We start from the raw sequence: 47,107 nt of genomic DNA, 5'->3' as shown, positions 1-47,107 counted from the left end.
TATCGACCCGCTGACGAAGTTGGGTGTCGAGCCTGAGGAGCTGTCGTGGCCGCAGGTGTCGGCAGCGACGGAGCTGTTCATGCGCCTGGTGCACGAGGGCAAGGTCAGCCATGACGGTTCACCACGGTGGGTGGAGGCCCTGGAGGTCGCCGCGTTCCGTGGCGGTGGCGAGGGCGGCCGGGCGCTGACCCGTAAGGGCGGGGTTGTGTGTGAGCTTGTCGCGGCAACGTTCGCAGTGTGGGGGCTGGTTGAGTACGCGATCCCGGAGCAGGCACCGGATGTGAAACGGAAGACGAAGTTCGTGGGAAGACCGGAGATCGTTCCGGCGGTCCCGGCGATGGCGACGATGTCGTTTTAAGGAGGTGGTCCGGTGGCTGAGATCACGGAGAAGCCCGGGGAGATTGGTCATGCGCTGACCGTCCCGGTCGGCGGCACGTCGGAGGACAATTGGGAGTTGCGGTTCCCTCAGTCGTCCAGGATCTTCGCGAAGATGGGTCGGGAGGATTCCCAAGTCACATCGGTGCTGAATGCGGTGTCGCTGCCGATTAAGCGAGCATCGTGGCGTCTGGACCCGAACGGGGCCGATGCGGAGGTTGTCCGGCATGTGTCGGAGGATCTTCGACTGCCTGTGTTGGGCGAGGATCAGGATGCCCCGGTGGCTCGACGTCGTGGCCGGGTGGCGTGGCATGAGCACCTGCATACGGCACTGCTGGCGCTGCAGTTCGGGTACGCGTTCTTCGAGCAGGTGTACGCACCGGGCGATGATGGTCGGGAGCATCTGGTGAAGTTGGCTCCCCGTCGACCGGGGTCGATCAAGCGGATCAACGTGGCTGCCGATGGTGGCCTGGAGTCGATTGATCAGTCTGCGGTGACGACTCCGGGTGGCACGTCTGCTCGGGGGTCGAGAATCCCGGTGTCTCGCCTGGTGGCGTATGTCCATGACCCGAAGGATTCGACGTGGACGGGGTCGAGTGTGTTGCGGCCGGCGTTCAAGCATTGGAAGCTGCGCGACCGGTTCCTGATGCTCGAGGCTGACGTGCTGGATCGCAACGGCATGGGCGTGCCCGTATATGAGGGCAGTGAGTTGGCCCAGGACCCGCAGAAAGATCTGCAGTACGGGCAGGAGCTGGCGCAGAAGGTTCGTGCTGGCGCTGCGGCTGGTGCGGCGGTGCCGGCGAAGGCGAAGCTGTCGCTGGTGGGTGTGTCCGGTCAGCTCGTGTCGCCTCGTGAGGCGATCGCGTACCACGATTCGATGATGGCCCGTTCGGTGCTCGCACACTTCCTCAACCTTGAGGGAAAGGGCGGCAGTTACGCGCTGGCGGAGACGCAGTCGGATCTGTTCATCCAGTCGCTGCAGACCATCGCGGAGTGGATCGCGGACACCGCGACCCAGCACATCGTCGAGGACCTGGTGGACATCGCGTTCCCAGACTACGACGGTCTGTGCCCTCGCATCGTCTTCGATCCGATCGCCAGCAAGAAGGAGTTGGCAGCGGAGGCCCTGTCGACACTGGTTCGTGACGGGGTGATCCTCCCGGATAAGGACCTCGAGGAGGAGGTCCGCCGACGCTACAGCTTGCCAGGCAAGCGCTCGCGTCGGGATGCGGAGGCCGATGGGTCGACCGCAGCGCCGGAGGACAAGGCGAAGCACGCCGAGCCTGCGGAGCTGGCCCAGCTCGTGGAGGCCGCGAAGTCTTTGATCGAACTGGGCATGTCGAGGGATCAGGCGCTGGTAGCGACCGGACTGGACAGGCTCATTGAGCAAACACCCGGCGAGCCGCCGGGGGAGGAGGTGATCGGTGATGGCTGATCTGCTGATCTACGGTGAGATCGGGTGGGATGTTCAGGCATCGTCCGTCGTGCGTGAGATTCACGACCTGGATGGTGCCGACCTCACCCTGCGGGTGAATAGCCCTGGCGGTGACGTCTACGAGGGTCTGGCAATCATGAACGCGCTGCGGGCCCACAAGGGGACGGTCACCGCGGTCGTCGAGGGCTTGGCTGCGTCTGCAGCGTCGTTCATCGCTGTCGGTGGTGCTGACCGGGTGGTCATGCGTCCCACGGCGGAGGTCATGGTCCATGAGGCCATGAGCTTCGTCGGAGGCAATGCCGAGGACATGACCAAGGCGATCGCTGACCTCGATCGGATCTCGGCGAACCTCGCTGGTATCTACGCCGACAAGGCCGGGGGAGACCCCGGCGAGTGGCGGGAGCGCATGAAGGCAGAGACGTGGTTTTCCGCTGAGGAGGCGGTCGATGCCGGGCTGGCTGATGCGGTCGAGGACGGCAGGACGGTTGAAGCTCGCCATGGTCGTCCTGTGGTCACTGCGCAGTTCCGTTACCAGGGTCGTCGGGCTGCTCCGACGCCTACAGTCAATCGCCCTGAGGGGCACGACAGGAAGGAGGGCGGCATGTCCGCTCTTGCTGACCTGGCCCAGGAGATGGGCCTGTCCGAGGATCAGGTGAAGGCTGCTTTCGCCCGCGTGGTCCTGAATGAAGAGGTCACGGTCACCAGCACCGTCGACGTCGCGTACCCGGAGGGCACCACGGTGGTGCCGACCGGTAAGGCGACGATCGCCCCAGTGGAGGAGGTGCCGCAGGGCCTGACCTTCACGGTCGGTGAAGCCCCGGAGGGGTGGACCGCGGAGGTCGACGAGGTCACCGGTTCACTGAGCGTCACAGCGCCCGCCGGTGCGGAGCCGGACGATGAGGTGGAGCTGACCGTCACGGTGGCAGGCAATGATGCCCCGGTGGATATCCCCGTCGTCGTCACGGTGACAGCTGCCGCCGGTGACGAGGAGGAGACGGAAACCGGCCCGCAGGAGCCTGCTGGTGATCCTGACCGGGTCGTCCTCGACCGTGACACCTACAACGATCTGCAGGCAGCCGCGAAGCTTGGCTGGGAGGCCAAGAACAAGGCTGACGCCGCAGCTCGTGTTGCGGAGGTCGACCGGTGGATCTCGGAGGGGCGTGTGAACGCCGCTCGACGGTCGAAGGTCATCGCGGCGATGGAGAAGGACCCGGTCGCCGCCCGTGACCTGTACGGCTCCATCCCGAAGAACACCATTCCCCGCGGAGAGGTGGGCCACGGCCAGGACAGTGAGGATGTGGGGGTCGCCGGCGACGGTGGTCTCGCCGCCAAGCTGGACAAGGCCCGCCTGCTGTCCGCCCCGAACGTCTACTAGGAGGCCCTCATGGCAACCCCCACTTTCCGCTCCGGCCCGATCACTTTTCGGGTGAAGGAGAATGTCAGCAAGTTCCGTCTCGTCACTGTCGATGGTGACGGCGCTGCCCACGCCAGTGCATCTGGCCCCGTGTTCGGCGCTGTCGTCTCCGATGCGCATGTGCCGTCGGAGCCGCAGCCGAACAGCCTGTACATCGGCAACCCGCCGACCGTCGGCGTTTTCATCGGCCCGGCGACCGTCCCGATCGAGGTCGACGGAGACGCTGACAACATCGCGCAGGGCACCCCGCTCTACGCCGCCGCTGACGGCAAGGTCTCCACCTCCGGCACCCTCCTGGTCGGCATGGCCGCCCGCGACGGTGATTCCGGTCGAGTGAAGACCACCCTCATCACCCCTGCCGCCGCAACCGCTGGTGGCGGGGCCGAGGGGGAATGAGATTCCCCGGGGTGAACACCTACCCCGGGGATGACATCTACCCCGCCTGACAAGGCAACGAACGAAAAACGGCCCCGATCGGTGAAGCAACACCGGCCGGGGCCTTGCCCATCCACCTAAGACAGTAGGAGGACGGCTGTGGAACAGCCTATCAGTGCACGGGTCATCGCCGAGACATGGAAATCGGTCGTCGGCTGGGAAGGCATCTACTCCGTTAGCAGTGAGGGACGCGTCCGAAGCGAAGACCGGATGGTCAGGTATTCAGATGGTCGTGTTCGCGTCTACCGGGGGAAGATTCGTCAGCCCGGCGATCACCAGTTCGGCTACCCGATGATCACCCTCAAAGCGGCTGGACGCAGACAGGAAACGAGGACGGTTCACCGAATGGTGGCGGAGTCGTTCATGGGAACTCGACCCGAGAGCATGAACGTCTGCCACAACAACGGTGACCCTACGGACAACCGCCTGGCAAACCTTCGGTACGACACGCAATCGGAGAACCGCAGGGACACTGTCCGACACGGAAACGACCATGAGGCAAACAAGACTCATTGCTCTCGGGGGCATCGCCTCGAGCGCAAGAATTTTTCCCCTTCGTCACTCAGAAAAGGACGACGGGAATGCCTCGCGTGCGCTAGGGCGCGCAGCAGGGTCAATCACTACCCCTCGCTTAAGAGCGAGATGCAGAAGATTGCGGACAGCTACTACTCCGCGATCGAAACCAACAACCCCTTTTAGGAGGGACAATGTCGCAGCTGATTACCAGCGCATATGACGGGGTTGAAGTCACCGTCGACGAGATGATGAGTGACCCCCTCTTCATCCCGCAGCGGATCGTGGACAACCTCGATGGCGCTTTCATGGAGGACCTGTTCTTCCGCCAGGCCGAGTCGAACAAGGGCACCGTCGCGTTCCGTGAGGCCGCCGGCGAGTACCTCGCCGACGATGCTGAGGAGATCGCCGAGTACGGCGAGATCCCGGTCTCCACCCCGGAGTACGGTGAGCTGAAGGCCGCGTTCGGCATCAAGACCGGTGAGGCCATCCGCGTCTCCTGGGAGCAGCGCAACGAGAACAAGGTCGACGTGGTCAACAAGTCGATCACGGCCCTGCAGAAGACGATGATCCGCCACGGCATCAAGGCCGTCACCGGAGTCTTCGAGTCTGCTGGTGTCCCGGAACTGCAGGCGTCCGCGCCGTGGACTGGTGGCGCCCCGGACAAGGACGTCCTTGACGCCATCGAACTGGTGCAGGGCGCTCACGAGGACGGTGATGAGACCCGCGTCTTCGACTACGACCCGAACACCATCTTGCTGCACCCGCAGTCGCTGACGAAGCTGCTGCGTAACGAGCAGGTGCAGAAGTACTACATCGGCAACATGGCCAACGAGAACCCCGTGTTCAAGGGCCTGACGACCACGCAGCTGTTCGGTCAGCTGCAGGTCGCCACGTCTCGCCTGATCGCGAAGGACGCCGCGTACGTCTTCGAGGCCGGCGCTGCCGGTTTCAAGTCCGACACCATGCCGCTGACCGCCACCCCGATGTACTCCGAGGGCGGGGATTCCCAGCTCGGTGGTCCGAACATGTCGTGGCGCTCGGACCTGGTCCGTAAGCGTGCCATCGCCGTGGATAACCCGAAGTCCGTGCTGAAGATCACCGGGATCTCCTGATGCCGCGGGTCACGTTGGCCCGGGCATGGAATCCGGGCGAGGAGCACTACGTCCCAGGTGATGAGGTCGATGTGGACGACGATGTCGCATCGTGGCTGACGCGCACAGGCGCTGTGGCTCGGCACGCTCGGAAACGCTCGAAGGTGCCGGACGAGCCCGCTGACACGGAGCCCGACAGCGAGTCCGAGGAGCCGGATGAGCCCGCTGACACGGAGGACAAGCGCCCTGCGCGCACCGCATCACTCGACACGTGGAAGGCCTTTGCTGAGAAGCAGGGCATCCAGACCAAGGGCATGAGCAAGCAGGACATCATCGCCGCAACCGCGTAGGAGGCTCCCATGGTCACCGTTGATGACGTCGAGAAGCGGCTGCCCCGTGACCTCGACCCCGCGGAGAAGGCCCGGGCCGGCTACCTCATCGAGGACGCTGAGGCCCGGATCGTCGAGGAGTTCGGCCGGGCGGGCATGGACCTTGCCCGGTTCCTGGACGTGCCGTGGTTCCGGGCGACGTATGAGCGTGTGGTCCGGGAGATGGTCGCCGCACCGATCTTGGTCGGCATCAACACAGGCATGCGCTCGGCGTCGTCGACGACGATGCAGGAGTCCGACTCTGTGACGTTCGCGGATGTCGAGTCCGTGTCGTGGGGCGGGGTGACCTTGACCGATCAGCAGCGCGCCGATCTCGGGCTGCCGGCCGGGGCCCTCCCCAGAGGATGGTTCCCCCGACCGCCGCGGTGGCCGGAGCGGAGGCTGCCGTGAGTGAGCAGATCACGATCCACCCGCAGTCGCGGGATGTGGACGATGACGGCAATCGCCTGCCCGCCCCGCCGGCCCGGACGATGCGGGTGAAATCCGTGCAGCAGGTGTCCGCCGACGAGCTGTCGGACGCGGACAAGGACGGCAGTGTCCGTGTCCTACGCGTCTGGTGCTCGTCGTCGGATGGCCCTGCGGACGGAGACGATGTCACGATCCGTGGCCTGCGGTACCAGGTGCGCGTGGCTGCGTGGGACCCCGGCAAGCACCGCCGCCCCGCGTTGTCCCGGCACCGACCGTCGGCCGTGTTCGATGCGGTGAGGGGTGAGGGCTGATGGCGAAGAAAGGCATGAGTGTTGGCCGGCTGCCGCCGGGATTCGCTGAAGCTGCTTTCGATAAAGCGAAGGCGGACCTCCCGAAGCTGGGGAAGCGGATTCAGGCTGGTGTGCCGCGTCAGTACTCGACGGGCATCCGCGTGGAGCGCAACCGGTCGGGCCGTCCGGTGCTTCTCGTCGCAATCACTGAGCGGAACGGCGCGGCGATCGAGGCGAAGCACGGTGATCTGAAGCGGTCGGCGGCGCAGCAGGGGCTCGATGTCAACCGGTATGGGGGTGGCTGATGCTGGTGCAGCAGGACGCACCCCTGATGGTGCGGACGGCGCTGCGGTCTGCATTCCCTGATCTCCGCGTCGTATCGGAGCTGCCGGACTCGTGGGCCCCGGTTTCCGGCCCGGTGGTGACGGTGATCTCTGCGGGTACTCCGCGGTCGTCGGTGCCGTGGGCGCGGGAGCAGGTACTCGTCACGGCCTATGCCGACGATGAGCCGACCGCTCGGCGGATCGTTTCCACAGCAGATGCCTACCTGATCGACCCCGTTCGCTCGCACGGGCTGCTCGTCACCCCGGCGGCCGGTCCCGACATCGTCCGAGACCGTGATCTAGGGTGCTTCCTCGGCGCCACGACGGTGCAGGTCGCAACCACACGACGATAATCCCAAACCAAACTTCCGGACCCCGTGAGCCTTACTGGCCGCGGGGTTCACCCATTCCTACAGGAGGAAATCATGGCTGAGCGTGAGATCGACCTCACCGCGCCGAACTACGAAACCGCGCTGATCACCCTCGGTGTCACCGGGTCGCTGTCCTACGCCCCGCACGGCACGCCGCTGCCGGAGAACATGGCCGACTACGAGGTCCCGTGGGTGGACCTCGGATGGATCGGCGACGGTGGTGTCGGAGAGTCCCTGAACCAGGAGCGCGAGGACTGGACCCCGTGGCAGGCCGTCGGCCCGCAGCGCGGTCAGATCACCTCGGAGGAGGTGCAGTTCACCGCGACGCTGTGGTCGCTCGGCGGCCTGGCGACCGCCCTGTACTACGGCGTGGCCGAGGAGGACATGACCTTCGACACCGCCTCCGGTGTGACCCGCTTCGAGCAGGGTGCGGAGCTGCCGGAGGATTTCCGGTTCTGCCTCGCTTTCGACCTCATCGACGGGCAGAAGGCACGCCGTTTCCTGCTCCCTGCAGCGTCGGTCGTGGAGCGTGGCGACGTCACCTACACGAAGACGGAACTGGTCGGCTACGAGCTGACCTTCAAGACCAACTTCGACGCGGAGGCTGGCTTCGCCATCGCCCGAGAGTTCATGGAGGGCTGGAAGCCCGGCACCTCCGGAACCACCCTCGAGGGCGGCGGCGTGAAGGATCTCGGCGACTGGTCCACCCCGGCGGATGAATCGACCGACGACGGCAGCGAGACCCCTGGTGGGGCCGAGGGGGAATGACGTGGCCGGGGGAGAAGTCCTACCCCGGCCCTGACCTGTACCCGACCGACCCGAGTGAGGAGGCCTGATGGCTGACTACGAGAAGATCAACTGGCGCAACGGCGAGGCCGGCGGCACCCCCACCTCCGCGGAGAACTTCAACCGCATGGATGACGGGATCGCTACCGCGCAGTCCACCGCTGATGCTGCCCAGTCCGAGGCAGCTGAAGCTCAGCGCACCGCCGAAGGAAAGGCCGACCCCGGCGACATTCCGGACGTGACCGGTTTCGTGACACAGGCTGACATCGACAGCGCTGTTGAGGGGTTGGCTGCCGCCAGCGACATCCCTGACGTGTCCGGCCTTGCCACGCAGTCGGACCTCGACGCGGCACTCGCACGTATCGACGCGCTCGAGAACGCCGGGAGCGGCGAATAGCCCCAGGGGTGGGGTGGGGGATCCTCGGCAGGTCTCTCCCTCACCCCTTCAACTTCCCTCCCCCGTAAGCAGACCTGCCACACCAACTTTCTTAAGGAGACCTGCCATGGCCGTTGACCTGACAAAGATGCTCGAAAAGCGCCGCGAGGTGCTCGGCAAGGACGACAAGTTCCTCGCCAAGTTCGACGACACCGAATTTTGGATCGTCGCCCAGGAGCTCGCGCCCCGTTCCCACCGGGAGCGTCTCGCCGAGATCCAGGCAGACGTCGAGGACGAGGTGTTGACCCCGTTCGAGGGCGAGGACGCCGTCATCGAGCAGTACCTCGGTGATCAGTCCGATGACTTCCGCACCATGTGCGATGAAGCGAATGTCGACCCTTTCGAGGCGCTGAATATGGCGCTGAGTGAGCACAACAAGGAGGTCCGCCGGAACCCTACCCAGCGGTCCTCGCGGAACACCCGGAGGCGGTAGAAGCCTCCCTCGACGCCCACTACGGGCGCGACATCGTCGCCGAGTACTGGCGTGGCGAGGTCACGACCCGTCGCCTGATAGCCCTGATCCGGGGGCTGCCGGAGGGGTCTGCTCTGCATCGGGAGATGAACGACGGGCATGTGTGGACGATGGACCACTCCCTGATGTGGCACGTCGCCTACCTGTTGCAGCGCGTGGAGACCGTGCTCGGCGCCCAGGGGGTGAAGAAGAAGCCCACGATGCCGAAGAAGCAGGCAACCCCGTGGGACGAGGACGGCAAGACGAAACGCACAGGCCGGGTCGATGCCGGTGATGAACAGGCCGCGGTGAACTACCTGATGGGGCTGCGGAAGAAGACGTAGGAGGTGCCCGATGGCTGAGGCGTCTGGATATGCTGTCCTGCCGGTCACGGTCTCGCTGAAGGGCGTGACCGGCCAGCTGAACAAGGCCCTGGTGGGTCCGTCTGAGAAGGCGGCGAAGAAGTCGTCGGGGGCTATCGCCAGGTCGATGGAGGACGGCGTTAAGAAGGCGTCGAAGTCTGTCGAGTCCGCGTCTAAGGCGCAGGTCGCGGCCCGTGACAAGGCGACTGATGCGGCCGAGAAGACCACCCTGATGGAGCAGCGGCTTGCCGAGGTGCTGGAGAAGCACGAGGCGGGATCCGCCAAGGGTATCAAGGCTGCCAATGACCTGGAGAAGGCGCGGCGTGACCAGGCTCGCGCTGACGGTGCTGCAGAGAAGGCGACCGCTGACCTGGAGAAGGCGCAGGGGGAGCTGGAGACCGCTACGGCGGACGCCTCGTCGGGGATTGCTGAGCAGGCCCGGGCGATGGAGGAGGCCGAGGACCGGTCGAAGAAGTTCAGCAAGGCTCTGGATGGCGCTGCGCTGGCTATCGGCGGTATGGCCCTGGGCGCTACCGGTGCGCTGGTGAAGTTGGGCACGGATTTCGACGAGGCTTTCCGCACGATCCGTACTGGTACGGGTGCTACGGGTGAAGCGTTCGAGGGGCTGAAGGACTCTGCCCTGAGTGTGATGGACACCGTCCCTGCGATGGATGGCGGCATGTCGCAGATCTCCGAGACCCTCGCAGACCTCAATACCCGCCTGGGACTGACGGACGAGCCGCTGGAGACGATGACCGGGCAGATGGTCGCCCTGTCGAACATGGGCGTCGACGCGGATATCAACGCCGTGTCGCAGGCGATGAACGGCTTCGGCATCGAAGCTGCGGACATGCCGGACGCGCTCGATGAGCTGTTCCAGGTGTCGCAGGCCACCGGGCTGACCGTCACCGATCTGGCGAACAGTGCAGCAAAGGCGGGGCCCCAGCTCCGAGGATTCGGCTTCACGATGCAGGATTCCGCGGCTCTGGTCGGACAGATGGACAAGGCCGGCCTGGATGCCGACGGCACGCTGCAGCGTCTCTCGCGGGCGATGTCCACCTTTGCCGACGAGGGCCGGGATGCTCCGGAGGCGCTGAAGGAGACGATCACCGAGATCGACAGCTTCATCGAGTCCGGTGATGAGGCTGCTGCGATGAATCTGGCGACGGATCTGTTCGGCACCCGTGGTGCCGCACAGTTCGTGGATGCGGTGAAGAGCGGCACCCTGTCGGTCGATGATTTCATGGCGGCGACAGGAGCTACGACGGACACGATCCTCGGGGTGTCCGAGGAGACCCGGACGATGGGCGAGTCTTTCCAGCTGCTCAAGCAGAAGGGCGAGACGGCTCTACAGCCGATTGCGACGAAGCTGGTCGATGCGCTGATCCCGGCTCTTGAGTCCGGGGCACAGAAGCTCGAGGATTTCATCGGCTGGGTTGAGGATAATCAGGGCCTGGTCAAGGGGCTGGCGACTGCGGTTGGAATTGCTGCCGCGGCGTTCGTCACGTGGCGTGGCGCTGTCGCGGCAATCACGCTCGGGCAGAAGGCGTTTGCTACTGCGACGGCCCTGTCGACGGGCGGCATCAAGGCGATGAATGCGGCGATGAAGGCGAATGTGATCGGCCTGATCGTCACCGCGATTGCTGGTCTGGTCGCTGGCCTGACGTGGTTCTTCACGAAGACGGAGACGGGGCAGAAAATCTGGCAGGGCTTCATGGATGTCCTGTCGACAGCGTGGACATGGCTTAAAGACACGTTCACCCCGGTTTTCCAGTGGATGGGCGATGTTATTTCGTCGGTCTGGGACGGGATTAAGACCGGCGCATCTTGGCTTTGGGAGAGTGTCCTGCAGCCGATCTTCGGTTTCATTGGGTCCGCGTGGGAGGTTCTTTCCGCGGGGATACAGTGGTACTGGGAGAATGTCATCAAGCGTGCATGGGACACCATTAGCACGGTTATATCGTGGTTGTGGAACTCAGTGCTGCAGCCCATATTCGGATTTATCAGTACCGCATGGGAGGCACTGTCCACGGCTATTCAGTGGGCGTGGAATTCGATCATCAAGCCCGCGTGGGATGCCGTATCTGCGGCGGCGAATTGGCTGTGGAATACGGTGCTGAAGCCCGTCTTCGATTTCATCAAGCAGGGTTGGGATAACCTCTCGAACGCGATCCAGGCGGCGTGGAACAACATCATCAAGCCTGCGTGGGATGCTGTCGGTAATGCGCTGCAGGCATTGTGGGACAACGTCGTATCTCCGGTGCTTGGTTGGATCAGTGACCGGTGGGATGACATGGGTAGTGGCATCCGGGCTATCTACGACAATGTCATTTCTCCCGCGTTCGACGCGCTGAAGACGGGGCTGCAGAAGGTCCGGGATTTCTTCGGCACCGTCGTTGACGGCATCAAGGGCGTGTGGGAGAAGCTGCGCGGCATCCTCGCTAAGCCGATCAACTTCATGATCGGCACCGTCTACAACGACGGAATTTTGAAGGCGTGGAATACCATCGCTGGATTCATTCCGGGGCTGAATGAGGCGGACCCACTCTCGAAGATTCCGGAGCATGCGACTGGTGGTCGGATCTCCGGCCCCGGCACCGGCACGTCGGATGATGTGCTGATGTGGGGCTCCAATGGGGAGCATATGCTCACCGCCGATGAGGTCCGCCGCGCAGGTGGGCACGGGGCGGTCTATGCCATGCGTGACCTCCTGGCGTCCGGCGAGAACTTCACCATGAAGGACGGCCAGGTGTACCGCGATGAGCGGAACCCCTCGGACAACGGGCCCCTGCTGCCGGCCTACAAAGACGGCGGTGAGGTCCGTCCCGCGTGGGAGGACAAGGTCGCACGTGGTCACGAGTGGGCAAAGCAGCAGGATGGCAAGCCGTACCTCGCGGGTAACCAGTTCCCCGCAGGCGCGGACTGCTCCGGCTACATGTCCGCGCTCGCCGGGGTGATCCTCAACGGCGACTCTGGCGCACACTGGACCACTGTCGCATTCCCCGCAGGGCAGGGGCAGACGGTCGACGCCGCGGGGCAGCCGTGGGTCGCTGGCCTGGGGCAGGGCATGTCGATCGGTATGTCCGGTGGACCGGCATCCGGTGGGCAGAACGGTCACACGGCCGGCACCCTGTCAGCTGCGGGAAAGTACTCGGCGGTCAACGTCGAGTCCGGTGGCGCGAACTCTCGCGTGAAGTACGGCGCGTCTGACGCTGCTGGCGCGGATGACGGGCAGTTCAACTCGCAGTACCATCTCGCGATCGGCGCTGATGGCGATTTCGAGGCTGCGGGTGGCCCCTCTCCGGAGCAGAAGAAGGGATTCCTCCGGGACAAGGTCAAGGGCATCTTCGAGGAGATGTTGAACCCGATCAAGGACATGTTCGCTTCTGCGATTGGTGAGCCTCCGCCGGAGTGGCTGGGGATACCGCCGAAGGCGATGTCCTCGTCTAAGGACAAGATCGTCGACTTCGTCTTCGACAGGATCGAGGATCTGGGCAATCTCGTGGGGAAGACCTACGACGCTGCCAAGGAGATGGGCTCGATGGTCTTCGAGTGGGGTAAGAGCGGTGCGGGATGGGTCGGTGACAAGGTCAGCGGACTGTTCCGTGACCAGGGCGGTTGGATCCCGAATGGGCTGTCCATTGTCCGGAATGAGACCGGCCGGCCAGAGGCCGTGCTGAACTGGGAGCAGGTCGAGGCCATCAAGGCCATGATCGACAACTTCGGTGTCGGGTACTCACCCGTCGCGGAGGCGGAGAAGATCCTGCGGAACCCGACCGAGGGCGGGTCCACCCCGCAGCAGGCTGTGCGGGGCGGCACCCAAGTCGCCCAGCACGTCTTCGCTGAGGAGATGGGCGACAAGTCCGCACTCGAGCACGGCGTTGACGCGGTCTTCGACTTCTTCGGGATGGGCGATAGCCTGACGAAGAAGCTGCTGACCACCCCGGCGAATGAGCTGGCGCCGCTGCCGGACTGGTACAGCAAGGACCAGGACGGCGACACGGGATCCCCGGCGACGGATACGGAGGCCACGGACACGACGGCGGCCGAGGTCTCGGGCGCTGGTGTGGTCATGGAGGACGTGTCCACCCCGACCTCGGACGATGTCTCGGTCACCGCTGAGATGCCGGACGATTTCATGGCGAATCCGGCTGCTGCAGTGACAGGCCAGTCGAAGCCCCTCGTCGAGGACCTGGACACCATCGATCCTGACCGGCACAAGAAGCCAGAGGGCGGCCCCGAGGGGTATGTCTACGGCATCGTGCAGTCGGCCCAGGACCACGGACTGCCCGCGTCCGGTGCGAAGATCGGCGTCGCCACCGCTCTGGTGGAGGCTGGCGATCCGCTGCAGATGTGGGCCAACCACGCTGTGCCGGAGTCGCTGAACTTCCCGCACGACGCCGTCGGGTCTGACCACGACAGTGTTGGCCTGTTCCAGCAGCGTGACAACGGGGCGTGGGGCACCGTCGCCCAGCGCATGGACCCCTACGACAGTGCGGGGATGTTCTTCGACGAGATGCTTCGGAAGTTCCCGAACTGGCAGTCGATGGACCCCGGGGCAGTTGCTCAGGGCGTGCAGGTCAGTGCTTTCCCGGATCGGTACGCCACGAAGATGGGCCGCGCCGAGACACTCGTCGCGGACGCCGGCTTGTACGACTCCGGCGGCACCCTGCCGCCCGGAGCCCTCGCGGTGAACCTCACCGATTCCCCGGAGCACGTCTTCACAGACGACGCGATGGAAAACTTCGTGGACTCCTCGGACTCCATGAAGGACGCCGCCGACGAGCTGTCCCACGTGGCCGACATGTCCACCCCGGACGTGTCCGCTCCGGTGATCGCCGCCCCCGAGGTCGACGCCCCGTCACCCGAGGACGGTCAGCCCGGTGCGGGCGAGATCACGCTGGTGATCAACCTCGACGGGCAGCAGATCCTCGAGAAGCGGGTCGACACTGTCGAGGGCCGCGTGGAGGTCAACGAGAAGGACATCCGGAAGATGAAAACCGCACGTCGCGCAGTAGATGCGGGCGTGCGCTTGCTGACCTAGGAGGTGGTGGCTGGTGGCGGAGCCGATGCAGATATCCCTCACTGACAGGTGGGGGATCCAGTGGGCACTGTCTGACGCCGCACCGGGGCGTAAGGGGGCGGTGCTGATGGGCCCGGTGGGCCTGGCGTCACCAATCCAGGTGACCGCCCGGCAGACCACCTCGCAGGTCGGAGTGTCGCCGGTGTCGTGGAAGACGGAGCAGATGGAGGCCTCATGGTCGCTGCGTCTGCACCGTGAGGAGACCGACGACCTGATGGAGACATTCTCCCTGCTGATGCGTGGGGTGACCCCGTTGGCGGAGTCGATTCTTAGGGTGACGCATCGGGGTCGGGGGACGTTGACGTGTCCGATTGTTCGGACGTCGGTGGAGCCTGATCTGGAGCAGTCGCCGGATTCTATTCGTCTGCCGTGGCTGGATGTTGATTTCGATGTGACGTCGTATCAGGGGTGCTGGCATGGGGAGACGGTGTCTCACCACGGTGACTCCACCCTCGCCAACGCCGGCGACCTTCCGGCATGGCCTGTCGTGCAGTGGTCCGGGGCAAATGCCTCGGTCACCGCGCCGAGCATCGGGGAGGTCGCGTTGCCGGATACCGGTGGGCGCACGGCGGTGCTGGAGACCGACCCGGCTTTCGCGTCTCGCGTGACGGTCGACGGGGTGGATGCCCCCGACCTGTGGCGCGGGATGCGGGGTCGTCTTTTCCCGGCCCCGGTGGATGCTCACTCGACAGCGCGGTGGAGATTCGACGGCTGTGTGGGTCGGCTGACCTCACGGCATTCGCACATGTGGAGGTGGTGACATGGTGGACGTCCTGTCCGACACGGAGATTCTGCAGGCTGCCGATTTTGACTGGGAGTCGTGGCAGGCTGCGCGCCGGGCCGAGCATGCACTCGGTGCCCGGACGATCTGGCTGGCGGACAATCACATGGTGCCGGTGTGCTCTCTGTCGGGATTCCTGCAGGGGTCGTACGGTGACAAGGCCAATGCGGCCGGAGCAGTGGACCTGACCCTGCCGGGGGATCATCCGTCGGTGCCGACGCTGCTCATGGCGGACGGTGACGGTGCCACGGACCCGAATGCGCTGCTCTCGCAGTGGTTCTGGATCATCGTGGAGACTCCGTACTACCGGGTGACGTACCGTCTGGCGGAGTTGGAGCTGATCCAGACCGACACGGTGTCGTCGGTGACTGTCCTCGGCGAGGGCCTTTTCGAGCATCTGAATCACCTGCCTCTCTGGGCTTCTCCGGGGTCTCCGTTGCTCGCGCAGCTGAAGTATGCCGATATTCGCTTCGGTGACAGCCTCCGGGTCGTCAAGGAATTCATGCAGGCGAATCTCGCCCGCGAATTCCAGTCGTCGCTACTGGCGCTGTGGGACATGTGGTCACCGTCGACGTGGTCGAGGATCCGCGAGGAGGACTGGCCGATCATGGTCAATCCGATCCACGAGTCCCTGACCACCGAGTGGACGGTGCTCGACTCGCGGTTCAACATGGCCGGCGAGACGTTCGAGTCCACCCTCGACGCGGCGGGGCTGCTGGTCACCCTTGACCTTTGGCTGCCCGGTGACGAGCAGCCCGCACCGTCGCACGTCACGCTGACGAAGCCGACTATCTGGATCGACGTCAAACCCCGAGCCTTCGACTCGTCGTCGACGGGTAAGCCGACGGATATCATTCGCGGTATCCGGGCGACGATCTCGGGCGACCAGACCACTAAGGCCCTGGTCCTCGATGACTCGTGGTTCGACGGTGAGAACCCGCACGCGTGGTGCGTGTGGTCAGCCGACCATATGCACGGCACTGAGCACCGACTGATCGTCCGGAAGTCGACCGACTCCCACGTGATCGTCGGCGGGCGCTCCCCGCAGATCGTGAACAGCCTGATCGCCGCCGGGTCGAACGCTCTGTGGCAGGGGATCGGAGCCGGTGTCGGCATGCTCTTTCCGCCACTGGCCCCGCTCGCTGTCGCTGCGGGCGCTTTCATCGGGCACGTCCAGGGGGAGTTGCTCAAGGACAAGCTGTTCGCCTGGGCGCAGTACAGCAGTTCGGCCCGGGCGGTGGCGCATGGACCGTACCGCTACCGCGGGATAGTGACTCCGGGCGACGGCTTCAGCCTGTCGAGTTTGCAGGCGGGATTCACCGGCCTGCAGTCCACACAGGGGAGTGTCGGCACCGAGTTCACCGTGGGGGATGGTCAGCCATACGTCCTCGGGCGCGACTACCTTGCCGGAGACCAGGCGGGCGTCATCAGTCACGGCATCGTCTTCGCCACCTACGTCGCCGAGTGGGATGTGTCCGTCACCCCGGACGGTGACGACGTCTCCCTCGGGCTGGGTGATCCCCGACTCCGTGAATCGCCGGAACGTTCACTCGAGCGGAGCGTGAAAACCCTGTCGTCGGCCATTGATCGGGTGAAAACGGCCATACCGTAGCCCTCAGGAGGAATGTCACTGTGACGAATCAGCAGATGCGGTTCATGTTTGAGCACCCCGCACCCGAGGGGTACCACCCGATGGCGCAGTTGTTCCTCCATCCGATGGGGATGAAGTTCACCCCGGAGATGATGAATGAGCTTGCCACGTTCCTGTTCGACATGGTCGGGGTGAAGCTGCACGACGTGGAGCCCACGTCGGTGGAGTATTTCCGTGACTGGAAAGACGACCGCGAGGTCGACGAGGTCGTGCCGGGGGCGGAGTACGCCGCGGCATGGTCGGAGCAGCTACCGCCGGGTATCAGCTTGGACCCGAGGACTGGCCGGATGGTTGGGACGCTGGGCACGGGGCAGTGGAGGTGGACGGTGCGTCTGGGCCCGCAGCTGAAGTACGACTCGCTCGGGGGTCAGGGCTCACCACATCAGGACGGACGGTGGATCGGGGCGCTGGAGGACCGGGAGCCGATCACGCCCCAGACGGTCGACGTGAAGAGCTTGTCACCGGAGCAGCGGGCCGCGTTGCGCGCTGCGCTGGACGAGGAGGACTGACATGGGTGTTTCCCCCGACCATTACGAGCCTGGCTGGGACGGGTCGCCTCAGGACATCAGTGCCCTTGGTAGGGCTGGGGATGATTTGGGCGCGGGGCTGGCCGGGTCGATGCAGGACACCGTCGGTGGTATCGGCGGGGCGATCATGAATGCCCTGTCGGGGATTGTCACCGGTGGCCCGTTCGCCCCGGTCGAGGAGGCCGCCGTCGAGATCCGCAACGGCCAGGAGGGGCTGGAGAACTCAATCAACTTGCTGTTCGGCCTGCCCGGGTATGGATTCTCCTACATGTCCCGCAACATCAACGCTGAGTGGGGGATTTTCGGCGGGAATGTGCGCCGTATGCCGTTCGACAAGCAGCTCGGACCGGCGAAGAATACGCGCATCGATTCGCAGGGGCGACTGGTGCTCGATGGCGTGGGTGCGTGGCTCGTGATGGTGAAGAACCGGGCGAGGGGTACCGGCTACGGCGGCAACGCGATGATCCAGCAGACGGTGCGTATCCGTCGGCCGGACGGCACGGTGTATCACACGGTTACCGATGATGCCTCCACCATGTCGGACACCGGAGTCATCAACCCGAAGGGAGCGTCGACTCTGCTGTCGATCTTCCCGGTCGTGATTGATGAGCCGGGCTGCACTGTCGACGTGGAGACGTGGACCGGCGCATGGCGCTGGTGGGACGGGGGCTACCGCTACAGCATGATGGCCGCGATTAGGCACTCCACGGATGTGGAGAACAAGGGTGACGAGGTCGTGCCCAACGAGACTGAAGAGGAGGCGAAGCAGGGATGACTGTTTTGTATGGTGACCTGCGGGATGTGCAGGGCGCCCCGTTTGATCAGCAGGGCACGGCGGTGGTGATCTCCGCTACGCAGGCCCGCCCCGCGATGAACAGCTCCGCGTTGACGCTGGTGGAGCTGGCCCGCATCGAGATGGAGGACTCCGGCGGCCTGTTCGAGACGGAGGAGCTGGACCCGGGGCCCGTGATCGTCCGCCTGGAGGGAGGGGTGTCTCATGGCCAGCAGTGGGAGATCGGCATCCCGGACGACGATCAGCGCTGGAATCTGGCGGACCTTATCGGTGAGCAGGTCGAGTGGGAGCCGATTGTGGTGTCTCGTGCGGAGGCTGCCGCACGGGAGTCCCGGGCGCAGGCTGACCGGTCCGAGGGGGAAGCGGATCGGTCCGAGCGTGCTGCCGATCGGGTGGGGTCCGCCGAGCGTGTGCTTGAGGCGGAAGCCACAGCGGTGCAGGCCGAGGCAGATGCGTTGGCGCATCAGGAGGAGGCCACCCGGCAGGCAACTCGTTCTGAGAAGGAGGCGGACCGGTCGGCGGGTGAGGCTAGCGACTCGGCGAGTAGTGCGGGCGCGTCCGCTACATCCGAGGCCAACGCGGCCATGTCCGAGCGGAACGCCAAGACCTCCGAGACGAACTCGGCTGGGCACGAGTCCCGGGCGAAGGGGCACGCAGACACCGCTGGCGAGCACTCGACGGCCGCGGACGGTCACCGTCAGGCCACAGCGACCTCCGAGGAGAACGCGAAGACGTCGGAGGACAACGCCGCCGGGCACGAGACCCGCGCCGGGCAGCATGCTGACACCGCGGGGCAGACGGTGCGTGATGCTGTCTCGGAGGCCACGGGCATCACCGAGGGGCACAAGGTCGCGGCGGAGGCGGCTGCGGGAAAATCCCGGTCGGCGGCGACGGAGGGGCGTGGGTACCGGGATGCTGCGCGTGAGGCGGCGGCCCAGGCGGAGGACATCGCCACTGGTGATCTGCCGGCCGCGTCGGAGTCGACGCGGGGTCTGATCCAGATGACGGGTGACTTGGCTGGGTCGGGTGATGATCCGCGTGTGCCTGCCCTGTCGCTGGCGGCGCCGGGCGCGTCGGTGCAGGTTGTGCCACCGGGCCCGGGGTGGGGTAATGCGGTCGCTGACCCGGCGACGACACCCACCGGGTGGGATTTCGACGGTGAGTGGCTGACCCCACCACTGTGGCTGGATCGGGTGACGGTGACTGTCGACTGGTGTGGTGGATCGTCTCTGGCTTTGCGGGGTCGTCGGTCGGACGGCACGGCGTCGACGATCGTCACCTTGCCGGAGGGCGCTCCGGAGACTCACCGGTCTGCCACGGTGGTCGTGGACTTGTCGCGGTATGAGGCTGTGGCGGTGGCTGCGACGTGGACGCAGGAGGACCTCGACGCGGTGTGTACCGCGAGCCTGGTGGTGCAGGTTATGCCCTCCCATCAGCACGCCAGGGAGGACCTGCCGTGGTGGGATGAGGTCATGTCCGGCTACGTGCGGGGCAATGATGAGCGTCTGTCTGATCCGCGGTATCCGACGGAGCATGAGCACGAGATCAACCAGGTCCGTGGTCTACGCGCTGTCGTCGACCGGCTGACTGCCCTGGAGGCTTTGGTGCGGGCGCGTCCTGCGCTGTGGCCGTGGGACGGTGTAGTGCCGTGGGCACCACCGGAGGCCGCGCTGCCGGTCGACAACGTCTGGGATACCGATGGCGGCGACGTGCACAGTGTGGAGGAGGTGACCGGTGATGAGTGATCTCACGCTCGGACCCGTGGTCGGCAAGATCGGCGGGGCAACCGTGCCCCTGGATCTGTCGCCCTCGACGCCGTCCACGTCCGTGCCAGTCGACCTTCCGGATGGTGAGTGGGCGATCGTCGTAGAGGCCGTGCAGACCGGATACGGGGGCGGCAGCGTGTCGATTGGTGACGTGTCGGTCACCACGCCCGGCCGGAATCTGCGGTGCTATGCGGTGCGTCGACACGTTACCTCGCCGACCACCGTTACTGGTTCCACGACAGAGATCCGGAAGATCACTGCCTTCCCCGATCCGACCCCATAGCCCCGCACAGGGGCTTTTTCTCTGCCCAAAGGAGGGCACATGGTTACTCATCCGATGAAGCCCGGCACGTACACCGTGTCATCCGGCTACGGCTCCCGGTGGGGCACGTTCCACGCAGGCCTCGACTTCGCCTGCCCGGTCGGCACACCGATCTACGCGCCCGCCGACGGCGTGGTGGTGCAGGGCAAGGACCGTGCCCAGGGCAGCGTCTCCGGCTTCGGCTCCTGGATCTGGCTCGACTGCCAGGCGTCCGCCGGAGTCGACCTGATCTACGGCCACGTTCATCATCCCGGCATCCTCGTGAAGGCCGGCGACCGGGTGAAGGCCGGCCAGCAGATCGGCGTGTCCGGCAACGAAGGCGTCACCACCGGCCCTCACGTCCACTTCGAGATCTGGGGGCCTCCCGGCCGCACCGGCGGCAAGCACCGCGACCCTGCCGCATGGCTCAAAGGAGCCACCGCACCGGGCACAACCAACCCGCCCCCGACATCAGGAGGACCCATGACCACGTTCGGCGTCGACATCTCCGGACACCAGGACGGCTTCGCTCTCCAGCACGCCAAGGCCGCCGGAGCACAGTTCGCCATCCTCAAGGCCACCGAGGGCCACACCTTCCGCGACAAGGTGTTCCACTCCCACCTCAAGGACGCCCGCGCCAACGGCCTGGTCGTCGCCGCGTACCTCTACGTCTGGCACAACAGCACCCCGGCGCAGATGGCGCAGGCGTTCGCCGACTACGTCAACGACACCAGCGTCCCGGCGATCCTCGACATCGAGAACAACTCGGGCCGGTCCGTGGCGCACTGGAAGGCCACGATCGCCGAGCTGAACAAGCGCGGCTACAAGACCCCGCTGATCTACCTGCCGCGGTGGTACTGGCAGCAGGTCGGATCACCGTCCTTGGCGGGCCTGCCGCCACTGTGGTCGTCGAACTACCCGTCCGGTGGCGGCGAGATGAAGGGCACCTACGCCCGTGCCGGCGGCGACAACGGCCCCGGCTGGGCCGGGTACGGCGGCCTGAGCGTCGCAATGTGGCAGTTCACCGAGGGCGCGTCCATCGCCGGGTGGGGAGTGGACGCCAACGCCTACAAGGGCACCCGCGCCGACCTGGAGAAGCTACTGACCGGTAAGACCGCTGCACCATCCACTCCTAAGGAGAACACCGTGACTGACTACGCACGCCTTGGGCTCGAGCAGCTCGCCGGATCCGGCCACAAGGACGGGGAACCGACCTTCACCGGCTGGGGCATCGAAGACCTCATCACCAAGGGCCGCGAGAACCTGCAGAAGTACGGGTCGGCGACCGTGCCGCAGATGCTCGCCATCGCCCACGCCGACGAGCTCCGCGCCATCATCAACGAAGGGAAGAAGTAATGTCCGACACCAAGCGTGAAACGAAGTTCAATCAGCAGTGGTGGCAGCGCAAGATGTCCTACGCCGTCATCGCCCTGGCGGTCACCATCCTCGGTGGCCTGGGAATCATCCCCGAAGACCAGATCGATCCGCTGGTCAACCAGATCGGCAACGTCGTCGCTGGCGCGTTGCTGTTCCTAGCGACGGTGAAGACGAAACCGGGGTCGGATGATCCGGCAACGACGCCACAGCTGCAGGCCGCCACGGACCAGGCGCGGGGTGTTCAGGTGCAGGTGCAGTCCGCGTTGGCTGAGCTACCCGCCCGGGTTGAACAGGCTATCGCTGGGCTACCCCAGCAGGTCCAGGACGCTGTGCGCTCGGTCTACGATCAGCCCTACGGTCGGCATGATCAGGCTGTGGTGGAGCTGGAGCCGGACTTGTCGGGCCCGGGCGTCTATCCCGGGGGGCAATGATGCCCGTCGACCACCTACCCCAGGTACTCCGTGGCCCGGTTGAGCGCATCCGGGACGGCCTGCTGACCGACGCCACAGCCCTGGTGATCCTCGGGTTGGGGTGTATCGCCCGGGGTATCAGCTACATCGACTACTCCAATGGCGGCAGTCATCCGGCGGAGAAGTGGGTGAGCATGACCGCCTGGTCGCTCGTGTGGATCGCCGTCGGAGGGCTGTGTTTGCTCACCGCACCGTGGCATCGTTCATTGCTGGCGGCGATTTCCGTGGCCTGCGGGGTGTCGATCCACCTGTTGTGGGCGTTGTCGTTCATCTGGGCGACGTACACCGGGGAGATGACCCGTGGGTGGGTGTCGTCGATCGGGTATCTGATGATCGTCGCGTTGGTGACCTGGGCGGTGTGGCGAGGTGTGCGCACCGAGATTCGTGTCCGGGAGGTGCCAGTTGATGGACGTGACGATCATCGGGGGGTTCATTAGCGGCCTGGTGCTGATTCTGGTGGCGAAGATCAAGCTGTCGTCGGATAAGGGGCCGAACTGGCAGGCGTACGCCGAGCGTCAGGCGGCGGACCTGGACACGGTGAACAAGGATATGAAGGAGGTGCGCGGTGAGCTGAAGAGTCTACGTACCGAGGTTGGGACGCTGCGCTCTGAGCTGGGGACGGTGAAGCCGAAACTGATTGCCGCGGTGCGTCACATTCGTGCGTGGCGCAGTGTGTTCCCGGACCACACGTCGTGGCCGCCGTTGCCGGCGGAGCTGTACGAGGACCTTGACCACCCCGCTCACTAGCCCCTGTGGGTAGTAGTTTTGCCTGGGGGTGAGCTATGGTATGAGTGTGCGGGGAGTGATGACCCACGTACAGCAGATGCGCCAGCATGCATCGCCCTTCGAGGATCCGCGCACCGACTCCCCGCCTGTGGGACGGTGCGCGGTTTTCTTTTTTCACCGTGGCCAGCGACAATACGGAGGCAAGACCCCTTTTTGGGGGGTATATTATCCCCGACGTAACACCTTCAGGCTTCTCAGCGGTAGTCTCGGTGAAGCAACGGAGCATGAGCCTCGTTGCAGCCATATACTTCTATCGAAAGGCATTACCATGCTGGAAATCATTGGAAACATCGTCGACGCCGTTGCCGGCTTCTTCACCCAGGCCATCGACCTGGTCGCCGGCTCCATCGGTCGCGGCGAGGCCAAGTAGCCTCAACCGCTTCGGCGGTGTCTGATCCCCTCCGGGCTTCGGCCTGGAGGGGGTCTTTTTGTGTTCCGTGAGTTTTCGGCCTGTATCCTCGGTTACGGGTCGGCGCCAACGTCGGCCCCGTCGGGATTGTGTTGTCCTGGCTCCTTGGGTGCCCCCTCGCGATCGATTGGTCTCTGCCGCGAGGGGGTATCGGGGGTCACGCGTCATGGTCGCCGTTGCTGGTGAATTCTCACGAGAACCTGCACCATCCCCCGAACTAGCGCCCGTGCGGAGTAGGTTGTCCTGGGATTGCGTTACGTTGTGCGTGTTCGGGGACGGATCGATCACGCGCAGCAGATGCTCCAGCATGCATCGACCTTTCGGGACTCCGCGCACCGACTCCTCGCAGTGGGGTGGTGCGCGGTTTTCGTTTATGCCTTTTGTCCTGCGACGACGACGCGTCGGCACCCCTTTTTGGGGGCGTATGTTATCGGCAGCGTAGCGAGTTCAGGGTCCTTATCGGTAGGGCCGGTGAAGCAACGGAGCATGAGCATCGTTGCAACCATGTACTTCTATCGAAAGGTATCCCCATGCTGGAAATCATCGGAAACATCGTCGACGCCATCTCCGGTTTCTTCACTCAGGCCATCGAGCTCGTCCGCGGCTCCATCAACTAAGAGCCCGTCGCCTCTGGCGACAAAAGCCCCCGCACTTCGGTGCGGGGGCTTTTTTGCGTTCCGGGGACACCGGCACCGGTGCCCGGTACGCTGATCTTCGGCGGGGGACCATCGGGGTCGCTCCGCCAGGGTTGAGCGCCGCCGATCCCCCTAGGCGTGCAGCTCCCCGACAGTCCCCTTCGTCTCCGCGACGGTGGGGGCTCTCAACTTCGTCGGGAAAACTATTGCCGTTATTGGCTGGCTACAGACGTTTGGCGACTATGCTCAACAGTGCGGGAGATAGGTGAACACTTGACCCTGCCGGCCCCCACCGTCTCCCCCGACGGTGGGGGTCTTACTTGCGTCCGGGGGCCCGCGCAGGTCGGCCCGTGCCCGGCGCGAGGGGAGGGGCTCATCCCGCATCCATCCCATAGGAGACCCGCGAGACCCCCATTTCGACGCGACTGGCGAGACTGGCGGGAACGTTCTGACCTGCATCGATGATAAAAACACTGGTGGACAATCCTGACCAGTCGTTGCAGGTGAAGCAGTGGGCGAACAGGGCGACCGGGACGCCGGCCTCACGGAACTCCTGCGGGGACAGCCCGCGCGCGTCGCCGGGCAGGTCCACGGTGCCGGTGATCACGGGCACGGGGCGTCCTGCCACGTCGGCACCGCGGAACTCGACGTCGACGGAGGTCACGCTTCTCGAAGTCACCCGGCCCACAGTAGTGCCCCGCGGTAATGCCGCAGTAGTGCCCCAGTGGTGTGCCGCACGGGCGCGTGCCGACTATCCTTGCAACCGACAGCGTGCGAAGCACGACCCCTGAGACATGCAGCAAGCGGAGGCGAGGATGGCCGGATTCGGCTGGTTCTGGAAGGCCATGGGTTCGTCGGCGACGGCGAACCAGAAGAAGTCGAAGACGATCGTGTCCGAGTCGGCGAAGGCCGTGGAGCGACTGTCCGGCGCCACCGACGCCGAGGTCGTGGAGATCGCCCGGTCCTGCGTGACCGCCGGAGACACCCCCTCGGTGGACGACGCACCGCTGCTGCTCGCGGCGATGCGGGAGGGTGCCGAGCGCACGATCGGCATGCGGCCGTTCGACGTCCAGCTGCAGGGCACCCTGCGCATGCTCGTCGGTGACGTGGTGGAGATGGCCACCGGTGAGGGCAAGACCCTCACCGGTGCGATGACCGCGGTGGGCTACGGCCTGCAGGGGCGCAAGGTGCACCTGATCACCGTGAACTCCTTCCTCGCCGGCCGCGACGAGCAGTGGATGGGCCCGCTGCTCGATTTCTTCGGCCTGACCCACGGCGCCATCGCCGAGGAGTACGGGGCCGACGAGCGCCGCGACGTCTACTCCCGTGACGTGGTCTTCGGTGCGGTCAACGAGATGGGCTTCGACGTGCTGCGCGACCAGCTGATCACCCGCCGGGAGGACGCGGTGCGTACCCCGGCCGACGTGGCGGTCATCGACGAGGCGGACTCGGTGATGGTCGACGAGGCGCTGGTGCCCCTCGTGCTCGCCGGATCTGAGCCGGGGCCCGCCCCGACCGGCCAGATCACCGACCTGGTGCGCCGTATGGAGGAGAACCGGCACTTCACGGTCTCCGGCGACCGCCGCAACGTGTTCCTCAGCGACTCCGGTGCGCGGTTCGTGGAGAAGGGCCTCGGGATCGAGTCCCTCTACGGTGCCGGTGACGATGCCCGTGCTGCCAGGGACGCCGGGGATGCCGGGGACGGTGCGGATACAGAGGACGGCGCGGATGGTGCAGACGCTGTGGACGCTGTGGAGGCGGTGGACGGTGCGGACGCGGGTGCCCTGCTGTCGCAGGTCAACGTCGCGCTGCACGCCCAGCACCTGCTGACCCGCGACGTGCACTACATCGTGCGCGACGGCAAGGTCGCCCTCATCGACGGCTCGCGTGGCCGCGTCGCCGAACTGCAGCGGTGGCCGGACGGCCTGCAGGCCGCCGTGGAGGCCAAGGAGGGCCTGCAGGTCACCGACGGCGGGCGCATCCTCGACCAGATCACCGTGCAGGCGCTGCTCGGGCTCTACCCCCGTAAGTGCGGCATGACCGGTACCGCGGTGGCCGCCAGCGACCAGCTGCGCCAGTTCTACGAGCTGTCCGTCAGCGTCATCGACCCCAACCTGCCGAACCGTCGATTCGACGAGGCCGACCGTGTCTACACCACCGAGGAGCAGCGCGACGCCGCCGCCGTGGACCACATCGTGGAGGTCCAGGGCACCGGTCAGCCCGTCCTCGTCGGTACCCAGGACATCGCCGAGTCCGAGAGCGTGGCCGAGGCTCTGGCCGAACGCGGCGTGCAGTGCCGCGTGCTCAACGCCAAGAACCACGAGGCGGAGGCCGGCATCGTCGCCGAGGCCGGACGCGCCGGGCACGTCACCGTGTCCACGCAGATGGCCGGCCGAGGCACCGACATCCGCCTCGGCGGACGCGACGAGGACGACCACGAGCACGTCGTGGAGCTCGGCGGCCTGCACGTCGTCGGCATCGGGCGGTTCCGTTCCCAGCGTCTGGACAACCAGTTGCGTGGGCGTTCCGGGCGTCAGGGTGACCCGGGCTCCTCGGTGTTCTTCGTCTCCCTGGAGGACGACGTGGTCAACACCGGCGGTGCCGGTGAGGAGCTGCGCGCCGAGCCCGGCGAGGACGGACGCCTGGAACAGCGCAAGGTGCTGCAGTTCATCGACCACTGCCAGCGCGTGGCGGAGGGCCAGATGCTCGACATCCACGCCACGACGTGGAAGTACAACAAGCTGATCAACGACCAGCGTGAGATCGTCGACGACCGGCGTGCCAAGGTGCTCGACACCGACACCGCCTGGCAGGACCTCAGCTACCACGACGTGGAGAAGGCCGGACGCCTGCAGGCCGAGGGCATCCCCGAGGAGGTGCTGGAACAGGCGGCCCGGGAGATCATGCTTTACCACCTCGACGTGGAGTGGAGCGACCACCTGGCCTACCTGGACGACATCCGTGAGTCGATCCACCTGCGTGCCATCGCCCGCGAGAGCCCGATCGACGAGTTCCACCGGATGTCGATCGCCGCCTTCGGCGAACTCGCCGAGCGCGCGGTCGCCAAGGCGAGGGAGACCTTCAGCGAGGTCGAGATCACCTCCGAGGGGGTGGACCTGGCCGGCCAGGGACTGCACAAGCCGAGTGCGACGTGGACCTACATGGTCAACGACAACCCGTTGTCCAGCACCGGAGGCAGCGTGGTCGGCTCGATCGCGGCGATGTTCCGGTAGGGTCCGGCAGGTTTCCGGTAGGGTTCCGGATAGCCGCACGACCCCGCCGCACGGTGGGGGTACCCGGTTTCGGCGAGGCTTTCCGTAGTCTCGCGGGGCCGCCGGGTAGTATGGTGGGAAAGGCTTGCAGGCGTACCGTCTGCTCTTCTCATCGGCTCCAGCCGCGACCTGCGGCCGGAGCCATGGTCACACTGCAACAGATTCCAGGAGGAACTGAAACATGAGCGACAACACCGGGATCCCGGATGCATCGGTCGAGACGACCTCGGTCTTCCGTGCTGACCTCCTCAAGGAGATGGAGACCGGTGCGCAGTCCGAGTCCGCACCGGCAGGTGTGGAGGGTCTCCCGTCGGGTTCTGCGCTCCTCGTGGTCAAGCGTGGGCCGAACGCTGGTTCACGGTTCCTGCTCGACCAGGACACGACCGCGGCCGGCCGCCACCCCGACAGCGACATCTTCCTCGACGACGTGACCGTCTCCCGTCGCCACGCGGAGTTCCGCCGCAACGGTGAGGAGTACGAGGTGGTCGACGTGGGAAGCCTCAACGGCACCTACGTCAACCGCGAGCCGAAGAACTCCGCCGTGCTGAGCAACGGCGACGAGATCCAGATCGGCAAGTTCCGTCTGGTCTTCCTCAACGGCACGAAGGACGCCTGAGGTCCACCCTCTTCGGTAGTATCACCCCTGTCGACACCACGTCACCGGACCCGCACCTGATGTGAGGAGCACTGTGTCAGCGAACGCCGCAGCCGCCGGGCAGCCGCAGCCTGAGTCCCGGCCCACCGCCGGGCGGGTTCTGCCCACGTCGTCGATCGGGGACGTCCTCAAGCAGCTCCAGCCGGACTTCCCGGACGTCACGGTCTCCAAGATCCGTTTCCTGGAGTCTGAGGGGCTGGTGACCCCGCAGCGCAGCAAGTCTGGTTACCGGCGGTTCTCCCCGGAGGACATCTCGCGGCTGCGCTACATCCTGGCCAACCAGCGCGACAGCTTCCTGCCGCTGAAGGTCATCAAGGAGCAGCTCGAGGCGATGGACTCGGGCAAGGTCACCCCGGTGGACTCGCGTCGTTCCGTGGCCGGCACGGTCACCCCCGAGCAGTTCCGTCAGGCGACCGTCCGACGACTGACCCGGGCGGACGTCGCCTCGCGGGCGGGGGTGGAGGACTCGGTCGTCGCCTCGCTGGTGAAGATCTCCCTGCTGACGCCGGACGCGGCGGGGTTCTTCTCCGTCGACGACGTCGACGTGGTGCGCATCGCGGCGAAGATGGGGGAGTACGGGATCGACCACCGGCACCTCAAGACACTGGTCACCCAGGCGCAACGGCAGGCGGACCTGGTCAACCAGGTCGCCGGGCCGGTCGCGCACGGTCGTGACGAGAACGCCCGGGAGCGTTCCGCCGAGGTCAGCCGGGAGGTCAGCGCCCTGGTCGTCTCACTGCACGCGGCGCTGATCAAGGGGAAGCTGCCTCACTGACGCCGGTTCCTCCACGCCCCCGGCCACGGACCGTGGCCGGGGGTTCTCTGTTTTTTCCGTGCATGACACGCGTGTTGTTACACGGGTGTCGGGTGAATTCTCGTGTTAGCATTACCCTCGACCTCAGGTTGAGGGTCAGGGATGCGGATCCCCCGGGTGAGGTTTTCGTGCTCACCTGTTGACTCCACGGCCATCCCGTCTAATCTTGAGAGCAGTGAATCACAGGTGTGCAAGCAGACACGCCGAACAGAGGAGAATCAGCATGGAGCGCAGTGACGCCCGGGGCGAGTCCGGACACGAGCAGGGCACGACGCCCGCCGGCGAGGCTGTCCCGGCACCGCAGCAGGACACCCTGTTCGACGTCGAGGGTCCCGACCAGGAGGTCGGCTACCGGGTGACCATCGCCTGCCAGGTCGCCGGCATCACCTACCGCCAGCTCGACTACTGGGCACGCACCAAGCTGGTGCAGCCGTCGATCCGCACCGCACACGGCTCCGGCTCCCAGCGCCTGTACTCCTTCCGCGACATCCTCGTGCTGAAGATCGTCAAGGGCCTGCTCGACACCGGCATCTCCCTGCAGAACATCCGCCGTGCCGTGGACAAGCTCGGCAACCTCGGCGTGGACGACCTCGCCGGCATCACCCTGGTCTCCGACGGCAAGACCGTCTACGAGTGCCGCTCCGCCGAGGAGGTCATCGACCTCCTGGCCGGTGGACAGGGAGTCTTCGGCATCGCCGTGCCGGGCCTGATGAAGGAACTCAGCGGCACGATCACCGCCTTCCCCTCCGAGCCGGCCGAACCCGTCGTTCAGCCCGACGGCGCCTTCGACCCCGCCGACGAGCTGGCCGCCCGCCGTCTGAAGAAGTCCTCCTAGCCAGATCTCTCAGCCCAGAGGCACATCCGCCAACACGCCCGCGACCCTGCTCAGCCAGGGGGACGCGGGCTCAGCTGTAACTGATTCCCCTGTGCCTTCTGCATCGGCCTTCTCCGCGAAGTCAGCCGCAGCCCGGGCCTGGTTCTCGTCCACCGCAGGGGAGGACCCGAAGGCCACCAGCGGGAACTGCACCTCGCCGACGGTGGCATCGTTTCCGCCAGCCTGCTCGCCGAGCAATGACGCCGAGGAGAGCACCGGCAGGTTCTCGTCCACGGCGGCCTGAACGTCCGGCGCCGCCCGCAGTGCCTCCAGCGTGGCGTCCGACTCCATGTCCAGGGGGACGCCGGCCGCTTCCGCGGCGAGGGCGGTGACCATCGACGCCGCACCCGTGGGCAGCACGGCGCGTGCCACGTCGGCGTCGGCCCCCTCGGGGACCCGGTGCACCAGGTCGTCCGACCCCACCACAGGCACCTCGTTCGGCGCGCCGGAGAGCCCCGAGATGAAACCGGTGCCGGCGGGGATCCACACCGGGGCGACACCCGGCTGCCCACCCCGGTAGGCCAGCGTGGCTTCGGCGGTGGAGCGTACCTCCACCGACGCGGTCACACACCGGTCCCGGACCACGGGTTCGGTGTCGTTGTAGTCGGCGACCAGCTGCCGGGCCACGTCCTCGGCCGCCGGGTCCGCCCACACGGTGAGCTCCTGATCGCCGTCGATGCAGGCGCCCTCGGCCTCGTCGGAGGACTGCCGGGAGGCCAACACGAACCACCCCACGACCAGCGCGACGACCAGGATCACCGCCACGAGGGCGAACCACACCCACCCGGCCACCCGGACCGGGCTCTGCGCTGCGCTGTGTCGTGCCATGGTCAGTCTCCGTTTCCTCGGGATGCCCGCTGCGTGGAGCGGAAGAAGTCGTCGATGATATCCACCAACGCCCGGCGCAGCACCTGGCCGCGCTCGGCGAAGTCACGCTGGCGGCGCACGTACTCCGCCCGTCCGTCCGGCGTCTCCACCGCGACCGGGGTGAAACCCCAGGCGGAAAGGTCGTAGGGGCTGGCCTCCATGTCGGTGCGGCGCACGTCGCACGCCAGGCGGAAGGTGTCCAGCCACAGCTCCCCGGGCACGAGCGGCCCGAGTTTCGTGGCCCACTTGTAGAGGTCCATCGTGGCGTGAAGACAGCCCGGCTGCTCCATGTCGGCCTGCGTCTCACGGGTGGGGTTCAGCGTGTTGCGCGGCACGGCGTCCTCGGTGAAGAAGCGGAAGGCGTCGATGTGGGTGCACCGCAACGTATTGGCCTCCACGACCCCGTCGGTGGCCTCGCGTCCGAGCCGCAGCGGCTCGGGGTGACGGGGTGCGTCCCGGTAGACCATCGCCCACTCGTGCATGCCGAAGCAGCTGAACCGCGCCGGACGCCCCAGCGTGGATGCCAGCAGGCGGCGCATGTAGGTGAAGCTGGTGCCGCGCTTGGCCATCAGGGCGTCGGCGTCCAGCTCCCACAGCGCCGTTCCGTCCGGCGCGGTCGTCTCCCGCAGCGTCCCGGCGGTGCCGGGACGCTCGTCGCCGTCGGCGACCAGTGACACGCCGAAGCCCGGGTTCCAGCGGCCCAGCTTGCCCGGCGTGACCGGGTAGTAGGTGTACATGAAGTCCCAGACCGGGTGACGTTCACCGCGGGAGCGGCGTTCCCGACGCCCGGCGGTGAGTTTGTCGACGGTCGCGCGGTGGTGTTCCTGGCGTGCGCGCCACTGCTGCGGGGTGAGCACCGTGGCGGTCAGGTCTCGCGTGTCAGTCGTCATGGGTCCAGTCTCTCACCGTTCCCACGAGTTCCTCGATCACGTCCTCCAGGGTGATCACCCCGACGACGACCCCGCCGTCGGAGATCTGCGCCATGTGCGAGCTCGTGCGGCGCAGCTCCTTCATCGCGTGGTCGAAGTTCACGCCACCCTCCACCGTGATCAGCGGGCGGATGTCGTGCTCGTCGACGAGCTGGTCGGGGCCCGTCGAGGCGTCCAGCAGGTTGTCGAGAACGTCCTTGACGTGGATGTAGCCGAGGTAACCGTCGTCCGTCCCGGTCACGGGGAAGCGGGAGTAGCCGGTACGCGACACCGCCTCTTCGACCTGGCCGACGGTGATGCGTCCGGTGGTCTCGTCGACGGCGATGGTGTCGACGTCCGACAGCGGGATCATCACCTCGCTGAGCGTGCGCTTCGAGGAGTTCAGCGCCTTGGACAGGCGCGTCGCCTCGGACGGGCCGATGAGCCCCTCGGAGCGGGACTCGGCGATCATCTGCGAGAGCTCCGAGGGCGAGACCGTGGCGTCCAGCTCGTCCTTCTGCTCCACGCCGACCATCTTCAACGTCACCCGGGCGATCCAGTTGAGGAAGACCATCACCGGGTGCACCAGACGGCAGAACAGCAGGTGAGGGGAGACCAGAACCGTGGCAACCGTCTCTGGGCCGGCCAGCGCGATGTTCTTCGGCACCATCTCACCGAGGATGATGTGCAGCACCGTGACGATGAGCAGCGAGATCGCGAACGCCACCGGGTGGAGCAGGTTGTCCGGCAGCCCCACGGCGTGGAACGGTGCCTCGATGAGGTGCGCGATGGCGGGCTCGCCGACCTTGCCGAGCAGCACCGAGGCCACGGTGATGCCGAACTGGGCACCGGCGAGCATGATCGTGAGGTGCTCGGTGGCGTAGAGGACCTTGTCCGCCCGACGGTTGCCGGCGGCGATCATGTTCTCCAGCCTGTCGCGGCGTGAGGAGATCAACGAGAACTCCACGCCCACGAAGAAGGCGTTGAGGCCGAGCAACAGCACGGCGAAGGCGATGGCCCAGAGGTCACCCATCCTGACCACCTCCCTGTGCGGATTCCGTGTTGTCGGTGTCTGTGCCGGTATCTGCGCCGCTGTCAGGCACCGGGCGCAGATGCACCCGGTCGACACGTCGGATGTCCATGGACTCCACCGTCGCCTCCCAGCGCACCGGGTTACCGTCGGTCATGCGTTCCATCAGGTCGCGTTCGCCCCGGGGCAGCAGGACGCGGTCGCCTTCGACCGGGATGCGGCCCAGCGTGGTCATGATGAGTCCGCCGAGGGTCTCGTAGGGGCCGTCCGGGGCGATGTAGCCGCAGGCGTCCTCCAGCTCGTCGCAACGCAGCAGCCCGGACACGTCCCAGAACTGCCCGCTGCGCTGGACCTCGGAGTCCTCACGGTTGTCGTGCTCGTCCCAGACCTCGCCGAGGATCTCCTCGACGACGTCCTCGATCGACACGATGCCGGCGGTGCCGCCGTACTCGTCGACGACGAGCACGAGTTGCGAGCCCGCCGAGCGCACCAGGTTGAGCACGGCGTCGCCGCCCAGGCTGGTGGGCACGGTGGGAACTCGGCGGGCCAGGTCACGCACCGTGGTGGTGGCCCGTTCGTCCGCCGGCACGGTCAGGGCGTCCTTGACGTGGACGACACCGATGGTCTCGTCCAGGTCGCCGTTGACCACCGGGAAGCGCGAGTGACCGGACTCGTGGGCCTCACGGATGAGGTCGAGTGCGGTGTCGGTGGTCTCCAGGGTGTCCACGGTGGATCGCGGGGTCATGAAGTCCTCCGCGCTGGTGTCGCCGAACTTCAGCGAACGGTCGAGGATGCGCACCTTCGACTGGTCGAAGCCCTCCGCACCGGTGGAGTGCCGCACGAGGGCGGAGAGCTCCTGCGGGGAGCGGGCCGAGGCTAGCTCGTCTGCGGGCTCGATGCCGAAACGTCGCACGATCATGTTCGCCGCGTTGTTCATCAGCTGGATGAACCGGTGGAAGACGGTGTTGAAGATCCACACCGGCCGCGTCAGCAGCCGTGCGGTCTGCAACGGGTTGGCGATCGCCAGGTTCTTCGGCACGAGCTCGCCGAAGACCATCGACAGGATCGTGGCGATGACCAGGCTCAGCACCAGCGCCACCGAGGTCGACGCGGAGGCGCCGAGCCCGACGAGTTCGAGCACCGGGGTGAAGAACTTCGCCAGGATCGGTTCGGCGAGGTAGCCGGTGGCCAGGGTGGTCACCGTGATGCCCAGCTGGGTGCCGGACAGCATGAAGCTCAGGCCGCTGTGGGCCTTCTTGACCATGTGCGAGGCGGCGTCGCCGCGTTCGGCGATGTCGTCCTCGATCGTCGAGCGCTCCAGGCTGGTCGTGGAGAACTCCACGGCCACGAAGATCCCGGTGCCGGCGGTCAACAGGACGAAGCCGACCAGCCCCAGGATGCTGAGCAGGATGTCCATCCCAGTCCTACCTGTCCAGCCCCAGCTCGCCGAGGTAGGCGGTGAGGCCGTGACGGTCGAGCACCCACACGGTGGGGCTCACCCCGGCCTTGCGCATCATCTGCTCGGTCTCACGCCGGGTATCCGCGGTGGTGAGCGTCAGCACGGTGCCGGACTCGCCGGCACGGGCGGTGCGTCCTGCGCGGTGCACGTAGGCCTTGTGCTCGGCCGGCGGGTCGATGTGCACCACCAGGTCGACACCCTTGATGTCGATGCCGCGGGCTGCGATGTCGGTGGCGACCAGCACCGTGGCACGGCCGTCGGAGAACTCCTCGATCGCCCGGGTGCGGGCGCCCTGACCCTTGTTGCCGTGGATGCCGACAGCGGGGATGCCGTCACGGACAAGCTTCTTGACTTGACGATCGACGGTGTGCTTCGTCCGCATGAACATGATCGTGCGGGTCGAGGCACGCCCGAGCTGCAGGACCACGTCGTTGCGGGCGGTCTTGTCGTCCACCACACCGAGGAAGTGGGACATGGTGTCCACCTTCGCCCGGACCTCACCGGTGGAGTGCGTGATCGGGTCGTTCATGTACCGCTGGACGAGGACCTTGATGTCCCCGTCGAGGGTGGCGGAGAAGAACAGGTGCTGCGCATCCGCCGGGATGTGGTCGACGAGGCGGCGAACCTGCGGGAGGAACCCCATGTCCGCCATCTGGTCGGCCTCGTCCAGCGCGACGATCTCGACCTGGGACAGGTCGAGGGCCTTCTGCCGGATGAGGTCCTCGGCACGCCCCGGGGTGGCGACCAGGAGGTCGACCGGACGGGCCAGGGCGGTGAGGTTGCGCTTGATGTTCACGCCACCGACGACCTCGATCACACGCTGGCCGACGGACTCCGCCAACGGGCGCAGCCGTCCGGCGACCTGCTGTGCGAGCTCGCGGGTCGGCACCAGCACCAGTGCGCGGGGCTTGCCCGGGCGCGAGGCACCGCCGGTGAGACGGGTGATCAGCGGCAGACCGAAGGTGAACGTCTTACCGGAACCTGTCGGACCGCGTCCCAGGACGTCCTTGCCCGCCAGCCCGTCGGGGATGGCGGCGGCCTGGATCGGGAAGGGGTGCTTGAGCCCCTGCGCCGTCAGCTCCTTGACCACCGGGTCCGGAAGACCCATGTCGGCGAAGAGTACCGAGGTGTCCACGCCTGCGGCCGGGCCGGTCGGAACCGGTGCGGCGACCTTGGGCTGGCGGACCTGCTGCTGCACCTTCGGCTGCTGGTTCTTCTGCTGGTTCTTCTGGGCGGGGCGCTGCTTGTTGCCCTGCTGGCCGCCACGCTTGGCGCCCTGCTGCTTGTTGCCCTGCTGCTTGTTACCCTGCTGGCTCCGGTTGCCGGAACGTCTGCCGGGATTCTCGGAGCCGCCGGCGGTGCCTGAGGCACCCGCACGACTGCCCCGGACGACCTTACGGCGCCGGTTCTGCCGGTTCTGTCCACCGGCACTGGCGCTTCGTCGTCCTTCTGATTGACCTGACACGGGTTACGCTTCCACCTCGCTGCGGTCGGCGGACCAGAGGGTGTGGAAGTGACCGTCGCGGTCGGTGCGCTCGTAGGTGTGGGCACCGAAGAAGTCGCGCTGACCCTGGATCAGGGCGGCGGGCAGCCGCTCGGAACGCAGGGAGTCGTAGTAGGACAGCGAGGAGGCGAAGACCGGGATCGGCAGGCCGAGCTGCGTGGACGCCACGACGACCCGACGCCAGGAGTCGATCAGACCGCCGACCTCGGTGTTGAAGTACGGGTCCAGCAGCAGGGACTGCACACCGGGGTCGGTGTTGTAGGCGTCCACGATGCGGTTGAGGAACTTCGCGCGGATGATGCAGCCGCCACGCCAGATGGTGGCGAGGTCGCGGGGGTCGACGTCCCAGCCGTGCTCGTCGGAGCCGGCCTTGATCTCGTCGAAGCCCTGGGCGTAGGCCACCAGCTTCGAGGCGTAGAGCGCACGCCGGACGTCCTCGACGAAGTCGTCCTTCGAGACGCCCAGGGCGTCCAGCGTGGTGACCTCGCCGGAGGGCAGGTTGCCGGTGGTCGCGGCGCGCTGGTCGCGGGCGCCGGACAGCGCACGGGCGAAGACGGCCTCGCCGATGCCGGTGGTGGGGATACCCAGGTCCAGGGCGGCCTTGACCGTCCAGCGGCCGGTGCCCTTCTGGCCGGCGGCGTCGACGATGACGTCGATCAGCGGCTTGCCGGTGGCCTCGTCGGTCTGGGAGAGCACCTCGGCGGTGATCTCGATGAGGTAGGAGTCCAGGTCGCCGTCGTTCCAGGTGCGGAAGATGTCGGCGATCTCGGACGGCTCGATGCCCACGGCGTAGCGGAGCAGGTGGTAGGCCTCGCCGATGACCTGCATGTCGGCGTACTCGATGCCGTTGTGGACCATCTTGACGAAGTGGCCTGCGCCGTCCGGGCCGATGTGGGTGCAGCAGGGGGTGCCGTCGACCTTGGCGGAGATGTCCTCCAGCAGCGGGCCGAGGGACTCGTAGGACTCGACCGGGCCGCCCGGCATGATCGCCGGGCCGTTGAGTGCGCCCTCCTCGCCGCCGGAGATCCCGGCGCCGACGAAGTGCAGGCCACGCTCGGACATCTCCGCCTCGCGGCGGATGGTGTCGGTGTAGAGGGCGTTCCCGCCGTCGATGATGATGTCGCCGGGCTCCATGGCGTCGGCGAGCTGGGAGATCACTGCGTCGGTGGCGGGACCGGCCTGGACCATGATCAGGGCACGGCGGGGACGCTCGAGGGAGGCGACGAAGTCCTCCACGGTGGCGGAGGGGACGAAGCTGCCGGTGTCCCCGAACTCGGCCATGAACGCGTCCGTTTTGGCGGAGGTGCGGTTGTAGACGGCGACGGTGTGATCGTGGTTGGCGAAGTTCCGGGCGATGTTGGAACCCATCACCGCGAGGCCGACGACACCGATCTGTGCGGAGGAATCTGTCATGGTGCACCATGATAGCGCCCACCCGTCCATCTTCGCCCGCGGCGGTCCGACTGTCGCTAGACTCACCGGGAAACACACCGGAGCAGCCGGAGCACACGTACGTGAGGGAGAGACAGACAGTGACGCAGAACGACACGGCCACCGGGCAGAGTGCAGCCATGGAACGGATGCTGGAGCTGATGGGCTCGGCGAGCTCCTCGGAGCTCACCGAGGCACAGACCGCCGAGCTCTCGGAGATCTTCGCCACGTCGATCCCGTCACTGGACCGGACGCTGGGCCTGCGCTACGTCGAGTTCCTCCCGGAGGTCGTCGTGGAGCTCACGATCACCGAGGACCACGTGCAGCCCTGGGGCATCACCAACGGCGGGATCTACGCGACGATGGGGGAGTCGGCCGGGTCCTTCGCCGGTTACATCGCCGGCGGCGGCGGTCTGGTGATGGGCACCACCAACTCCACGAACTTCCTGCGCCCCTCCACCCCCGGCGACGTGATCCGCTCGACGGCACGCGCCGTGCACACCGGCCGGACCAGTCAGCTGTGGCGCATCGAGCACGTCAACGCCGCGTCCGGCAAGCTGTGCGCCACCACGGAACTGCGGACCGTGGTGGTGCCCAGCAAGTAGCGTTGGCCAGCCCCGGTGACCCCGGCAGCCGTCCGCTCAGCGGCGGTGCGCCTGGTCGAAGAACTCGAGCTCCCACCGCGAGGCGTCGAGGAAGGCGCGGGCGGCCTCGGCGCGCTGACGCGGACCAGCGGTGGCGAAGGCGTCCTCCACCAGTGAGATCGCCTGCCGGACGCCGGCGGTGAAGTCCTCACCGGAGTAGCTGTCCAGCCAGGCGGCGTAGGGGTTGTCCGGCGTGGACCCCGCGGCGAGATCCATCCCGACCTCGGCGTAGAGCCAGTAGCACGGCAGCACCGCCGCCGCGCCGACCACGTGGTCGCGCGACTGCACGCTGCGCGTGAGGTGGGCCGTGTAGGACGCCGTGACGTGGGAGGGGGCGACGGCGGGTGCGTCGCCCAGCCACGTGCGGTGCAGGGACGCCTCCTCCTCGAGGCACTCCGCGGCACCCTTCACCCAGAACAGCGACGACGCCTGGTCCGGCGCGGAGGCCGCCAGCGCCGCCAGCGCCGGGGAGTACTGCGCCAGGTACACGGCGTCCTGGGCGAGGTAGAAGTCGAAGTCAGCCTTCTGCAGGGTGCCTGCCCCCAGGTCGGTGATGAACGGCAGGGCGTTGATCTGGCTCACCAGTGCGGACTGGGCGCGCCACAGGGCCGTGGTCCACGGGCCGGCCCCGGGGATGTGGGGGGTGACCTCGTCGTGCGCGGCGCCGACGGCGGCGAGCTCCCCGGGGCTGTCCAGCAGCTCCGGGACACCTGCGGTGAGCTCCCAGGGGGTGGTGTCCGAGGCCGCGGCGAGACGCCGGGAACGGTGCGTGTGGTCGACCGGGCCGTTACCGGTGCCGACGTGCAGGTCGTCGGCGTGGCGGATGGCCTCGGACAGCCAGCGGCTGGACCAGTGCAGTGCCGTCGCGGTGTCCTCCCCGGCGGCGAGCCGGGTCGTCAAGGCCGAGGACAGCGAGCAGCCGGTGCCGTGGGTGTTGTGGGTGGTGACCCGGGCGACGGGCACGGTGGTCACGGTGCCGTCCGGGGCGACGACCGCGTTGTCCGCGGTGGGGCCGGACAGGTGCCCACCCTTGACGATGACGGTGGTGTCCAGGTCCGCGGAGAGCCGGCGCCCCTGCGACAGGGCCTCGTCCAGGTCGGCGGCGACCTGGGTGCCGCCGAGCACGGCGAGCTCGGCGAGGTTCGGGGTGATCACGTCGGCGGCCCGGCACAGCTCGACCAGGGCTGCCTCGGCGTCCTCGGTGAGCAGCCGGTCGCCGCTGGTGGCCACCATCACCGGGTCGACCACGGTCACCGGGACCGGGTGTGCGGCCAGGTAGCCGGTCACCGTGCGGGTGATCTCGGCGGTGCCGAGCATGCCGATCTTCACCGCGTCCACGGTGACGTCGTCGAAGACGGCGTCGAGCTGGGCGAGGAGGAAGTCGGTGTCGGGTGCGTGGACCTGCCGCACGCCGTGGGTGTTCTGTGCGACGAGTGCGGTGACCACGCTCATGGCGAAGCCGCCGGCCTCGCCGATGGACTTGATGTCGGCCTGTGCGCCCGCGCCCCCGGTGGGGTCGGTGCCGGCGATGCTGAGTACTCGGGGGATCATGTGTGGGCCTCACTCGTCTGGGGGCTGGTGCCGGTGTTCTCGTACAGGGTGCGCAGGTCGCGGGCGGCCGCGGCGGGGTCGTCGGCGGCCATGACCGCCGAGACCACGCAGATCCCCGCCACGTCGGACGCACCCAGCGCGGCGGCGTTGGCGGCGTTGACGTGGCCGATGGCCACCGACGGGATCCCCAGCTCCAGGGCGTGGGCGGCCAGGTCGTCGACGCTGCCGGGGCCGGTGACCCCGAGCGCGCGACCGGTGTCGGTCTTGGTGTCGGTGAGCTCCACCGGGCCCAGTCCGAGGACGTCCGGCGGACGCACCCCGTCACGCATGAGCGCGGCGATCCGGTCGACCTGGGCGTGGTCGTCGACGGACAGTCCGATCATCAGGTCGTCGGGCAACAGGTCCCGGGCGGTGGGGTAGTCGATGTCGTCCTGCCCGATGTGCAGGTGCAGTCCGAGCCGGCGGGCGGTGTCGATCCGGTCGTTGACGAACAGGGGCACGCCAGTTCCGGCGAGCACCTCGGCGAGCTCGGCGGCGCGCGCGGTGAACTCCTCGTCGCCGAGGGTCTTGTCCCTGAGCTGGACCACACTGACCCCGCCCTGCACCGCCCGGGCGACGACGCCGGCCACGGCGTCGCGGCCACCGCCGAGTTCCGGGTCGGTGACCAGGTAGAGACCCCAGTCCACGCGGGAAGGGGCGGGGACGCTCACCGGGGTCATTCGGCGGTCTCCATCGCCGAGACGAGCCCGGGGACCAGGCCCGGGTCCTGCGAGACGGTGTCGAGTGCGTCGAGCCAGGCGACGGCGAAGCCGCCCGGGCCGCGCAGCTGTCCCGAGTCGTCCCGCGCGGCGAGCGTGCCGGCGGCACCGACGTGGGCGTGGGCGGCGAGGACGGCGTCGTGCGCGTCAGTACCTGCTGAGGCGGCTGCGCCGAGATAGGCGGCGGTGAGCGCGCCGAGGGAGCAGCCCGTGCCGATGACGCGTTGCATCATGGGGTCGCCGGAGGTCAGCCACGTGACCCGTCCGGTCGAGACGATGAGGTCGCGCGCGCCGGAGACCGCCACGACCCCGCCGGTACGTTCCGTCAGAGAGCGTGCGGCCTGCAGGGCGGTGTCGACCTCGTCGGTGGCGTCGACGCCGCGTCCTCCGCCGGAGCGTCCGGCCAGGGCGATGACCTCGGAGGCGTTGCCGCGCACGGCGGCGGGACGACGCAGGACGACCTCACGGGCGAACTCGGTGCGCGCCGCGGGGCCGCCGCAGGCCACCGGGTCGAGGACCCAGGGGGTGCCGGCGGCGTTCGCACCGCGCACGGCCTCGCGCATCGCGGTGTACTGGGCGGCGGTGGGGCTGCCGGTATTGACCAGCAGGCCCGAGGCCAGGGCCGCGAACTCGGCGGCCTCCTCAGGTGTGTCGACCATCGCCGGGGCGGCACCCGCGGCGAGGAGGACGTTGGCGGTGACCTGGGGGACGACCTGGTTGGTGATGCACTGCACCAACGGCTGGTCCCGACGCAGGGAACTGATGATGTCAACGGTGGTGGCGAGCGTGTCTGACACGGACCATCCCTTCGCTAGTTCGAACTAGAGCAGGTTCTACGGGTGTGATCTCAGCGCGGGTCGTTCCGCGCACCCCGAGTCTCAGCAGTCCAGCCTACCGTGTGTGCGCACACGCGAAAGCCCGGGGCCGTCGAGAGGGAACGGCCCCGGGCTTGATCCGGAGGTGCTAGCCGGAACTAGCCGAAAACTAGTCGGCTATTAGTCGGCCACGGCGCGGGTGTCGCGACCGTCGCCGAACTTGAGGTTGTCGCGGACCTCGATGGAGCGGATGTCCTGCTCGTCCTCGAGGGTGCGCAGCTTGCGCAGCGCGTTGCGGGCGTGCAGCTGCTGGCGGGTGGCCACCAGGTGCCAGCGGTTGGCCGAGAGGGTGTTGAGGCCCCAGCTGAAGGCGGCGACGAAGCGGTTGCGGAAGCCGACCATGAACATCAGGTGCACGGCGAGCCACATCAGCCAGCCGATCGGGCCGGAGATCTCGGCCTTGTCCAGCTTCACCACGGCGTTGAAGCGCGAGACGATGGCCATCGTGCCCTTGTCGAAGTACTTGAAGTCCGGACGCTCGGTGGCGCCCTGCTCCACCTCGGCGCGGATGATCGAGGCGGCGTGCTCGCCACCCTGGATGGCGACCTGGGCCAGGCCCGGGAGCTTGTCGAGGCTCATCATGTCGCCGACGATGAAGATCTCCTTGTGGTCGCCCACGGAGAGGTCCTTGTTCACCGGGACGCGGCCGGCACGGTCGGCCTCGATGCCGTCGATCTGCTCGGCGATGTGCTTGCCCAGCGGGCTGGCGGCCACACCGGCGGACCAGATCTTGCAGTACGCGGCGACCGTGGTCTCTTCCTCGGTCTTCATGTTCTTCCAGGTCACGCCGTCGCGGTCGACGTTGGTGACCAGGGAGTCGGTGACGACCTCGACGCCGAGCTTCTCCAGGGTCTGCTGGGCCTTGCGGCCGAGCTTCTTGCCGAACGGGGGCAGGACCTGGGGGCCGCCGTCGACGAGCAGGATGCGGGTCTGCTCGGTGTCGGTGCGACGGAACTCGTTGCGCAGGGTGCGGTGGGCCATCTCGGCGAGCTGGCCGGCGAGCTCCACACCGGTGGGGCCGGCGCCGACGATGACGAAGGTCAGCTGGCGGGCCTTCTCGGCGGGGTCGTCGGTGATCTCCGCGCGCTCGAAGGCGCCCGTGATGCGGGCACGCAGCTCGAGCGCGTCGTCGATGCTCTTCATGCCGGGGGCGAACTCGGCGAAGTGGTCGTTGCCGAAGTAGGACTGGCCGGCGCCGGCGGCGACGATGAGGGAGTCGTACTGCAGCACGACGTCCTTGCCGCCCAGGTCGGCGGTGATGATCTTCTCGTCGACGTTGACGTCGCGGACCTCGGCCTTGACGACGCGGGCGTTGCGCTGCTTGCGCAGGATCTGGCGGATCGTCGGGGCGATCTCGCCGGAGGACAGCACGCCGGTGGCCACCTGGTACAGCAGCGGCTGGAAGAGGTGGTGGTTGGTGCGGTCGATGATGGTGACGTCGACGTCGGCGCCGGCGAACTTCTTGGCGGCGAACAGTCCACCGAAACCTCCGCCGACAATGACGACGTGGTGACGGCCGGAGGGCCGGAAGGGTGCGGTTGTTGTCATATCAGCGAAACTCCTCGTTCTGCGGTGACCGCGCGGGCGTTCCTACGGTGTCGGCGCCGGTGGTCATCACGTGTTCTCTCTGCGTTGTGTCTTTAGCACTGCTGCGTGTTCTACAGGGGGTCGGTGGACGCCGGTGTAGTGTCGTCAGCCGACGGACCTCCCGGTCGCGTCGGACCTGAGTGCCCATACTAGTGCCTGTCCTCGACGGGATCATCACGCGGGCTGGATGCGGTGGGTCCTCTCGGCGGGCCTTTCTGTTTCGGGTGCAGCCGGGGGTGGCCGATTGCTTTTGCCTAGAATACCTAAGACCAGCGAGGACGGAGGCGGACGTGACACGACCTGTCGACGACGGCCATCGCCGTGGCGTCCGACGTGACCCCCGCGATGCCCGCGAGAACCGCGAAAACTACGTCGACGCAGACCGGTGGCCGGGGGTGGCGCGGGCGCCGGAGGCCCCGTTCCTCGGTCGTCGGGCGGTGCACCTGCAGCAGCGGCTGGAGAACCTGACCCAGGACCACGGAATCTCGCTGACCCCCGGTTCCTCCCCCCGCTTCGTGGTGGACGACGGCCTGGTTCTCGACCGGGTCGTCGACGCCGGCTGGCTGGGTCTGGCGGAGGGCTACATGGCCGGGGAGTGGACGGCCGACCCCCTGCCGGAGGTGCTGGGGGCGCTGCTGACCCAACCCCTGGAGGGCGGGCTCGGACGACGCCTGTCGCGCCGTCGGCGCCGGGTCGCCGGTCATGTGCGCGCCGGCGACCTGCCGGACGCCCTCGTCGACATCTACGCCGGGCAGTCGCGTGCCACCGGCTCGGCGTTGTTCGCCTCCGGGACGAGGACCTCGGAGGTCGACAACCCGGAGCAGGGCGGTCAGCGTCCGCCGGTGACGGTGAGCTACCTCGACGCGCCGACGGACCCGGCGGCGGTGGACCGCGCCGACCTGGATTCCGCCCAGCAGCACCGCATCGACGCCATGCTCGACGAGGCGCAGGTCGGCCCGGGGCACCGGGTGCTGGAGCTGCCGTCGTCCGGCGGTGCGCTGCCGGTGGCCGCCGCGCGGCGCGGCGCCCACGTCGACGTCCTGACGTCCGACGTGGACCACGCGGAGCGTGTGCGCGCCTTCGCCCACGAGGCGGGCGTGGGTGGTGCGGTGCGCGTCCAGACGATCCGTGGGCCGATCCCGTCGCCGCGCCAGTGGTCGGGCACCTACGACGCGGTCTTCAGCGTGGAGCGCATGGAGACCCTCGGCAACGACGGCACGATCCACTTCCTGCGCGCCGTGGAACGCATGCTCGCCGGTGACGGGATCGCCGTCGTCCAGTCGGTGGTGCGTCCGACGGACCCCGTCGACGGGGAGGACCAGGATCTCCGCCCGCCGGAGGCGAGCGTGACCGAGAGCCTGGACGTGATGCGCGCCTACGTGTGGCCGGCGTTGGAGTACCCCACGCCCACGCACGTGACGGCGCAGGCCAACCGTGCGGGACTGCGTCTCACGGCGCGCAACCGGATGGGGTCGCACTACGCCACGACGCTGGCCCTGTGGCGCTCGGCGTTCACCGCCCGCGAACGTGCGGCGGCCGCCGCCGGTTTCGACGCGGTGTACCGCAGGCTCTGGAACTACCAGCTGGCCCTGCACGAGGCACTCGCGCGGGCAGGTGCCCTGGACTGCGAACAGTTCGTGTTCCGCCGTAACTGAGTCCGCTACACGGAGTAGAGGTCGGAGTCCTTCGTCTCTGGCATCAGGCGGATGGCCACGAGGCTGATCAGCACGACCACGGCCAGGTAGATCCCGACGGCCCACGGGCCGTACGCGGTGGCCAGCGCCACGGCGATGAAGGGGGCGACGGCGGCACCGAGGATCGAGGAGACGTTGTAGGCGATCCCGGAGCCGGTGTAGCGCACGTTGGTGGGGAACATCTCGGGCAGCACGGCGGACATGGAGCCGAAGATCAGGCCCATCAGGAACATGCCGATGCCGAGGAAGATCCCGGCCTTCACCTCGCCGGAGGTCGCCGGGTCGAGGAACGCCTGGAAGGCGCAGGCGTAGAAGAGCACCAGCACGGAGACCACAGTGAGGTAGCGGCGTCGGCCCACGGTGTCGGAGAGGTAGCCGGCCAGCGGGATGCCGACGACGAAGAACATCACCGTGATCAGCTGGATGACCAGGAAGTGGTTGTAGGGGATGCCGAGGCCTTCGCCGGCCTCACGGTCGCCGATGCCGAAGGACAGGAACCAGGTGGTCACCAGGTAGAACAGCGTGTAGGTCGAGACCATCACGAAGGTGCCGAGGATCAGGGGACGCCACGCGGTGCGGAAGACCTCGACGGTGGGGACCTTGACGTCCTCGCCCTTGTCCAGGGTGTCCTGGAAGACGGGGGTCTCCTCGAGCTTGAAGCGCACGTACAGGCCGATGGCCACCATCACCGAGGACAGCAGGAACGGCACGCGCCAGCCCCAGGTCATGAATGCGCCACCGGGCTCGCCGTGGGTGTGGTCCAGGCCCAGGACGAGGATGAGGAACAGGCCGTTGGCGAGGATGAAGCCGAACGGTGCGCCGAGCTGCGGCCACATCGCGGCACGGGCCCGCTTGCCGTCCTCGGCGTTCTCCGTGGCCAGCAGGGCAGCGCCCGACCACTCGCCGCCCAGGCCCAGACCCTGGCAGAAGCGCATGAGCGCCAGCAGGGCCGGGGCCCACAGGCCGATGGGCAGCAGGCCGATGATGAAGGTGGCGACGCCCATGGTCAGCAGGGCGCCGATGAGCGTGGCCTTGCGCCCGATGCGGTCACCGAAGTGGCCGAAGAGCACCGAGCCGACGGGGCGGGCGACGAAGGCCAGCCCGAAGGTGGCCAGGGAGGCCAGCAGCCCGATGGTGGAGTTCTCGTTCTCCGGGAAGAAGAGGTGCGGGAAGACGATGATCGCCGCGGTGGCGTAGGCGTAGAAGTCGTAGAACTCGATCGTCGTCCCGATGGTGGAGGCGAAGATCACACGGCTCTTCTTGTTGCCGTTCGGCCGCGCCGACGGCGGGGCGGGGTGCTCGGTGAGTGAGGTGGTCATGGGGCGGCTGCGATTCTCTCTTCGTCATTTTCGGCGGTTATGGGACGAGGGGAAAAATTACAGGTCTCACTCAGCGAACGCAAGCGTCCGTTGTGTGAGATATGTCGGTCCGCGTCCCATTCCACGGGCGAGCCCCTAGACTGCTTTCGTATGGGAGATAACCGTGGCAGCACAGACACCGTGATCATCGTCGGCGCCGGGCTCGCCGGACTCGTCGCCGCCTACGAGGCGCAGAAGGCAGGACGGGACGTGCTCGTCCTGGACCAGGAGAACCGGGCGAACCTCGGCGGGCAGGCCTACTGGTCGCTCGGCGGGCTGTTCTACGTCGGCAGCCCCGAGCAACGGCTCATGGGCGTCCACGACTCCGAGGAGCTGGCCTGGCGGGACTGGGAGAACTCCGCGGACTACGACCCCGCCGAAAACGACCGCTGGCCCCGGGAGTGGGGACGCGCCTACGTGCACTTCGCCGCCACCCAGAAGCGCGACTACCTGCGCGACCTCGGCCTCAACGTCCTGCCCACGGTCGGCTGGGCCGAACGTGGCAGCGGCGACGCCTCCGGGCACGGCAACTCCGTGCCACGCTTCCACCTCACCTGGGGAACCGGACCCGAGGTCGTCCGGGTGTTCCGCGAACCGCTGCTGGAGGCCGAGCGCGCCGGGCGGGTGCGTTTCGCCTTCCGTCACCGGGTCGACGAACTCATCGTGGAGGACGACGCGGTGGTGGGGGTGCGCGGCAGCGTGCTGGCCCCCTGCGACGAGCTCGGACGCGGCGTCGCCTCGCCGCGCGAGGTGGTCGACACCTTCGAGCACCGTGGTGCGGCCGTGGCGGTGACCTCCGGCGGTATCGGCGGCAACCTCGACCTGGTGCGCCGCTCATGGCCCACCGAACGGTGGGGCGGGTGCCCGGAGGACATGGTCACCGGTGTGCCCGCGCACGTCGACGGACGGATGATCGGCATCTCCACGCAGGCGGGTGCGGCCACGGTGAACACCGACCGTATGTGGCACTACACCGAGGGCATGGCGAACTGGGACCCGGTGTGGCCCGGCCACGGCATCCGCATCATCCCGGGGCCGAGTTCACTGTGGTTCGACGCGACCGGGAAGCGCCTTCCGACCAACATCTTCCCCGGCTCGGACAACCTGGCATCCCTGGAACACATCGGACGCACCGGCCACGGCTACAGCTGGTTCGTGCTGGACCAGACGATCGCGGACAAGGAGTTCATCTTCTCCGGCTCCGAGCAGAACCCGGACCTCACGGACAAGTCCTTGCGGAAGCTGGCCGGCAAGGTCGGCCCCGGCACACACGTGGCGGTGCGCAACTTCATGGACCACGGTGAGGACTGGGTCATCGCCGACGACCTGGAGACCCTCGTGCAGGGCATGAACGAGCTCACCGGTGCAGATGCTCCGGTCGTGGATGCGGACGTCCTGCGCCGTCAGATCGAGGACCGCGACAGTCAGCTCGACAACAAGTTCTCCAAGGACGCGCAGGTCAACTACATCGGCACGGCACGGAAGTTCCTCGGTGACAAGATCGTGCGAGCGGCCAAGCCGCACCGGATCCTCGACCCGGACAACGGACCGCTGATCGCGGTGCGGCTGCGCATCGTGACGCGCAAGACGTTGGGCGGGATCGAGACCGACCTCTCGGGACGCTGCCTGCGTGCCGACGGCTCGGTGCTGCCGGGCCTGTACGCCGCCGGCGAGGTCGCCGGGTTCGGCGGAGGCGGCATGCACGGCAAGAACGCCCTGGAGGGGACGTTCCTGGGCGGCTGCATCCACAGCGGCAAGCGCGTGGGTGAGGCGCTGGGCCAGGGGGCCTAGAAGCTCGAGAAGCTCGAGAAGCTCGAGAAGCTTAGGAGGCCTCTCCGCCGGTGGGGGTGCCGGACGGGGTGATGACGGGGAAGTCGGACCAGGGGAAGTCGATCCACTGGTCGGTCTTCTTCCACACGTAGTCCGGCTTGATGATCGAGCGCGACTTCTCGTAGATCACCGCGGTGCGGGCCTCGGCGACGGTCTCGGCACAGAACTCCTGGACCAGTTCCAGGGTCTTGCCGGAGTCGGCGACGTCGTCGGCGATGAGCACCTTCATGCCGGACAGGTCCACGGCCTCGGGCGTCGGCGGGAGCATCACCGGCTGGTCGAGGGTCTCACCGACCCCGGTGTAGAACTCCACGTTGATCACGGAGACGTTCTTG

The 47,107-nt window shown here is 67.1% G+C and carries 43 protein-coding genes, 2 pseudogenes and 1 riboswitch (1 of these 46 running past the window's edge); of the genes and pseudogenes, 33 read left to right on the top strand and 12 right to left on the bottom strand.

The features are described from left to right. The 26 genes and pseudogenes from ACT3TD_RS02775 to ACT3TD_RS02650 all read left to right on the top strand — a co-directional run. A pseudogene (locus ACT3TD_RS02775) lies at positions 1-358 on the top strand (hypothetical protein); the annotation flags it as partial. A gap of 12 nt (positions 359-370) precedes the next feature. After that, positions 371-1,810: a phage portal protein family protein gene (locus ACT3TD_RS02770; RefSeq protein ID WP_444637963.1), complete on the top strand. Its 1,440-nt coding sequence runs from the start codon at positions 371-373 to the stop codon at positions 1,808-1,810. After that, positions 1,803-3,185 carry a head maturation protease, ClpP-related gene (locus ACT3TD_RS02765; protein ID WP_444637961.1) on the top strand — a complete coding sequence of 461 codons (1,383 nt, stop codon included), beginning with the start codon at positions 1,803-1,805 and terminating at the stop codon, positions 3,183-3,185. Before ACT3TD_RS02770 ends, ACT3TD_RS02765 begins: the two co-directional genes overlap by 8 nt. Before the next feature lie 9 nt (positions 3,186-3,194). Further along, positions 3,195-3,620, top strand: coding sequence for a hypothetical protein (locus ACT3TD_RS02760; RefSeq protein WP_444637960.1), 426 nt, complete (start codon positions 3,195-3,197; stop codon positions 3,618-3,620). A gap of 138 nt (positions 3,621-3,758) precedes the next feature. Continuing rightward, entirely contained in the window at positions 3,759-4,358 is a 600-nt protein-coding gene (locus tag ACT3TD_RS02755; protein WP_444637959.1) for an NUMOD4 motif-containing HNH endonuclease, read from the top strand. Between the two features lie 8 nt (positions 4,359-4,366). Further along, on the top strand, positions 4,367-5,287 hold the full coding sequence (locus ACT3TD_RS02750) for a hypothetical protein (RefSeq protein ID WP_444637958.1): 921 nt from the start codon (positions 4,367-4,369) through the stop codon (positions 5,285-5,287). Between the two features lie 113 nt (positions 5,288-5,400). Continuing rightward, positions 5,401-5,616, top strand: a complete 216-nt coding sequence (locus ACT3TD_RS02745; RefSeq protein ID WP_444637957.1) for a hypothetical protein — start codon at positions 5,401-5,403, stop codon at positions 5,614-5,616. A 9-nt stretch (positions 5,617-5,625) separates the two neighbouring features. Continuing rightward, positions 5,626-6,045, top strand: a complete 420-nt coding sequence (locus ACT3TD_RS02740) for a Gp19/Gp15/Gp42 family protein (RefSeq protein WP_444637956.1) — start codon at positions 5,626-5,628, stop codon at positions 6,043-6,045. Then, the gene (locus ACT3TD_RS02735) at positions 6,042-6,374 is read left to right on the top strand and encodes a hypothetical protein (RefSeq protein WP_444637955.1); all 333 of its coding nucleotides are present in this window, start codon (positions 6,042-6,044) and stop codon (positions 6,372-6,374) included. Before ACT3TD_RS02740 ends, ACT3TD_RS02735 begins: the two co-directional genes overlap by 4 nt. Beyond that, positions 6,374-6,658: a hypothetical protein gene (locus ACT3TD_RS02730; RefSeq protein ID WP_444637954.1), complete on the top strand. Its 285-nt coding sequence runs from the start codon at positions 6,374-6,376 to the stop codon at positions 6,656-6,658. The genes ACT3TD_RS02735 and ACT3TD_RS02730 overlap by 1 nt, the downstream gene beginning before the upstream one ends. After that, positions 6,658-7,029 (top strand): hypothetical protein, encoded by a 372-nt coding sequence (locus tag ACT3TD_RS02725; protein WP_444637953.1) that lies wholly within the window; start codon positions 6,658-6,660, stop codon positions 7,027-7,029. Before ACT3TD_RS02730 ends, ACT3TD_RS02725 begins: the two co-directional genes overlap by 1 nt. A 72-nt stretch (positions 7,030-7,101) precedes the next feature. Further along, entirely contained in the window at positions 7,102-7,815 is a 714-nt protein-coding gene (locus tag ACT3TD_RS02720) for a phage tail tube protein (protein ID WP_444637952.1), read from the top strand. Positions 7,816-7,882: 67 nt separating this feature from the next. Continuing rightward, positions 7,883-8,230 (top strand): hypothetical protein, encoded by a 348-nt coding sequence (locus ACT3TD_RS02715; RefSeq protein WP_444637951.1) that lies wholly within the window; start codon positions 7,883-7,885, stop codon positions 8,228-8,230. 106 nt (positions 8,231-8,336) lie between these two features. Continuing rightward, on the top strand, positions 8,337-8,702 hold the full coding sequence (locus tag ACT3TD_RS02710; RefSeq protein WP_444637950.1) for a hypothetical protein: 366 nt from the start codon (positions 8,337-8,339) through the stop codon (positions 8,700-8,702). Positions 8,703-8,827: 125 nt separating this feature from the next. Next, the gene (locus ACT3TD_RS02705; protein WP_444637949.1) at positions 8,828-9,064 is read left to right on the top strand and encodes a hypothetical protein; all 237 of its coding nucleotides are present in this window, start codon (positions 8,828-8,830) and stop codon (positions 9,062-9,064) included. 10 nt (positions 9,065-9,074) lie between these two features. Then, a complete protein-coding gene (locus tag ACT3TD_RS02700; RefSeq protein WP_444637948.1) occupies positions 9,075-14,126 on the top strand; it encodes a phage tail tape measure protein in 5,052 nt (1,683 codons plus the stop codon). A 13-nt stretch (positions 14,127-14,139) separates the two neighbouring features. Then, entirely contained in the window at positions 14,140-14,925 is a 786-nt protein-coding gene (locus ACT3TD_RS02695) for a hypothetical protein (protein ID WP_444626651.1), read from the top strand. Position 14,926: 1 nt separating this feature from the next. Further along, entirely contained in the window at positions 14,927-16,558 is a 1,632-nt protein-coding gene (locus tag ACT3TD_RS02690; protein ID WP_444626653.1) for a Gp37-like protein, read from the top strand. Positions 16,559-16,578: 20 nt separating this feature from the next. After that, on the top strand, positions 16,579-17,106 hold the full coding sequence (locus tag ACT3TD_RS02685) for a hypothetical protein (protein ID WP_444626655.1): 528 nt from the start codon (positions 16,579-16,581) through the stop codon (positions 17,104-17,106). 1 nt (position 17,107) lies between these two features. Continuing rightward, positions 17,108-17,899: a hypothetical protein gene (locus ACT3TD_RS02680; protein WP_444637947.1), complete on the top strand. Its 792-nt coding sequence runs from the start codon at positions 17,108-17,110 to the stop codon at positions 17,897-17,899. Next, complete coding sequence (locus ACT3TD_RS02675; RefSeq protein WP_444637946.1) at positions 17,896-19,662, top strand: hypothetical protein; 1,767 nt, start codon at positions 17,896-17,898, stop codon at positions 19,660-19,662. The genes ACT3TD_RS02680 and ACT3TD_RS02675 overlap by 4 nt, the downstream gene beginning before the upstream one ends. Then, complete coding sequence (locus ACT3TD_RS02670; RefSeq protein ID WP_444614847.1) at positions 19,655-19,966, top strand: hypothetical protein; 312 nt, start codon at positions 19,655-19,657, stop codon at positions 19,964-19,966. Before ACT3TD_RS02675 ends, ACT3TD_RS02670 begins: the two co-directional genes overlap by 8 nt. 39 nt (positions 19,967-20,005) lie before the next feature. Continuing rightward, on the top strand, positions 20,006-21,340 hold the full coding sequence (locus ACT3TD_RS02665; protein WP_444637945.1) for a GH25 family lysozyme: 1,335 nt from the start codon (positions 20,006-20,008) through the stop codon (positions 21,338-21,340). After that, positions 21,340-21,792: a hypothetical protein gene (locus tag ACT3TD_RS02660; RefSeq protein WP_444637944.1), complete on the top strand. Its 453-nt coding sequence runs from the start codon at positions 21,340-21,342 to the stop codon at positions 21,790-21,792. The genes ACT3TD_RS02665 and ACT3TD_RS02660 overlap by 1 nt, the downstream gene beginning before the upstream one ends. After that, positions 21,789-22,268 carry a hypothetical protein gene (locus tag ACT3TD_RS02655; protein ID WP_444637943.1) on the top strand — a complete coding sequence of 160 codons (480 nt, stop codon included), beginning with the start codon at positions 21,789-21,791 and terminating at the stop codon, positions 22,266-22,268. Before ACT3TD_RS02660 ends, ACT3TD_RS02655 begins: the two co-directional genes overlap by 4 nt. Continuing rightward, entirely contained in the window at positions 22,237-22,578 is a 342-nt protein-coding gene (locus ACT3TD_RS02650) for a hypothetical protein (protein WP_444637942.1), read from the top strand. Before ACT3TD_RS02655 ends, ACT3TD_RS02650 begins: the two co-directional genes overlap by 32 nt. Before the next feature lie 1,456 nt (positions 22,579-24,034). On the opposite strand, the gene ACT3TD_RS02645 is transcribed toward ACT3TD_RS02650, so the two are convergent. Then, positions 24,035-24,340: a hypothetical protein gene (locus ACT3TD_RS02645; protein ID WP_444637941.1), complete on the bottom strand. Its 306-nt coding sequence runs from the start codon at positions 24,338-24,340 to the stop codon at positions 24,035-24,037. Between the two features lie 136 nt (positions 24,341-24,476). Between ACT3TD_RS02645 and secA2 the strand changes: the two genes are divergently transcribed. The 4 genes from secA2 to ACT3TD_RS02625 all read left to right on the top strand — a co-directional run bounded on the left by secA2 (position 24,477) and on the right by ACT3TD_RS02625 (position 29,237). Further along, positions 24,477-26,894, top strand: coding sequence for an accessory Sec system translocase SecA2 (secA2, locus tag ACT3TD_RS02640; protein WP_301442623.1), 2,418 nt, complete (start codon positions 24,477-24,479; stop codon positions 26,892-26,894). 220 nt (positions 26,895-27,114) lie between these two features. Continuing rightward, positions 27,115-27,549, top strand: coding sequence for an oxoglutarate dehydrogenase inhibitor Odhl (odhI, locus tag ACT3TD_RS02635; protein WP_441579485.1), 435 nt, complete (start codon positions 27,115-27,117; stop codon positions 27,547-27,549). A gap of 73 nt (positions 27,550-27,622) precedes the next feature. After that, positions 27,623-28,363 carry a transcriptional regulator FtsR gene (ftsR, locus tag ACT3TD_RS02630; protein ID WP_301442614.1) on the top strand — a complete coding sequence of 247 codons (741 nt, stop codon included), beginning with the start codon at positions 27,623-27,625 and terminating at the stop codon, positions 28,361-28,363. Between the two features lie 262 nt (positions 28,364-28,625). Continuing rightward, a complete protein-coding gene (locus ACT3TD_RS02625) occupies positions 28,626-29,237 on the top strand; it encodes a MerR family transcriptional regulator (protein WP_301442615.1) in 612 nt (203 codons plus the stop codon). Between the two features lie 9 nt (positions 29,238-29,246). Here the strand turns inward: ACT3TD_RS02625 and ACT3TD_RS02620 are convergent, their stop codons facing one another. The 6 genes from ACT3TD_RS02620 to gndA form a co-directional block, all read right to left on the bottom strand. Further along, complete coding sequence (locus ACT3TD_RS02620; RefSeq protein ID WP_301442616.1) at positions 29,247-30,104, bottom strand: hypothetical protein; 858 nt, start codon at positions 30,102-30,104, stop codon at positions 29,247-29,249. A gap of 2 nt (positions 30,105-30,106) precedes the next feature. Beyond that, positions 30,107-31,033 carry a 3-methyladenine DNA glycosylase gene (locus ACT3TD_RS02615; protein ID WP_301442617.1) on the bottom strand — a complete coding sequence of 309 codons (927 nt, stop codon included), beginning with the start codon at positions 31,031-31,033 and terminating at the stop codon, positions 30,107-30,109. Continuing rightward, the gene (locus ACT3TD_RS02610; protein ID WP_301442618.1) at positions 31,023-32,084 is read right to left on the bottom strand and encodes a hemolysin family protein; all 1,062 of its coding nucleotides are present in this window, start codon (positions 32,082-32,084) and stop codon (positions 31,023-31,025) included. The genes ACT3TD_RS02615 and ACT3TD_RS02610 overlap by 11 nt, the downstream gene beginning before the upstream one ends. Next, the gene (locus ACT3TD_RS02605) at positions 32,077-33,498 is read right to left on the bottom strand and encodes a hemolysin family protein (RefSeq protein WP_444614830.1); all 1,422 of its coding nucleotides are present in this window, start codon (positions 33,496-33,498) and stop codon (positions 32,077-32,079) included. The genes ACT3TD_RS02610 and ACT3TD_RS02605 overlap by 8 nt, the downstream gene beginning before the upstream one ends. Positions 33,499-33,505: 7 nt before the next feature. Further along, positions 33,506-34,648, bottom strand: a complete 1,143-nt coding sequence (locus tag ACT3TD_RS02600; protein ID WP_301442624.1) for a DEAD/DEAH box helicase — start codon at positions 34,646-34,648, stop codon at positions 33,506-33,508. Between the two features lie 360 nt (positions 34,649-35,008). After that, positions 35,009-36,457 (bottom strand): NADP-dependent phosphogluconate dehydrogenase, encoded by a 1,449-nt coding sequence (gene gndA / locus ACT3TD_RS02595; protein WP_301442620.1) that lies wholly within the window; start codon positions 36,455-36,457, stop codon positions 35,009-35,011. 119 nt (positions 36,458-36,576) lie between these two features. Here gndA and ACT3TD_RS02590 point away from each other — a divergent pair, with 119 nt between their 5' ends. Beyond that, positions 36,577-37,080 carry a PaaI family thioesterase gene (locus ACT3TD_RS02590; RefSeq protein ID WP_367620299.1) on the top strand — a complete coding sequence of 168 codons (504 nt, stop codon included), beginning with the start codon at positions 36,577-36,579 and terminating at the stop codon, positions 37,078-37,080. Between the two features lie 36 nt (positions 37,081-37,116). On the opposite strand, the pseudogene ACT3TD_RS02585 reads toward ACT3TD_RS02590, so the two are convergent. From ACT3TD_RS02585 to ACT3TD_RS02575, 3 genes and pseudogenes are all read right to left on the bottom strand, one after another. Beyond that, positions 37,117-39,389: pseudogene (locus ACT3TD_RS02585) on the bottom strand (bifunctional hydroxymethylpyrimidine kinase/phosphomethylpyrimidine kinase). Beyond that, the gene (gene thiM, locus ACT3TD_RS02580; RefSeq protein ID WP_301443948.1) at positions 39,386-40,225 is read right to left on the bottom strand and encodes a hydroxyethylthiazole kinase; all 840 of its coding nucleotides are present in this window, start codon (positions 40,223-40,225) and stop codon (positions 39,386-39,388) included. The pseudogene ACT3TD_RS02585 and the gene thiM overlap by 4 nt, the downstream one beginning before the upstream one ends. Continuing rightward, positions 40,214-40,312: riboswitch (TPP riboswitch) on the bottom strand. It overlaps the preceding gene by 12 nt. 111 nt (positions 40,313-40,423) lie before the next feature. After that, on the bottom strand, positions 40,424-41,851 hold the full coding sequence (locus ACT3TD_RS02575; protein ID WP_441582028.1) for an NAD(P)/FAD-dependent oxidoreductase: 1,428 nt from the start codon (positions 41,849-41,851) through the stop codon (positions 40,424-40,426). A 329-nt stretch (positions 41,852-42,180) separates the two neighbouring features. Here ACT3TD_RS02575 and ACT3TD_RS02570 point away from each other — a divergent pair, with 329 nt between their 5' ends. Then, positions 42,181-43,545 (top strand): class I SAM-dependent methyltransferase, encoded by a 1,365-nt coding sequence (locus tag ACT3TD_RS02570; protein WP_441579176.1) that lies wholly within the window; start codon positions 42,181-42,183, stop codon positions 43,543-43,545. 5 nt (positions 43,546-43,550) lie between these two features. On the opposite strand, the gene ACT3TD_RS02565 is transcribed toward ACT3TD_RS02570, so the two are convergent. After that, on the bottom strand, positions 43,551-44,903 hold the full coding sequence (locus tag ACT3TD_RS02565; protein WP_441579177.1) for an MFS transporter: 1,353 nt from the start codon (positions 44,901-44,903) through the stop codon (positions 43,551-43,553). Between the two features lie 150 nt (positions 44,904-45,053). Between ACT3TD_RS02565 and ACT3TD_RS02560 the strand changes: the two genes are divergently transcribed. Further along, positions 45,054-46,733, top strand: a complete 1,680-nt coding sequence (locus ACT3TD_RS02560; RefSeq protein WP_301442253.1) for an FAD-binding dehydrogenase — start codon at positions 45,054-45,056, stop codon at positions 46,731-46,733. A gap of 31 nt (positions 46,734-46,764) precedes the next feature. Here the strand turns inward: ACT3TD_RS02560 and ACT3TD_RS02555 are convergent, their stop codons facing one another. Beyond that, positions 46,765-47,107: the 3' portion of a phosphoribosyltransferase gene (locus ACT3TD_RS02555; protein WP_301442252.1), read on the bottom strand. It continues 158 nt past the right edge of the window; only the last 343 of its 501 coding nucleotides appear in the window; the start codon falls outside the window, past its right edge; it ends in the stop codon at positions 46,765-46,767.

It is taken from the genome of Corynebacterium sp. AOP36-E1-14 (assembly GCF_052377495.1).
Taxonomy (GTDB): Bacteria; Actinomycetota; Actinomycetes; order Mycobacteriales; family Mycobacteriaceae; genus Corynebacterium.
Note: the sequence above shows the minus strand (reverse complement) of the source record. Positions and strands in the feature narration are given on the sequence as shown.

Excerpts from the sequence above, each read along its gene's own strand:
- ACT3TD_RS02750 (WP_444637958.1), top strand. The coding sequence starts at position 4,367 with ATGTCGCAGCTGATTACCAGCGCATATGACGGGGTTGAAGTCACCGTC.
- ACT3TD_RS02575 (WP_441582028.1), bottom strand. The coding sequence starts at position 41,851 with ATGACAACAACCGCACCCTTCCGGCCCTCCGGCCGTCACCACGTCGTC.
- ACT3TD_RS02700 (WP_444637948.1), top strand. The coding sequence starts at position 9,075 with ATGGCTGAGGCGTCTGGATATGCTGTCCTGCCGGTCACGGTCTCGCTG.
- ACT3TD_RS02600 (WP_301442624.1), bottom strand. The coding sequence starts at position 34,648 with ATGGGTCTTCCGGACCCGGTGGTCAAGGAGCTGACGGCGCAGGGGCTC.
- ACT3TD_RS02670 (WP_444614847.1), top strand. The coding sequence starts at position 19,655 with ATGAGTGATCTCACGCTCGGACCCGTGGTCGGCAAGATCGGCGGGGCA.
- ACT3TD_RS02615 (WP_301442617.1), bottom strand. The coding sequence starts at position 31,033 with ATGACGACTGACACGCGAGACCTGACCGCCACGGTGCTCACCCCGCAG.
- ACT3TD_RS02560 (WP_301442253.1), top strand. The coding sequence starts at position 45,054 with ATGGGAGATAACCGTGGCAGCACAGACACCGTGATCATCGTCGGCGCC.
- ACT3TD_RS02675 (WP_444637946.1), top strand. The coding sequence starts at position 17,896 with ATGACTGTTTTGTATGGTGACCTGCGGGATGTGCAGGGCGCCCCGTTT.
- ACT3TD_RS02620 (WP_301442616.1), bottom strand. The coding sequence starts at position 30,104 with ATGGCACGACACAGCGCAGCGCAGAGCCCGGTCCGGGTGGCCGGGTGG.
- ACT3TD_RS02565 (WP_441579177.1), bottom strand. The coding sequence starts at position 44,903 with ATGACCACCTCACTCACCGAGCACCCCGCCCCGCCGTCGGCGCGGCCG.
- ACT3TD_RS02665 (WP_444637945.1), top strand. The coding sequence starts at position 20,006 with ATGGTTACTCATCCGATGAAGCCCGGCACGTACACCGTGTCATCCGGC.
- ACT3TD_RS02705 (WP_444637949.1), top strand. The coding sequence starts at position 8,828 with ATGAACGACGGGCATGTGTGGACGATGGACCACTCCCTGATGTGGCAC.
- ACT3TD_RS02720 (WP_444637952.1), top strand. The coding sequence starts at position 7,102 with ATGGCTGAGCGTGAGATCGACCTCACCGCGCCGAACTACGAAACCGCG.
- ACT3TD_RS02650 (WP_444637942.1), top strand. The coding sequence starts at position 22,237 with ATGGACGTGACGATCATCGGGGGGTTCATTAGCGGCCTGGTGCTGATT.
- ACT3TD_RS02710 (WP_444637950.1), top strand. The coding sequence starts at position 8,337 with ATGGCCGTTGACCTGACAAAGATGCTCGAAAAGCGCCGCGAGGTGCTC.
- ACT3TD_RS02690 (WP_444626653.1), top strand. The coding sequence starts at position 14,927 with ATGGTGGACGTCCTGTCCGACACGGAGATTCTGCAGGCTGCCGATTTT.
- ACT3TD_RS02660 (WP_444637944.1), top strand. The coding sequence starts at position 21,340 with ATGTCCGACACCAAGCGTGAAACGAAGTTCAATCAGCAGTGGTGGCAG.
- ACT3TD_RS02625 (WP_301442615.1), top strand. The coding sequence starts at position 28,626 with ATGGAGCGCAGTGACGCCCGGGGCGAGTCCGGACACGAGCAGGGCACG.
- ACT3TD_RS02655 (WP_444637943.1), top strand. The coding sequence starts at position 21,789 with ATGATGCCCGTCGACCACCTACCCCAGGTACTCCGTGGCCCGGTTGAG.
- ACT3TD_RS02765 (WP_444637961.1), top strand. The coding sequence starts at position 1,803 with ATGGCTGATCTGCTGATCTACGGTGAGATCGGGTGGGATGTTCAGGCA.
- ACT3TD_RS02680 (WP_444637947.1), top strand. The coding sequence starts at position 17,108 with ATGGGTGTTTCCCCCGACCATTACGAGCCTGGCTGGGACGGGTCGCCT.
- gndA (WP_301442620.1), bottom strand. The coding sequence starts at position 36,457 with ATGACAGATTCCTCCGCACAGATCGGTGTCGTCGGCCTCGCGGTGATG.
- ACT3TD_RS02610 (WP_301442618.1), bottom strand. The coding sequence starts at position 32,084 with ATGGGTGACCTCTGGGCCATCGCCTTCGCCGTGCTGTTGCTCGGCCTC.
- ACT3TD_RS02725 (WP_444637953.1), top strand. The coding sequence starts at position 6,658 with ATGCTGGTGCAGCAGGACGCACCCCTGATGGTGCGGACGGCGCTGCGG.
- odhI (WP_441579485.1), top strand. The coding sequence starts at position 27,115 with ATGAGCGACAACACCGGGATCCCGGATGCATCGGTCGAGACGACCTCG.
- ACT3TD_RS02760 (WP_444637960.1), top strand. The coding sequence starts at position 3,195 with ATGGCAACCCCCACTTTCCGCTCCGGCCCGATCACTTTTCGGGTGAAG.
- ACT3TD_RS02730 (WP_444637954.1), top strand. The coding sequence starts at position 6,374 with ATGGCGAAGAAAGGCATGAGTGTTGGCCGGCTGCCGCCGGGATTCGCT.
- ACT3TD_RS02740 (WP_444637956.1), top strand. The coding sequence starts at position 5,626 with ATGGTCACCGTTGATGACGTCGAGAAGCGGCTGCCCCGTGACCTCGAC.
- ACT3TD_RS02605 (WP_444614830.1), bottom strand. The coding sequence starts at position 33,498 with ATGGACATCCTGCTCAGCATCCTGGGGCTGGTCGGCTTCGTCCTGTTG.
- secA2 (WP_301442623.1), top strand. The coding sequence starts at position 24,477 with ATGGCCGGATTCGGCTGGTTCTGGAAGGCCATGGGTTCGTCGGCGACG.
- ACT3TD_RS02715 (WP_444637951.1), top strand. The coding sequence starts at position 7,883 with ATGGCTGACTACGAGAAGATCAACTGGCGCAACGGCGAGGCCGGCGGC.